This window comes from Gloeocapsopsis sp. IPPAS B-1203 (assembly GCF_002749975.1).
Classification (GTDB): Bacteria; Cyanobacteriota; Cyanobacteriia; order Cyanobacteriales; family Chroococcidiopsidaceae; genus Gloeocapsopsis.
Genome location: NZ_PEIG01000009.1, coordinates 57,672 through 115,342, shown reverse-complemented (window position 1 = coordinate 115,342; position 57,671 = coordinate 57,672). Strand labels below are relative to the sequence as shown.

The following is a 57,671-nucleotide window of genomic DNA, read 5'->3' as shown; positions in this document are numbered from 1 at the left end:
ATCTTGAGCGATCGGGGTTTTATTGATCGGTGTCTTAATGGCTGCGATTAGCGCATCGACCACCTCAGAAGCGCACTTCCGCGTTAAAAGTCTTGCCGCCAGTTGCAGCGGCGAGGTCTCGAAAAGTGAATAAATGTTGTGAACAACTCTGTAATATGAAACTACCAACGTGATTCGCCGCAGTTTTGTAGTCTATCTACAAGTTGAACTTCTCTAGTGAGGATATTGCCATTTGGCTCTATTAGTTCTTGGTTAAACTTAATAAGAATTTTCGTCCCAGAATCGTAACCTGTAATTCTATCAATAAAGTTAGGAGGATCTGTCTCATATCCTCCTTCAGGATCGATCTCACAGCAGTCGGGATGTTTAGCTAAAAACTCATCGAAGCTAGTATATTTGTTTTTTTTCTCCAATATTTTATATTCTCCATCGATGCGGATACTTTTACTGAAAGAAGATCTATTCCAAATATTAAAAAGAGATTCCATTTTCTCTTTAGCATTTAGATATCTCAATTCTCTAAAACAAAAGCCTGAATAATTTAGTGCAAAGAATGGCAGAAGTATTGCACAGAATGGCAGAAGAATACTGGTAAGTGAGATGAAGATTTTTTTCATGTCTTACACCAATCTAGTTGTACACTGACAATTCTAATTCTTACTGAACCGGCGTTAAGACAGCAATTTGGACAAAAAATAACCTCATCTACTTCAACCTCTGTAGTAGCATCTTTGGGGCGAATCAAACTATCATCTGCAAGATTTGTTGGAATGGTTAATTGTCCGTATAAATATTGATTTGTGATGTTGTTTCTATTGAGTTGAACCATAATTTTTCTATGACACTTTGATACTTTTGGTTTTATAGTTGAAGAGTCGATCATCCTGGTTTACCGCAGTTTTGTAAGTAGTTATCAAAACGAACTTCTACTGTTTCGATCTCACCGTTTTTATTCAAAAAACGTGGATGAAAATTAATAACTACAACATCACCCGAATTATAGCCAAGAATGCGATCGAGAAATTTTGCAGGAGGAACTTCGTAACCACCGCCAGGATTGACGGCACAGCAGTCTGGATACAATACTATATATTCATCGAAGCTTTTATACTTGATATGAGCGAGATTATATCCGTCGAAGCTTTTATCTTTGACTTGTTCGGAATTTGGGAAGTTGTTTATTGGTAATGTATTTCGGCTATTTTGAAAATCGAATACTGCTCTAATTTTTTCTTCATTACTTAGGTAACGCATTTGGGCAAAACAGAAGCCAGAATAGTTTAAACCAAAATAAACAAAAAGGATTAACAGCACACCACCGAGTAATAAAAATCTTTTCAAGATTCAATCTCCCTACTTGTGAGCCTCAGTCATTTTCACTATTTTGATTAATACATAGTTGTTTAATAATTTATTTTTGCAATACAAGCAATTCACTTCTACTATATTTTTTATTTCGATACAAGTTTTAAATAACCCGTCATGTATTTCATAATATCTCACTAGTCTGCCGTCTACAATTTTTAAATCAGTTCGGCAAAGCTTTAAAGTTAATTTAATTGACTAAGAGTTTTTACACACTCATCTTCAATCAATGAGAATATTACTGAAGATGGTTTATAAACAGTTCATGAATTTACTAGTAGAACTTACTGAAGTTCTCTCTTTCTCTAAGCTGATTTATAAAGTAAAAATTAAGCAGTTAAAAGTCTGAGCATCAACCGCACCATAGCAGCGTAGATTAAAGATTCACTTACTTCTAACAACAGTTCATAATCCTTACTCAATCATCAATAATATCCCAATCAGCCCAAAGTTTGCTCCACTACTCATCTTTTAGCTTTTATAAGCTTTTCGGCTTATAGGATATTACTTTGTAGATGGTTTTTAAGATTTTTTGGGAAACCACTTAGGTGTAGTCTTCCTGTCGTAGTATGTAAACGTAAACAATTGTAGACCCGCTACTGAAGATTCATTGCTTTAGCAGTAATTTCATCAACGATCCGATCTGGTAAGAATTTCAACATTGCCCTGATTCTGGCGTCTTGCCCAACAAGATAGCGAGTTTTTGGTCTTTTTGCTGTTAGTGCGCGAACAACAGCCTGGGCGACTTGATCAGGCGAAATTCCCTTTTGCGCAAGATTCGCTGCGCCTTTACTTGCTGTATCCATTGCCCGACCGTAGAGTTCATGGGCTGAATATGGTAAATTTTGTTGTAAGATATCGGCTTGAGCTAAAGATTTTTGCCAAATTGGAGTTGCAATCGCGCCAGGCTCAATAATCGCCACCCAGATTCCCCACGGGCGTAACTCAAGACGCAATGCATCAGTCAAAGCTTCTAGCGCGAATTTGGATGCACTGTAAGCGCCGAGAAACGGCGTTGCGCTTCTTCCGGTAATCGAACCCATATTCACAATTCGTCCCCTTGCTGATCGTAATAGCGGGAGAAAAGCTTGAGTAACTGCAAGTTGTGCAGTGGTATTGACTTCTAGTTGTCTGCGAAATTCAGTGATTGGGATAAATTCTAAAGGCGCTGCAACAGCGATACCTGCATTGTTGACTAATCCAATTAATGCGGAATTTTCTACAGCGATCGCCACATTCTCAACAGAGGCTGCAATTGAGTCAAGATCACTTACATCTAAAAAAATCGGCGTTAACTTTGGCGAGGCTGTTTGTTGCAAAGCTTGTGCATCAGCTTCTTTGCGTACGCCAGCAAAGACTTGAAACCCTAGCTGATCTAGACGTATAGCACACGCTGCACCAATCCCTGTAGATGCACCTGTAATAACAACTGCACCTTTCGTTACGTTAGTCATCTTAAACTACTGCTGCAAGTTTGGTATTTTGAGCTAATTGTCCGTCTTCCATATGCACGATGCGATCTGCAATATCTAAAATGCGGTTATCGTGAGTCACTAATAAAATTGTCGTTCCTTGTTCTTTTGCTAATTGTTGCATAAGTTCAACAACATCTCGCCCTGATTTACTATCTAAAGCCGCAGTTGGTTCATCAGCTAAAACTAATTGAGGACGACTTACTAAAGCCCGTGCGATCGCAACTCGTTGTTTTTGCCCCCCTGATAAATCTTCAGGATAGTAATTTACTCGGTTTCCTAACCCCACAGCCTCAAGTATTGCTGCGGATTTTTCTCGTACTTCTTGATAAGAAACTTCTTGTAATTCAATTGACATTTGCACATTTTGCTGTGCTGTCAAAAACTTTAATAAATTATGTGCTTGAAAAATATATCCAATATTGCGTCGCACTTGTACTAACTGACTTTTGTTAGCACCACATAATTCCTGATTCAATACTTGCAAACTACCTGATTGAGCAGATCTTAAGCCACCGATCAAACTCAATAACGTTGTTTTTCCTGAACCTGATGGTCCTGTCATAATGACAATTTCACCAGGAGAAATTTCTAAATTAACATCAAACAGTACTTGTTTACGTAGCTGTCCTTGCCCAAAGTAATGATTGAGATTTTGAATACTAATTACAGGTCGCTGCATATTTTTTTAGTAGTTTCTAGAAAATATCTGCTGGATCGGCAGCGCGAAGTTTTCGCATTGCAATTCCTCCAGAAGCAAGACACATAACAATAGTTAAGAAAAAAACTGAAATTGCTCTCGCAAGTGTCATAAATAATGGTAAATTTGTTGCACTTCTCGTTAAGCTATAAAGTCCTACAGAAATCATGTATCCAGGAATAAATCCTAGAATTGCGAGAATGATAGCTTCTTGAAAAACGACGCCAAGTAAATAGATATCTTGATATCCCATTGCTTTAAGCGTTGCATACTCAGCTAAATGATCTGAAACATCGCTATACAGAATTTGATAGACAATGACAACACCGACTATAAATCCGATCGCAGTGCCTAAACTAAAAATAAAGCCAATTGGTGTATTATTAGCCCAATATGTTTTCTCAGTTTCAACAAACTCTTCTTGTGTCAGAACTTTAACATCATTAGGTAATCCAGCCTTTAAAACAGCAGCAACTTGCTGTGGATCGTTACCTGGCTTCAATATCACTAACCCTACACTAACTTCTGCGGCTGTCCGTTTAGGAAAAATCCGAAAGAAATTCAAGTCACTTGTAATTAAATTTCCATCCGCAGCAAACGAAGCACCGACATTGAATAACCCATCAATTTCGATCTTGCGATCGCTAAATTCTGTAAATACCGACTGATTTTGTTTTAGTTGTGCGAGTGTCTGATCGTATTCTCCTCTAGAACCACTATCAAATAAAAAAGTATCAGGAAGTTTAATGCGATCGAGATTCTGTTCAACTCCTGGTAAGCTAAAAGCTGATGCATCTGGATTAAAAGCCAAAACTAACACAGCACTATTGAGGCGTGTTTGCGGAACTTTCCAATTAGCCGTTTCAGCATACAAAGGTACAGCCGATTCAACACCAGCAAAGTTCATTGTCTGATACAACCGACTGCGCGGAAATGTTGACAGATTAACTATATTTTGTGCTTGCGGACTGACTAAAACCAAATCAGCCCGCATACTGCGATGCATGCGCGTGTTGCTATCATAAAGTGCATCTTGAAAACCCATTTGCAAAAACATTAACATATCAGCAAAAGCAATTCCCGCCATTGCAATCAATAATCGCGTTCTTTCACGACTCACCTGCAACCAAGCTAACGGAGTTTTACGTTTCATTATTTAAGCCTCAAAGTAAAAGTAATATTTTTACCAATTACCTATTACCAATGACCTTATATCTTAATAACAGACTTCACCTGCAAATTAGTTAAACCAGAAACTTGCTGACTAGCTTCAGGATTGAGACGAACTTTCACCTCAACAACTCTCGAATCAATGTTTGCTGTTGGATCGGTATCTAAAACATCTTTTTTGCCAATTTCTAGACCAATTTCCTCAACTTTTCCTTGTAATTCTTCAGGAAAAGCAGAACTCGTAATTGTGACTTTTTGACCGAGACGAACTTTTTGAATATCGCTTTCATAAACCTCTGCAACAACATACATTTGATTGGTTTGCCCGATATCAACAATGCCATCATTGCCAACAATTTCACCCGACCAAGTATGAATATTGATAATTTGTCCATCTCTGGGCGATCGCACGTATGCTAAATCTAAATTTGCTTGCGCTTGCTTCACTGCGACAATTGCACTATCAACCTCTGCTTGTGCTGCTGCAACATCGACAGGACGAATTTCAGCAATGCGATCTAATGTTGCTTTTGCTTCATCAACTTGTTCTTGTCTACCTCTGGTAATGCGATTTAAATTTGCTTGTGCCTCACTAAGTTGCTGCTGCACAGTTTGTAGAGTTAACTGTTTGCTGTCACGTTCTGATGTAGAAATCGCCCCTTCTTGATATAATTTTTGATACCGTTGATATTCAAGTTGAGCATTACTAACTTCAGCTTCTATCCGAGCAATTGTTGCTCGTTGTGCTTTAGTTTCTTCTTGCTTTTCTACTTCAATTCGTGAAATTGTGGAGGTTTGGGCGTTAATTTCCCCAGTTTTTGCACCTGCTTTCACTTGTGCTAAACGTGTTTGGGCAACTTTAACTTGTTGCTGTGCTTGTTCTAACGCTGTCAGGAGGCGATCGCGACTATCTAAAATTGCTACGACTTGTCCTTTGCTGACTTTATCTCCTTTTTTCACCAGTAATTCATCAACACGGCTACCTTCCGATGAAACGGGTGCAGATAGTTGAATGACTTCTTGGTATGGTTCCAAACGTCCTAATGCTGTCACTACTTGCGCTTGCGGGACGCTAACTGTAGGAGCAGGCGCAGGACTTTGTCCAATCTGCAAACGTGAAACAGCGTACAGAATCCCACCTGTAGCTACCGCACCGATAACCGCTAAAATAGTAACCCGCCGCAATACTGGTTTGATGGTTGGCTTCTCGCTAACACTCGACTGGAACATGGCTACTAATACACTCCATGCTGAAATGAGGTTGACAATGGCGATCGCACCCTATCTGTAGCCTTCACTGCTACAATCTAGATCTTATTGTTATATATCTTTTAGAGATATGCAAGAAATTATATATGGCACGCGAGAATAAAAGCAAGTATGCAATTCTGGGAATCTTGACATGGGGTTCCATGTCTGGCTACGACATTAAAAAAGAAATTGAAAAAAGCGTTAACTACTTCTGGCATGAAAGCTACGGTCAAATTTACCCAATTCTCAAGCGTTTAGTTGCAGAAGGCTTAGCAACAAAATCTGTCGAAGAACAGGTAGGAAAGCCAGATCGCTACGTCTACACGTTGACTGATAAAGGTAAAGAAGAACTGCGTCAGTGGTTAACTGAACCAGCCGATCATCCGATAGAACGTATCGAGATCTTACTTAAGTTATTCTTTGGGCGAGAAATCTCTGCAGCAGATAACATTACTCATGTCAAGCATTTTCAAGAATTTCAACAAAAATTGCTCCAAGAATATCGTGCGATCGAGCAAAAGTTGCAGCACCAGCATTGTCATGATCCAGATTACCCTTACTGCATGGCAACGCTGCGATACGGACTCCACACAAGTCAAGCACTCCTAAATTGGTGTGATGAAACACTGGCGATGCTGTACAAAATCGCAGAATCAACCCAAAATTAGAATCTGTCAATGTTGGCGATGTCTTGCTGCTACTTGCTCCGTTACTTGTTCGCCCTCAACCCAAGAAATGTTTCCTACTTGAGGAGTGAAAAATAAGATATGCACTTCCTCGTAAATCTTAGCTCCGTGCGCTACGCCTTGGGGAATGTGCAAAATGTCTCCAGCTTCAACCGCAAGCGTTGCAGTTGCATTAGGGTAGCAAAGAGTAAAATCCATGCGCCCTTGTAAAATAATGAGAATTTCATCTCCATCGTTATGCTGTTCCCAAAACCCATCAGATGTCGTCATGCGCACTACTCCCACCATATGTTGATCGAACTCAGATAATAGTACAGGAGCAACATCTGGGTGTAAGTTTGCTAATGCCTGTGTAAATGATGCTTTCATAAATATTCTTCCTTGAAAGAAGGTATCTCGATCGCCAACTTGGTTAAGATGTGAGTGATAACTCATATCGTATGAGCGATCGCTCGATTTTACAACTCGCATTCTATTGAGTGATTTAAATGCCACAGAAAATTCCAACAACGCCGCGCAAATTACCGCAACAAGACCGTTCTAAAACAACAGTTGAGGCAATTTTAATTGCAACTGCTCGTATTTTGACGGAAGAGGGTTACGATCGTGCGAGTACAAATCGCATTGCCGAGTTAGCCGGAGTCAGTATTGGATCTCTGTATCAGTACTTTCCAAACAAAGAAGCCTTGGTTGCTGCGCTTGTAGAACAGCACATAAACGAGATGGTTGTGCTTGTCGAATCAAAACTACGCGATTTATTTGATGCACCAATTGAAGTTGCTTTGCCCGAATTGGTAAAAGCCGCGATCGCCGCACACGCAGTCAATCCCCAATTACATAAAGTATTAAACGAAGAAGTGCCGTGCATCAGTCGGTTACAGCAAGTTGCCAATGCTGAAGAACAAATTAATGCAATGTTGCGGAATTACCTAGAAAGATGGCGCGGTCACATTCAACCCCAAAACCTCGATCTCACCGTGTTTATCTTGGGGCGTACGGTGGAAGCTTTAACTCATGCAGCTGTTATTGAATATCCCGAACTCCTCAGCGATGGGCAACTTGAGCGAGAAATTTCCACTCTGCTATTGGTTTATCTGCAAAATTCCTAGTCAAAATAAGTTGATGAAGAGAAAATAATTATGTTGTCTCATATGCTATAGTAGAATTGAGGTCTTTGCGTTTATGAAAATTTTTTTTATATTCCCATTATGGAGAAAGTATAGCATGAACCCTTAGCCAATTTCAATAGCAATTCTCCTTAATTAATGGGAAAATATCTAGGCAGATGTCAGTCAAATTGTGCGTAGATTTATAATGCTTGGTCATGGCTAACGCTACTTGGAATCGCCATCACGTTCTTTCTCTAGCAGATTTCACTCAAGCAGAGTACGACACTGTCTTACAAACTGCAGCCAGCTTTCGAGAAGTCTTATCGCGGCGGACGAAGAAAGTACCGACATTGCAAGGACAAGTTGTCGCCAACTTATTTTTTGAGCCATCGACACGCACTCGCAGTAGCTTTGAACTTGCAGCAAAACGATTATCAGCAGATACACTTAATTTTGCAGCTTCTACGTCATCGTTAACCAAAGGCGAGACAATTTTAGATACCGCAAAAACTTATCTAGCAATGGGAACCGATATGATGGTCATTCGCCATCGCGAAGCTGGAGTTCCCCAGGCGATCGCGGATGAAATGGATCGGCTAGGAGTCAGAGTTGGAGTATTGAATGCGGGTGATGGTCAACACGAACACCCATCCCAAGCGTTACTTGATTTATTTACGATATGCACGCTCATTGATAGCGATCGTCCTCGATTGGAACTGTTAAAAGACAAAAAAATAGCAATTGTTGGTGATATTTTACATTCACGAGTCGCCAGATCAAATATTTGGAGTTTAACAGCCAGCGGTGCAGAAGTTCACTTAGCCGCACCACCAACGTTATTACCTCAGTTATTTGCAGATTTCACTACCAACGCTCCTGGTAAGCTGTTTTTACATTGGCAAGTCGAACCTGCACTGGAAAATGCTGATTTTGTCATGACACTGCGGTTGCAAAAAGAACGCATGACACAGTATTTGTTACCGAGTTTACGCGAATACCACCAGCGCTTTGGAATTACACGCGATCGCCTGCGAATTTGTCAACCTGATGTTAAGGTACTGCATCCAGGTCCAGTGAATCGCGGTGTGGAAATTAGTTCTGATTTAATGGACGATCCGCAATTTAGCTTAATTCAGGCACAGGTAACAAGTGGTGTTGCTGTGCGGATGGCGCTGTTGTATTTGATGGGCAGTAGTAAAGCTTAAAATAGCGTGTGTAATTGTTTTGCACTAGCGTGCTTATTGGGATGCAAAATTCCATCGATTGTCTGAAGTAATTCTTGTGTCGTAAAGGGTTTAGACAAGAAACTTTTTACTCCAGCCGCCGCAACTGTATTCATTTTATCTTTAGACGCTAATCCACTTACTGCAATCACTTTTACCATCGGATTCATTTTTTTTAGCGTGCGGATTGTTGTTGGACCATCCATCGCTGGCATTAACATATCAGTAATTACGAGACTCACTTCATCGCGATATTCTGCATATAAAGCGACTGCTTCAATCCCATTACTTGCAGTCACAGCGCGATAATTATAAGTTTCTAGCGAGGTTTTGGTTGTTTCTCGGATCGGCGCTTCATCATCAACTACTAAGATTAATTCACCATGTCCTTGAGGTAGTTCCAAATCTTCTACTTCAAGCGTTTCTACTGCTTCTACTGCTGGTAAATAAATCTTAAATTGAGTACCTTTGCCAATTTCGCTTTCCACATTCACAAAACCGCCATGACTTTTGACAATGCCAATCACTGTAGAAAGACCAAGCCCTGTACCTTTACCAATTCCTTTAGTTGTGAAAAATGGCTCAAAAATGCGATCCATGACTTCAGGTGGAATTCCACACCCTGTATCTGCAACACTTAGCACAACATAAGCACCCACTTTAGCATCTAGATGTTTGCGGACATAGCTTTGATCGACTTCTAAATTTTCTGCCGAAATTGTCAAAATGCCGCCTTCTGGCATTGCATCGCGCGCATTAACACACAGATTCATTAATATTTGATGTAGTTGTGTCGCATCACCAGAAATCGTCCAGAGTGTTTGCGGAACGTCAATGCAGATTTCAATTGACTTAGGAAAAGTTTCCTTTGTAATCTGCTTAATTTCTGAGATGATGTGTCGCACTTGTAAAATACTGCGTTTACCCTCCAGTCCTTTGGCAAAAGATAGCACTTGTTTGACTAGTGCTGCACCTCGTTTGGCATTCGCGATTAAGATCGGCACTAACCGTTGACTGCGTTCGTCATGAACTTGTGTTTCTAGAAGTTGAGCAGTCATTAAAATTGGTGCGAGGATATTATTGAGATCGTGTGCAATGCCACTTGCGAGCGTACCGAGACTTTCCATGCGTTGGGCACGCAAAAATTGAGCTTCTAGCTGTTTTTTTTCGGTGATATCAGTGTTAACAACCAAGATTGATTTAGGTTGCCCTTGTTCGTTGCGGACGAGTGTCCAACGGCTTTCAACAATGACATCTGCACCAACTTTAGTGACTTGAGATAACTGTCCGCGCCATTCTCCTTGGGCAAGGACGATTTTTTGTGCTGCTGTTAGTTGTGCCGGAACATCTAAATACAACAGTTCGCTTGCTTTTTTGCCTAACGCAGCTGCGGCTGTCCAGCCGTATAAGCTTTCTGCGCCTTTGTTCCAGAATAAAATTGTGCTATCTAAAGCTTGGACACTAATAGCATCGGTAGCGACATCGAGTAAAGCGGCTTGTTCGCGGATTTTTTGTTCGGTGCGTTTTCGTTCTAGGGCGTAGCGAATTGAACGTGCTAAAGCATAGGCAGTAATTTGACCTTTTTCGAGATAATCTGCTGCACCTGCTTTCATAGCTTCAATATCAATCTCGCGATCGCCTTGCCCAGTCAGCAAGATCATTGGTGCAGTACAGCCCCGTAACATAGCTTCGCGCAAAAGTTCTAAGCCATTGCGATCGCCTAAACGATAATCGAGGAGATAGACATCGTGCTGATTTTGGGCGATCGCTGTTAGCGCAGCATCATAATTTGCTACCCATTCTAGTTCAAAGCTATTGCCTTGTTCCAAAAACCAATCGCGCGTGAGAACATAATCATCTTCATCATCATCAACTAGGAGTACCCTGATTTTGTTAAAGTCCATGCCGATCTCCCACACCTTCTATAGGCAATTCCACAATTTCAAACCAATATTTACCTATAGTTCGCATCACATCGACTAACGAAGCAAACGTGACTGGTTTAGTAATAAATGAGTTTGCACCAAGATCGTAGCTACGATAAATATCTTCTTCAGCTTTTGATGTGGTCAAGACAACCACAGGAATTTGACGTAAATTAGGGTCAGCTTTGATTTCTTTTAATGCTTCACGACCGTCTTTTCTTGGCATATTCAAGTCAAGTAAAATTAACCCTGGACGGGGCGCAATGGTAGTTGCAGTATATTTGCCGCGTTGGTACAAATAATCCATTAGTTCTTCGCCATCGTGAACAAAGTGCAGATCGTTTGCCAAACGACTTTCTGAAAACGCCTCGCGTGCAAGCATACAGTCATCTTCATCATCGTCAGCCATTAAAATTGTGACGGTTGTGCGACGCCTCCTCACTGATATTCAATCTCCTCTATTATGTTTGATTGGTAGCTTGACGATAAATTTTGCTCCTTCCATAGGCTTACTCGTTGCTGTAATGCTACCACCGTGACGTTCGGCGATTTTACGGCAAATAGCTAAACCCATGCCTGTTCCTTCATATTCGCTACGATTATGTAATCGTTGAAAAACATTAAAGATGCGATCGAGGTATTTTTCGTCAAAACCTATACCATTATCTTCTATAATAATTTCACAAAGCTGGGCATCTAGAGATTCTTCACTGTTGTGGCTTTGCCAATCTTCAAGAATCTTGCTGTAAATCTTAACAATTGGCACTTGTTGCTGATGAAACTTTAAAGCATTACCAATTAAGTTTTGGAATAATTGCCGCATTTGGATGGCGTCAGCATCAATTGTTGGCAATTCACATAGCATGACGCGCCCATCGGTTTGCTGGATAAGTATTTCTAGATCAGATAAAACTTCTTGTGCTACTTGAGTGAGATTAACAGGTGCAAACGGCTGTGCCTTTGTTGCAATTCGAGAAAGTGTCAGTAAGTCATCAATTAAGACTTGCATCCGCTGTGCAGCGTTTTGCATTCTCTCTAAATAATCACGTCCTTGTTCATTAAGTCCGTCACCATACATTGCTTTCAATCGATTACCAAAAGCTTGAATTTTGCGTAATGGTTCTTGCAAATCATGGGAGGCGATCGAAGCAAACTGTTGTAATTCTGCATTGGCGCGAGTTAGTTCTTGACGTTGCCGAGTTTCATCTTCCAGTAGTTGTGCTTGCGCTAAAGCAATGCCAATTTGATCGCTGAGTTGTTGTAGCAGTTCAATTTCAAAATGACTCCATTGTCGAGGAGCGTTACACTGATGTGCAATCAGTAAACCCCAGAGTTTTTCCTTAACAAAAATTGGCACAACTAAGTTGGCGACAACTTGAAATTGCTGCAAAAAGTCGATATAGCACTGTTGCAGATTTGAGCTGTAAATGTCTGTAGCGTAACTAATATGCCCTTGAATATATTTGTTAAGATACTTCTGATGAAAGCAAGGATCGTGGAGGTTACGCCCAACAATCGTGGTACATCCTGGCACAACTTCTTCTTTCAAAACTTTACCTGAACCATCAGAAAACAGTTGAAATAATACTGCGCGATCGCACTGCAATAATTTTTGGACTTCAGTAACAGTCGTTTGCAAAATTTCCTCGATATGCAGCGAACGACGAATTTTAAAGGTGATATCTGCAAATAGCTGCGATCGCAAGGTTTGCCGCTGTAATTCGGCTTCAGATGACTTGCGATCAGTGATATCCATATTAATGCCGGTCATCCGAATTGCTTTACCTGTCTCGTTGCAATAAACTTGACCTCTGGCTGCAATCCAATGAATACTACCATCTGCCCAAATGACGCGAAATTCAACGTTGTAGTCAGTTTGCTGTGCGATCGCAACACTGATGATTTGTTCTACGACTTGGCGATCTTCAGGATGAACACTTTGTGTAAAACTTTCGTAAGTATCAATCACCTCGTTTTCCGCAATTCCAATATTAGCGGCTGCAGTAGCAGAATAGGTAATTTTGTTATCGAGTAAATCCCAATCCCAAGTTCCCATATGCGCTGCATCTAACGCTATACGCAGTCTCGCTTCACTGACTCTGGCGCGTTCTGTCTGCTGGCGTAATTTTTCAGTTGCCCGATTTGCTTGTAATAAACGATACACGCGTTGGCGCAAGACTGCCCAATGAATAGGTTTTGTGATATAATCTGTAGCGCCTGCTGCAAAAGCACGATCAACTGAATCTTGATCTTCTAGGGCGGTAATCATCAAGATTGGCGTGCGATCGCCACCAGGAAGTGTTTGTAACTGTCTACTACACGTAAACCCATCCATTGTGGGCATTAAGGCATCAAGTAATATGATGTCTGGTTGCAACTGCGTGTAAGCTGCTAACGCTTCTTCTCCATTGCTTGTTTCAACAACTTGATAGCCGACTTGTTCCATTGCTAGCCGGAGTTGTAGCCGTGTAAATTTCTCATCGTCAACAATGAGGACAAGGGGGGGATCTTGTTCGAGATCAGTGATATTCATACCTGGCTCAGCTGACATTCGGCTTGCAGAGCAACTTTTACTCTGGCAAACTCAGCTACAATTTGCTCCACTTTGGATGATATCTCGCTCGTATTGCCGTCAGCACTCATTGTTTCTAATTCTTTACTCAGTTGAGAAAGTATCATGGCACCCAGCGTAGCACTACTGGATTTAAGTGTATGTGCAGCTCTACGTAGTGCGATCGCGTCTTGGCAATCTACTGCACTTGTCATTTCCTGTAAAAGCTGTACCGAATCATTTATATAACAATAGGCTAACTCAGTCACAATTTTTTCTGCATTTTCCCCTACCATTTTTTTCAACGAAGCTAGCTTTTGAAAATCAATCGCTGTTGAATGTTGAGTATCAAAAGTGAGTGAGTCAGAGACAAAGGGTTTTTGAATTCCTCTCAGTGCTTGCGTGAGTTCTTCTACTTGGATAGGCTTACTGATGTAATTATCCATACCAGCTTTAAGACATTCTTCTTTGTCTTCCTGCATGGCATTAGCAGTCATCGCAATAATTTGAGGACGTACATCTTTGGCAAATTCTTGCACAATCTGATGAGTTGCTGTTAAACCATCCATCTTTGGCATTTGCAAGTCCATCAGCACAACATCATAATTTTGACGATGTAAAATATCTAAAACTTCTAATCCATTACTGGCAACATCCGCTTGATAACCTAATCCTTGCAAAATGTGTAAAGCAATTTTTTGATTAACGATGTTGTCTTCTGCTAGCAAAATTCGCAATGGTAAATTTGATGCAAATGTAGCGTCAATATCACCTGAATTATTGTTAGTATCTGATACTAATGAGTTATTCCAAATCTGACTCAAGATGTGGTAGAAATGTGATGTTTTGATTGGTTTAGTCAGATAGCTGACAAAATCTAGTACAGATGTCTGTGTAGGTATCTTTTGGTTGCTCAGCGTTGTTAACAATATCACAGGTAATTGAGAAGATTGGCTTGCTGCGATCGCGTCATTGCTTTGATGACTTTGTAAATCTATAATTGCTACATCAAACAATGCGCCTTGTTGAATTTGTGCAAGTGCTGCTGCGGGTTCTAAACTACAAGGCTCTATACCCCAAGACTGTGCTTGCCAAACTAGAGATTGTCGAATGATCGGATGCTCCTCCACAATTAACATCCGCTTTCCGGCAAAATGTAATATGCTTTCTGAGGGAAGGCTAGTATCAATTGTTGTGGCGATCGTGAAATAGAAAGTAGAACCTCCTTGTGCGTGAGTTTCAACCCAGATGCGACCTTTCATCATCTCACATAGCTGCTTGGCGATCGCTAAACCTAAGCCGGTTCCCCCATATTCGCGGGTAATTGAAGCATCACCTTGACTAAAAGATTGAAATAAATGCTTTACAGTTTCAGGTGAAATACCAATTCCTGTATCTTTGACTGCAAATTGAATTTCATATTCATGATTACGTTCTAAGGCGCGGGCTGTAACCGAAATAACAACTTCTCCTTGGGGTGTAAATTTAACGGAGTTACTCAATAGATTTACGAGAATTTGTCGCAATCGAGTGACATCACCAACGATATTATTGGGAGTATCTGGATGAATAATGTAAGCTAATTCAATATTTTTCTCTGCTGCTTTAAAAGCTAAAATATCTACAGCTTCTTCAATACAAGTTCTTAAGTTGAAAGCACGCTGTTCTAGTTCTAGCTTACCTGACTCGATTTTTGATAAGTCTAGAACGTCGTTGATTAACATCAACAAAACATCACTACTTGTCCGAATTGTTCCTAAAAATTCTTGTTGTTGCTGCGATAGCGGAGTACTCAATAATAAATTCGTCATTCCGACAATTGCGTTCATCGGCGTCCGAATTTCATGACTCATATTCGCAAGAAACTGACTTTTCACACGAGTTGCAGCTTCAGCATCTGTTTTTGCCTTTTCTAACTCCTGATTAGCTTGTGACAACTCTTGAGTACGTCGCACCAGCATTTTTTGACTAAGATATTGCTCAGTAATATCATCTAATATCCACAATCTACCAGGTACATTGTGTATCCGCGTTGCAGTACTCGAAAGACTCAATACTTTAGGTGTTTCACCCTGAAAAATCCAATGCCAATTCCGAATTTCTGCTTGCGGAAACTCCCGTGCGGGGGTTCCCCCCGTTGAGGGAAGTTTCCAAGACAGTGGCTGAGCAAAAAATTGTGCTGCTTGTGCGGTGATTTCGCTTTGATTATCAGCACTAGTACGTAATTTTGCCATTGCTTGCGCCAAAATGGGTGGTTCTACTGCACCAGGTTGTAACCCCAGTTGCACCGCAGCCGCTTGATTAATCCACCCTTGTTCTCCACTTTCATCAACAAAGACAACTCCTTGATGAATAGTTTCCAGCATTGCACTAAAGCGCGATCGCAGTTTATCAAGGCGGATAGTCGTATCAGTAAATTGTAATAACGTACGTAACTCACCCAACAACAACTCAATAAATTGCCGCATTTGTGGAGTAATGGAAGTGTAGCGATGCCAAATCAGTAAAATTGCCCCTTTTGTACCATTCGACGCCGCAAGTGGTAGTATCGCAACTGACTTAGCTCCTTGTGCAAGTAGAATGTGGGAAGCATTAGGTGTTGCGGGATAGTTGCTGTAGTAGAGACAGCGGTTTTGTGCTAATGCATTAGTAAATAGTGTAGGGGTAGTAAGGGCAGCAGGAAGGGCTTTTTCAGGTAGGCTGGCGATTGTTTGGGCAGTGACATCATCAATCTGACGTAAGGCGATCGCAGCATCTGCACGAGTTATTTTTTGTAAAAGTGTTAAAGCTTGATTAGTGAGTATATTTGGCGTTGTGTCTGTATTAGTATTAACCAATGTCACTAAAACTGATTGTGCTGCTAAACGCCACTCGATAACTCGGAGGAACTTATTTAAGGCAACACTGCTGATAACGACACCACACAATTCAAAAGAAAGTAAAAGCTGTGCGGGAGCAAATATACCAACGAGTAAAATAACTGCAATAATCGGTAATGCTTGCTCAACTTGTAGAGGTAAACCTGCACATACGGCGAACAAAATTAGTGCTAACAGCAAAGATGTCCATCCTTGCAGTATACCTAAGCCAACAAAAATAAAGATGGCAGCAAATAATATTGGTCTAAATGTTGGTAGCCAATCAGGATGATTTAGGTTTAAATCTGGGCAAGACATGAGGCGATCGCGCGGGTAACAGTTTCTGGTGCGCTGATGTGAGGTAAATGTCCTGTCGTTGGGATATTTGTCAGTGTGCTATTGGCGATCTTCTGTGCCATATACTGACCAACTTCTAGCGGTACAGCAATATCATTATTTGATTGTAAGATATCAACAGGTATTTTAAGTCGCGGTAACTCTTCGCGGTGATCGGACTGAAAAATTACCCGCGCTACAGCTTGAGCGATATCAGGGCGAATTGCGGATAAGGAGTTTGCATACTCGATCGCGAGTTCTGGTTTATCAGGATTTCCCATTGCCAGCGGCGCAAATCCACTTGCCCAAGCGTAGTAGTTTGTTGCCATCGCTGCATAAAGTTGATCTAAATCAGCTTGCTCAAAACCGCCTATATAATCGACATCATTGAGGTAGCGTGGCGATGCACCGATAAAAATTAATTTACGAAAGTATTGCGGCTCAACCAAGGCAGCTAACAAGCTCACCATACCACTCACTGAGTGACCGATTAAAACGCTGTCTTTCAGTTTCAACTCAGCACATAAATCGAGTAAATCTTCAGCATAACTATACAAACTACTGTAGCGGTGCGGACTATATGCGGCAAAGTCTGATTTCCCCGCACCGACATGATCGAAAAGAATAACGCGATAGTTATCGGTAAAGGCTGCAACTTGATGCCGCCAGGCGGTTTGATCCGTACCAAAACCATGTGCAAATATTAATGTCTGACTACCATTACCCAGAACACTGACATTATTCCGCTGCAGGATGCTTGTTACCATAAGACAGCGATCGCGATCGCCTTTTATTATGCACTTGAATTGAAGTACATGGTTATTAATTTAAGTGTAGCAAGCTACTAATGCAGTAGACATGTTGGATTTTTGTGAAAATTAACTACTCAGCAAAATTGCACAAAAAACGGTAGAGTTTTTTTCTCTACCGTTGGATTAAGTAAACTAGGTTTGGGTATAATCACGCATACCCTCTTTAAATGAACTACCTACTGCTCGACAGCTTGAGGTAACAATTCTCGTCGCTGTTCAGCAAGTACTTTGACATTACCAGTGTCATCAACATCAACGACAGCTGTATCGCCATCTTTAACGCGTCCTGATAAGATCTCTTCAGCTAAACTGTCTTCGAGTAAACGCATAATCGCCCGACGTAATGGTCTTGCACCGTAGCTAGGATTGTATCCTTCTTCTACGAGACGATCTTTAAAGCGCTCTGTAACTTCTAGCACGATCCCCTTCTCAGTTAGGCGATTAACCACTTCCTTGAGCAGAATATCGGAGATTTGCTTCACCTCGTCCTTAGTTAATTGACGGAAGACGATGATTTCATCCAAGCGGTTTAAGAATTCTGGACGGAAGCGTTGCTTGAGTTCTTCGTTAACTAATGAACGAATGCGATTGTATTGTGCTTCGGCTCGATTTTCAGCAACTTCAAAGCCTAAACCACCACCACCTTTTTCTATCACCTGAGAACCGATGTTAGAAGTCAGGATGAGCAGTGTATTCTTAAAGTCCACTGTACGACCTTTGGCATCTGTCAATCGACCATCTTCAAGGATTTGCAGCAGCATATTGAAGACATCAGGGTGAGCCTTTTCAATTTCGTCGAATAGCACCACTGTGTAAGGTCTACGACGTACTGCTTCGGTTAATTGACCGCCTTCGTTGTATCCTACATATCCTGGAGGCGAACCGATAAGCTTACTAACGGTATGCCGTTCCATGTATTCCGACATATCCAAGCGAATCATCGCTTCCTCGGAACCAAAGAAGTAAGCTGCTAGCGCTTTAGTTAACTCAGTTTTACCAACACCAGTAGGTCCAGAGAACACAAAGCTAGCAATTGGACGGTTGGGATTCTTTAAGCCAACTCTAGCACGGCGAATTGCTTTAGAAACTGCCTTGACTGCTTCTTCTTGACCGATGAGTCGCTGATGCAAGGTATCTTCCATATGCAGCAGTTTCTCAGATTCGGATTCGGTCAGTTTGTTGACTGGTACACCTGTCCAAGAAGCAACAATGTGCGCAATGTCTTCTTCATTCACTACTGGAGAATCGTTCTCACCCTCACGGGTGGTGGTTGTTTTGTTCTGTGCGATCGCCCGAATTTCGGCTTTAATTTCCATTTCGCGATCGCGGAGTTCTCCAGCGCGATCAAAGTCTTGTCCGCGAACGGCATCGTCTTTTTCTTTTAAGACTTGACGCAATTCTTTATCAAGCTCTTTGGCTGCGGGAGGAAGTTGTGAGTTAATTAAGCGTACTCTTGAACCAGCTTCGTCGATCAAGTCGATTGCTTTATCTGGTAAGTAGCGATCGCTAATATAACGGTCGGAAAGCTTCGCTGCTGCGACGAGTGCTTCATCCGAGATTTTTAACTTATGGTGTTGCTCATAACGTTCGCGTAGACCGTACAAAATTTCAATTGTTTCATCTACAGTCGGTTCGCCCACCATCACGGGTTGGAATCTTCTTTCTAGTGCTGCATCGCGCTCGATGTGCTTGCGGTATTCATCTAGTGTTGTCGCACCAATACACTGCAACTCTCCTCTTGCCAAAGCGGGTTTGAGGATATTTGCGGCGTCAATCGCACCTTCAGCTGCACCAGCACCGATCAGAGTATGCACCTCGTCAATCACTAAAATCACGTTCCCTGCAGAACGGATTTCATCCATGATTTTTTTCAGGCGCTCTTCAAATTCACCTCGGTACTTAGTGCCTGCAACTAATAAGCCGATATCAAGTGTGACAACGCGCTTTTCTTCAAGGATATCGGGAATATCTTTATTAGCAATTCGCGATGCTAAACCTTCAGCGATCGCAGTTTTACCTACACCAGGTTCCCCAATTAATACTGGATTATTTTTGGTACGACGACCTAAAATTTGAATAACTCGCTCAATTTCTTTAGCGCGACCAACAACAGGATCAAGCTTGCCTTCTGAAGCCATTTGAGTCAGGTTCGAGCCAAACTCATCCAATGTTGGAGTTTTGGTGCGACCGGATTGCGCAGATCCTGCTGAGACTTCAGCGGTTTCTCCTAACATCCGAATCACTTGAGTTCTAACTTTGGATAAATCAACTCCTAAGTTTTCTAGTACTCTTGCTGCCACGCCTTCTCCTTCGCGGATTAAGCCTAGTAGCAAGTGCTCTGTACCGATATAATTGTGTCCTAGCTGGCGTGCTTCTTCTAGGGAAAGTTCCAAAACTCGCTTTGCCCGTGGGGTAAACGGAATTTCCACTGCCACAAAGCCGGAACCTCGACCAATAATTTTTTCGACTTCAATCCGAGCATCTTTGAGGTTGACGCCCATAGATTTCAGCACTTTGGCCGCTACGCCTGTTCCTTCCCCTATCAGACCCAGGAGGATCTGCTCTGTACCTACGAAGTTGTGACCCAGGCGGCGAGCTTCTTCCTGGGCCAGCATGATCACTTTAATAGCTTTTTCTGTGAAGCGTTCAAACATGGCGTTTTTCCATACCTGAGTCGTGCCGGTACGCTGATTTTAGCATAGGCTTTAGGTCCGGCTGTCAACTTATGATACAAACTACAGCACGGTTGTTCCTCTTTTTGAGGATTTTGCACTTTTTGCAACTGTTGCCTTCGTTAGGTTCTCAGAAAATGCTCAGCCAAAGATTTTATTTAAAAGCAAAATATCTTGGCTACAATCCTGAACCTTGTGTCATGGAAAGAAGTTTGTTTCTATTGGTTGCTTTTATATTAATTGCTATTGTTGCTGAATTTTTGTTTCAGTTTTAGCGTTAAGCCCCAAGAATAAATATTTAGCAAAAATTCACTTTTTTGTCAAGGGCGGATCTGCGGAATATACTGATAAATCAATCTGTAATTCCCAGTCTAAGCGGACGAGGTGAGTGTGAATTTGGTATTCCCAGTCAGATAAAAGTTGAGGAAATTCTGGTTGTGCTAAACCGTTATGCCAAAGAATTAAGGCATCTTCACCAGTGTCTTTGTAGTATCCTTTACGCCGTCCGGCAGTTTTGAAGCCAAATTTTTGATACAGTGCGATCGCCGCATGATTAGAAACTCTGACTTCCAGAGTAGCGCGTTCTAAATTTCGTTGCTCTGCTACTGACAATAAACCGTAAAGTAGTGCTTGACCGAAACCTTGGCGCTGGTATTGAGGATGAACTGCCAAAATGGTAATGTGAGCTTCCTCTAGAATTGCCCACAGACAACCCACCCCTAAAAGTGAATTAGGCGCAAATGGGTTGACTAGACCAATTAAATCACTGTTGGGACTATCTAGCTCTCGTTGGTAAGCTTCCAAAGTCCAAAGACCTCCAAAGCAGGCTTGATCCAATTCCAACAATGCACCCAGATGCTCTGGTGTGAGATATTTAAGTTCTAATAAAGTCACAGCAATTTGTACACTGGGAGACGAACCCTATTTACGCCTGTCAAAAGGAAAACATTTAATAATTATGCTATCGACTCATCCTGCAGGGGTGCAATCTGGTCGTCAGTATTTACCAAAGGTAACTGATGCGTCCCCTAATCAAGAACTTTTACCCCTGACTGCACGAATTAACAGCAGCGATCGCCTAGAAATTGGGGGATGTGATGTGACAACGCTAGTAGAGCAATTTGGTTCGCCGCTTTATATTTTGGATGAGGACACTTTACGCAGCGCTTGTCATCAGTATCGCGAAGCGTTTAAAAAGTATTACCCAGGAGAGTCTCAAGTACTTTATGCTTCCAAAGCTTGGAGTTGTTTAGCAGTATGTGCGATCGCATCTCAAGAAGGTTTGGGCATTGATGTCGTTTCAGGTGGCGAACTTTACACCGCCTTACAAGCAGGAGTGAACCCCGATAAACTTTACCTCCACGGTAATAATAAATCTTTAGAAGAATTAAAATTAGCGATCAATTCAGGTTGCACGATTGTCGTTGATAATTGGTATGAATTGCGTACATTAGGTAATTGGTCATCGGTAATGGGTAATAGTGATGCCAATGAGCCAATTCGCATAATGCTGCGACTAACACCTGGAATTGAATGTCATACTCATGAATATATTCGTACAGGACATTTAGACAGCAAGTTTGGCTTTGATCCCAATCAATTAGATGAAGTGTTTGCGTTTGTTAGTCAGCATTCTGCGTTGAATTGTGTAGGCTTACACGCACATATTGGTTCCCAGATTTTTGAGCAGCAACCACATCAAGATTTAGCTGGAGTTATGGTGCAGTGGTTAGATAAAGCTAGCAGCTATGGCTTACAGATTCAAGAATTAAATGTCGGTGGTGGTTTGGGAATTTGCTATACCGAAGCTGACGATCCCCCGAGTATTGAAGCGTGGGTGAAGGGGGTGTGTACAGCGATTCAAGATGCTTGTGTGACACAGCAAATAGCATTACCAAAGTTGCTTTGCGAACCAGGGCGATCGCTGATTGGTTCAGCTTGTGTCACTGCATATACAGTAGGTTCGTCAAAAACCGTTCCAGGAATTCGTACCTACATTGCTGTAGATGGTGGTATGTCAGATAATCCGCGTCCCATCACTTACCAATCAGTTTATCGAGCAGTTGTAGCAAATAAAATGTCTGCACCAGCGACACAAACAGTCACAATAGCTGGAAAACACTGCGAATCAGGCGATATTCTGATTAAAGAGGCAACTTTACCACCGTCTGAACCAGGAGACATTGTTGTTGTGCTGGCAACCGGAGCATACAACTACAGTATGGCATCGAATTACAATCGCTTGGCTCGACCAGCAGCAGTTGTCGTTAAAGCAGGAGAAGCAAATTTGATTCTGCGGCGTGAAACTTATCAAGATTTGATGCGACAAGACTGTCTACCGGCAAGATTATCAAGTGAGACATAAAATCTCAGGGAATTTTTAAGATGAAATCGAGGAAGATAGAATAGCCTCTTTTCTTCCTGTTCTTTCTTACCTAACTCCTAACATCAAATCTGAATCGTTAGTTCTGATGCTCGAATCTATATAAAAAACAAAAACCTTTCTCTTCCGCCCACGCCAGTTTACGGTAAGAAAGATCCCCGCACGCAACTGGCTTTCCTGCACAAGAAGCTGCCTAAATAATAAGTCTCTAACCAGACACGATACAACCCCTAACCCCTGAACCCTGATCATGAGAGATTTGTGGAAGCAATGGCTGATCGACCTTGGCTGGACGCAGTCAATATTGCTTCACATAATTGATCTGGGGCTGGTGCTGGGGTTGACTTACATGGTGCTAGTGATCATTGGCGAGCGCCGTACGCTGTGGATGGTGCGAGGATTTATTGTACTCATGCTGGCATCTGTAGTGAGTGGCAGATTAGAGTTACGGCTGCTCAATTTTGTACTGGAAAAGCTAGTGATTGGTTGTGCAGTAGCGATCGCTGTTGCTTACCAATCAGACTTGCGCCGTTTTTTGGAACAGCTTGGACGGGGTGAATTGGGACATTTATGGCAGCCATCGCGCCGGACTATTTCTAAGCCAGATAGTGTAATTGATGAAATTGTTGAGGCAGTTAAGGAACTTTCACAAAACAGAATTGGCGCACTAATTGTTTTAGAAACTAATGGTCCGATTGATGAAGGAGATTTCAATTCATCCGGTGTACAGCTAAATGCGGAGGTTTCTAAGGAACTCATCCAAACAATCTTTCACCCAAAAACTCCTCTTCATGATGGGGCGGCGTTAATTCGTGGTTCGCGGCTGGTTGCTGCTGCGGTCATTTTACCACTGACAAAACGCACGGCTTCACGCCAACTGGGTACTCGCCATCGTGCAGCAATGGGCATCACTGAGCGTGTTCCAGATAATTCTATTTGTGTCGTTGTTTCTGAAGAAACAGGTTCGATTTCTTTTGCTGAAAAGGGAGTACTCAATAGACCACTTACCAGCAGTAAACTGAAAGAATTATTAGAAGCTAAGTTTTCCCCGCCTGTAGAGCGTGAAACTGTTGCTCCTAGTGTGCTAAGTTGGGTTCGCCAAGTTAGTCACCAAGGCAAGGCATTAGTATCGCGTTTACTGGGTGTATCATCATCAGCTTCTCATCGAAACAAAAAATGACTGCAAAGCCAATCGTGTTACAAGATTTGCCCCCCGATTTAAAACAAGAACGCCTGCCTAAACATGTGGCGGTAATCATGGATGGAAATGGTCGCTGGGCTAAGCGTCGGGGGCTACCCCGAATTATGGGTCATAAACAAGGCGTAGATGTGCTGAAAGATTTACTGCGTTGTTGTCGAGATTGGGGAGTATCAGCCCTAACAGCATATGCTTTTTCTACAGAGAATTGGGGAAGACCGTTAGAAGAAGTTGATTTTTTAATGACATTGTTTGAGCGGGTGTTGCGTAAAGAATTGCGCGAGATGATGGAGGAAGATGTCCGCATTCAGTTTGTTGGGAACTTGAGTGCGCTACCGCGATCGCTGCAAGCAGAAATTACGCGGGCTGTTGACCAAACTCAACACAATCGGGGAATTCAGTTTACTGTGGCAACAAATTACGGCGGACGACAAGAGATTTTAGATGCTTGTCGGGCGATCGCGCATCAGGTGCAGCAAGGCTTACTACAACCTGATGATATTAATGAGGCATTATTTGAACGTCATTTATATACTGCTGGAATTTGCGATCCCGATTTATTAATTCGTACCAGTGGCGAAATGCGAATTAGTAACTTTCTGCTGTGGCAAATGGCTTATGCTGAAATTTACATTACTGAGACGCTATGGCCTGATTTTGACCGTGCTGAGTTTCACAGGGCATTATGCTCTTACCAAAAGCGTGAAAGACGGTTTGGAAAGGTGTAAGAAGAGGTGAGGGGGACACCCCCGCAACTTTGCCATGGCTCCTCCTCACCCCTGTTCTAGCCACTAACCACTCTTCCACTCGCCCCTCGCCCCTCGCCCCTAGTTAAGGTCCAGAAAAGACAGCTTGCTCGACATCTTCACGACTTAGAGAGTATTTGAACGAGCGGAGGATATCTTGTGATGTTGTGCCAACTTTTGTGTAACGCACTGTCAGTTGATCGACATCAAGAAGTAGCTCTGCTTCCCAATCAGGACCCTGTAAATACCAACAGTGAAGTTGCTCGCTATCTTGTTGGCAACCTTGGCTTCTTAACCATTCTTCAATGTTCGGGAGGGCATGGTTATATAGGGGTGTATCAGCTGAAGGAAGAGACATAGAAGTTTTAGATTAAAGGTTGGGAAGTTTAACGATCTGTTGCACTACGATTGGTGGCTGTAGGCTAGTTGTTGGCTGAAATGTGTTTCCACGAGTGAGCGCAACTGTAATTGCTAATATGACACAACAGACAAAAGTTAACAGTAGCAAAAATAAAGCGAAAATTTCTCCAGATGACAGAGGGCGATCTGTCGGATCGAGGTATGCTGAGCGCGATTGCCAAGTGGGATTAGATGCAGGGCGATTGAGATCTACCGGAACTTGAATCACAGCAACTCGTGAATAGCCGATTTTTAAGTCGTATTGCGATCGCCTTTCTGGACTACTGAGCGTAGCATAAGCTTCATTAAGTTGCTGAAACTTAGCCGTGGCATTTGCTTTTGGTAAATCTGTGGTATCAGGATGATAACGTTTACTGAGTTCCCGATAGGCACGGCGAATTTCGATTGGAGATGCTGAAGGGTGAAGTCCCAGCAACGCATAGTAGCTGTTTTGATGGACGGAGGTGCGATCGCGCTTTTGTTGTGTCATTGCTCGGTCTTGACTTAAAGCAGTTTAACTCAGCACTCACAATACTTCTTGTCTATTTTAAAACTAGATTTACCGCTGCGCAGAGTTATGAAGGATGAATTTTGAATTAAAGATGAGACTGAATGCCCTTAGAAGTTTCTTGCCTGATAAGTTTTATAGAATTGAGTCAAGAGCCATCAAACTCTTTTTCTAGGAAATACCTAATGGTACAAACTTCATCTAAACGCATCACCATAGAAGAATTTCTGAAGCTACCAGAAACTGAGCCAGCTAGCGAATACATTGATGGTCAAATTATCCAGAAACCAATGCCGCAAGGGAAGCACAGCACAATCCGAACCGAGTTTTCTACTACTATCAATGTAATTCTCAAACCTCGACAAGTCGCACGAGCATTTTCAGAGCTACGTTGTACATTTTGTGGACGCTCGATTGTGCCAGATATAGCTGTGTTTACTTCGCAGAGAATTCCCCGTGACCAAAATGGTGAGGTTGCTAATACCTTTTTGAGCGCTCCTGACTGGACAATTGAAATTTTGTCACCTGAGCAAAGCCAAACGAAAGTCACTAAAAATATTTTGCACTGCCTTGATTATGGAACTGAGATGGGTTGGTTGATTGATCCTGATGAGCAAACCGTTTTTGTTTTCCTGCCCAAGCAGCAACCAATAGTTTTTGACAAACCAGAGCAATTACTATTAGTTCCTTCCTTCGCTAATGAGCTAAGTTTAAGTGTAAAAGTTGTGTTTGGTTGGTTATTAGAGTGAGGTGGTATTAAACATCTTTTTGTTGCACAAATGGCTTATATTTGCTCGTATTGCAAACACCACAAATTGCAGCGAGTAGTATCCAAACTAAAGTATTAAGGCGTAAATCAAAAATTGTGACGTCTACAGTGTTGAATATGATGCAAGCAAAAAATGCGACGAGATAACTAAAAAAGATGATTTTTTCTTGCTCTAGATAAGTAGATTGCCAATTGCGTAATAGTTGAATACTCCGAAATAAAATCCACCCAACCCAAGTACTTAAAAATACGATTCCTAATATGCCTGTTTCTGCTGCGAACATGAGAAAAAAATTATGTGGATGTCCTAGCCAAACATGCATGTGATTTTCATACAAGGGTGTGAAATTACGCAATCCCCAACCTGTTAAAGGACGTTGTTGAGTTAAAGACAGTGTAAACTGCCATTGAGTAGTGCGTAAAAAAGGAATTGGTCGATTCGGGTAGAGTTGGTCTGTTAATCTTGCCCAGAAAAACTGAGGCACAACTGTGCGTAACAGATGACTTAACGGTGAGGGAGCAAAAGCAGCTAGAACAATAGTACCAGCGATCGCACTAACTCCCATCACTAACCACCGCCAGCCTTGGTAAAGTGCAAAAGCAAAAATGATCAAGCAAGCGATCGCCCAAGCATTGCGCGAATTTGTCAAGATTAAAGCAACAAAGTTACCAACAACTGCCATCAATAAGAGCTGATTATTGAGTGTTGCTTTTGGTGTGAGAGACTCTAGCCATAACCCTAATACCAAAATAAAAGTAATGACTAAATAACCCGCAAGAATATTAGCGTACATGAAAACAGAAGCCATGCGCCCAGGGGGATTACCTTGAGCGACTAGCGTCCAACCCAGAATACCTGACAACGATGCTGGAGTTGTCCAACTTAATAATAATTGCCCAAAGCCAAGGATGATGACTGGAATTGATGCGATCGCTAAAATCTTAGCTAATTGCCGCAGCTGAGCAGGTGTTTGGATAAGAGTACTAAAGGCAGCAAATAAGACAAAAAATGGTAAGAAGTTGAATAAACCTAAAGTCGCTGCAACTCGATCGTCAGCCAAAACAGTTGTGATAACTAGCCAAGTGGCTAAAATGACTAATCCCCAGTTCAACGGCGAGTGGATAATGTCACGATACTTATGCCGCCAGGTATCAACCAATGCAAAAAATATGCCCAAAGCTCCTAAAATAGGAACTAAAGGGAAAACGAGTAACCCAATTTGAGCTAAAGTCCAGGCAGTTTGGAGACGGGCATTAGAGTGCTGCTGCAATAATACTCTTTTCTTGCCCATCTTTTTGCTTTCTCCAATTACGCAAGCTGCCAAGACTCGGTGCGAGTTAAGCGAATTTGCGCCAGGGCAAAGATTGTTGGAATAATACGACCATAGTTTGTGGCGATCGCTCGCCATCCTAAATCAGCAAAAAACCACGTCCATAATGCAGGACCCATCCAGGCAAAAATACCACGAACTGCGCCGTAACGTGCTGCACTCGCTGCCATACCTTTTCTTGCTGTTTGTAACGCTAGATGGCTGTGAAATTGAGTTGCTGCTGCTGTACCACCTTTAACAAGTGCTTGCTTGGCAACTTGGTAGCTAGCAAAATGTAGAGCGAACTGTCGGGCAATTTGCTGTAAAAGTATCGGCTTCAAAACTGAACTAACGGCTAAAGCACTACCACCTTTAATTAACAACGCTACTGGATTTTGCTGAACGATTGAGGGGATTTTTTCTGTCAATTTCAATTTGGCAAGCGATCGCTGTACTCGCTGTGTTAAGCTTTGTTGCTCTTGGCTGGGAAGATGCTTCCATGCTCGTCCTAATAAATTTAGGAATACCTCTGCTTCTAAATCAGTCGTAGTCAGATTATTAGAGTACGGAATTTTTAGATAACGACAGACTCGAATCAATGTTTGCCGATAAGTTACTTGTTCTGTACGCCCCTGCAACACTGTCATGCCATCTGCGGCTAAATAGCGAAATCGCTGCTCAATGGCGTCTAGCCAGGAAGAGCGATCGCGGCTTTGCACTTCTATTGGCTCAGGAGTGTGTAAATAATCAAGCGGATTAAATTTACGGCAAAACAAAATATCTGTGAGTTGTTGCAACTCATCTTCAGTGGCTAATTCTAGCGCCGCTCTCAGCTCGTCCAACGTCGCTTCCTCCAAGTCCCTAGTCTACATTCTACTCTCTACCTTTTCTAGGTTAATACTTACAGTCAGTTGGATCGAGCTAATTATATTGATTGAATAGAAATTTCTTTCGTTTTTGCGGTCGTGTCGAGCGATCGCCCTACGTTTAGCTACTTAATTAATTCTGACTACGTTTATTCTCTCGATCCAAATTTTCGTTTAATTAAAGGTATTCTTCAATACAATACATAAACATCAAGTGAAAAACTTACTTTGATAGAGCTTGAAGCTGTCTATTTGCAAAATTAGGCTAATTTAACAGGGATCAGTTACTTACTACGTCTTCAACTTTCATTTTGTTTGATAGCTTACATTATTCACGTTTTTATCAAAGGAAAGTTTAATATTTTATCAACTAATGAGCGGCGATTGAAATATTTTGTTTTGTATAGATTTATGCTAAATCGATACCATCTAAAATGACTTGGTTTATATATTAAAGTAGTGGTGCATTACGCTTTTACCGAGTAGTATTGGTTTTATCAATCTGATTCTACGTTTTTTTACAAAACAAAAGTTGGTTTGCAAATAAGATAAGCAGTTAATCAGCAGTCTTGGACAAGAACGCTATTACTCTAAGCCTCACTGCTAGCCTCAAAGAGGAGTGTCAGTTACGCAAGAAGTGTTAAGAATCTGTAACCTGCACACAGCGTTAAGTAAACTGGGGTGAAGTTGAAAAATGTTTAAAACAGTCGTTAATTTAACCCAGCAAGCCGTCATAACAGAGATTGAAAACGTTTTAGATACATATCCATGTCATCCTTATCAAAGAGCGTTTGCTATTCCAGATCTCAGACAAGAATTAATTGCCTATGTTCTCAATCGAATTCCCTGCGTTTATAGTGTGGTTGATAATGAACGAAAAGCAATATCATTCAACTATCAGTTGCCAAGTTCCCAGCAGCAATTACAACTCGAAAATTTAATTCACCAAGGCATCTGCTCTATCTTACAAGAAAGATCTGATTGGGTTAATCATCACCTTCCAGAATCAGTGCAATGCAGTATTGAACCATCTCACTGGTTTGGTTAAGTTGATTTACTTTAAAGGGTCGTGTCCCCAATTTTTTAACGAGTATCTCCATCGCGAGTCTTCTATGTCACTAGATGGTTTTTGTGCAGTATGGCGGTGAACGTAACTAATGACTTTCTTCATGTGAGATAAGTCATCATCTGTATAGTCGCTTTTCTTCTGCAAAAGTTCGACTATCCGTTTACCTGACTTGTGACCTATTGATTCATCATCTCCATCTTTTTGTCCTACTGATTGAGACTCGTCTGTATCTAGCCAAGTTTCAAGTTCTTTTGGTGTCATATTGACAACATTGAGAAACTCGTCAATAGTCGTACTATCATCACTCATTGCAAACTACTCCTCAATTTTTTCTAAAGCATCTGGTTTATGTGCTGCTTCTTTTCCTGATTTATCACTTTCAACCAAGTATTCAGGGTTATCTTTTGAAGCCGCGACGTGATGTCCTTTGATATTAGTTGAGGAAGTAAGTTTTTTCTTGACTTCACCTGTGGTTTTACCTTGTGAGGTTTTCCACTCTACTTTGTCACCTTTTTTGAACTCGTCAGCCAAGGGAGTACTCCTAACGTGATATTTGTTCTACCTTAGAAATTATGTTAAGAGTCATGAAGTCCGCCATCAGTCTAATGATAGAGAAATCAATCCCTCGATTACCTTGAAATTAAAAAGTATAAATTTAAACGAGTTCGAGCATCATCTCAATATTTCCTCTTTCACAATTGAGATTGGAACCTGAAAGAGTTATTTTAAATCTATATTTTTTGTAGACTAACCGAGGGCGAATGAATTCGCTGCTGCACAAACACAGTCCACCAATTTAGGGTTATGAGTCGTGAAGTGTTAAGTTATAAAACGTTTTGAATTCAAAACGTGCTAAGGCACCGCTACGCTAACAAAACTTAAAATTCAAAACTCCTGAAACTTTGCTTTGATAGCCCTGAAGGAAGTCGAAGGAAGTTTGTCATTCACGCAAGCAGTTCTACTGATTCACCATAACCTCCACCACCAGGAGTTTTAATTACAAACACATCTTCTGGTTGCATTTCAACAGTTGCAGTACTTCCTAATTCCTCGATAGTTCCATCGCTACGTTCAACTGTGTTTTTTCCTACTACACCATTTTCTCCACCATACAAACCAAATGGAGGAACAGTACGACGCCCTGAAAGAATGGCTGCTGTCATTGGTTCGCGAAACTGAAGGCGACGGATAACGCCGTTACCACCGTGATGATGTCCTTTACCACCACTATCAGAACGAATGCTAAAGCTTTCTAATAATACAGGAAACCGCCACTCTAAAACTTCAGGATCGGTAAGACGAGAATTTGTCATATGAGTGTGTACAGCATCGGTACCATCAAAATCTTTTCCAGCGCCCGAACCACCGCAAATAGTTTCGTAATATTGATAGCGATCGCTGCCGAAGGTAAAGTTATTCATAGTTCCTTGAGAGGCTGCCATAATGCCTAAAGCACCATACAACGCATCAGTAATTGCTTGAGAAGTTTCGACATTTCCAGCGACGACAGCAGCGGGATAGTGTGGATTCAGTAAACAACCTTCAGGAATAATAATTTCCAAAGGTTTAAGACACCCAGCGTTTAATGGAATATCATCATCTACTAAAGTGCGAAAAACATATAATACTGCCGCTTTGCATATAGCAGAAGGAGCATTAAAATTACTTTTAATTTGTGGCGAAGTTCCTGTAAAATCGATACAAGCGCTGCGAGTAGATTTATTAATAGAAACAGTCACTTTAATTGCACTGCCATTATCTAAATAACAAGTAAATTTACCGTCTTGTAAAATATCAATGACACGACGCACAGATTCTTCGGCATTATCTTGAACAAACTTCATATAAGCTTGTACAGTGTCTAATTGATAGTGTCCTACCATTTTGTGCAATTCTTGAACACCACGTTCATTTGCAGCAATTTGTGCTTTTAAATCAGCAATATTTTGGATAGAGTTTCTGACTGGATAGCGCCCATTTTGTAAGAGTTCTAATAGTTCTTTTTCTCTAAATGTACCATCAGCAATGAGCTGAAAATTATCTAGTAAAACTCCTTCTTCTTCTACAGTGGTACTATTGGGTGGCATAGAACCAGGAGTCATCCCGCCAATATCTGCATGGTGTCCGCGTGAGGCGACGTAGAAAAGTGGGGAGTGGCTAATGGCTAGTGAAGGGTGTGCCGGAAATACAGGAGTAATAACAGTGATATCAGGAAGGTGAGTTCCGCCGTTGTAGGGATTGTTTGAGGCAAAAACATCTCCTGGTTTGAGAGTATTTTTGCGATCAGCAATGAGTGCTTGAACACTTTCACTCATTGAACCTAAGTGAACTGGAATGTGTGGTGCATTAGCAACTAACTGTCCGTCACAGTCAAAAATGGCACAAGAAAAATCAAGCCTTTCTTTAATATTGACTGAAGAACTGGTATTTTGTAGCGTTATTCCCATTTGTTCAGCGATCGCCCGAAACAAATTGTTGAAGATTTCTAGCATGACGGGATCGCGGGAAGTGGCTAGTGACTGGTGGCTAGTGGCTAGTGATTTTTTAGGTTGATGGTGTGTTCGCTGTAAAATTAAATGGTTGCGATCGCTTACTGTTGCAGTCCATCCTGGTTCAATCACATTCGTCCCTGTTGCTTCTACAATCAGTGCAGGACCTGAAATAGTGTCATCTGGCTGCAATTGTTCGCGTTGATACACAGGCGTGGCTTGCCAAGCATTCATTGTATACATTTGCACAGTTGCTAGTGCTATTTTTTCATTACTCTTACGTAAAACAACTTCCTCCTCAGGAACATCATTTTTACCCACCACCTCAACCGAAACCGCCTCAACAATTAATCTTTTCTCCGGCGCAATAAACCCATAACGCTGACGATGCAAGCCTTCAAGCTCTCCTCGCATCACCTCCACATCATCAAAATTCACCATCAAAGCTGCATCTGTCCCTTCATACCTCAAATGCACCTTGCCCAAAACCTCAATACCCTTGGTGTTGTGGTTCAACTCCCCCTTCCCCTCAGCCTCCAACACAGCCAACACCCCTGCTAAATCCAACTCTCCACTTAAAACCTCCTCTACAGCTTGTTCCCGAATTACTCGTACATCAGCCAAACCCATGCCATAAGCAGACAACACTCCTGCATAGGGATGAATAAACACCTGCTGCATCCCCAATGCATCCGCAATTAAACAAGCGTGTTGTCCACCAGCACCGCCAAAACAGCACAATGTATATTCAGAAACATCATAACCACGTTGGAGAGAGATTTTTTTAATCGCATTTGCCATTTTTTCAACAGCGATCGCTAAAAAACCACTTGCTACTTGTTCCGGCGTGCGATCATCTCCAATTTCTCTTGTTAATTCTGCAAACTTCTGCCGTACAACTTCTGCATCCAAAGGTAAATCGCCATTCACACCAAAGACTTGCGGAAAGAATTCTGGTTGTAACTTCCCCACCATCACATTGCAGTCGGTTACTGTTAATGAACCACCTTTAGCATAAGCCGCAGGTCCTGGATGAGCGCCTGCTGACTCTGGACCTACACGATATCGCGCTCCGTCAAAGTGCAAAATGGAACCACCACCAGCCGCCACTGTATGAATTGCCATCATCGGAGTCCGCAAACGCACTCCAGCAACTTCAGTTTCAAAGGTACGTTCATACTCGCCATTGTAGTGAGCGACATCAGTAGAAGTTCCACCCATGTCAAAGCTAATAATTTTGTCAAATCCAGCTATCAAGCTTGTTTGTACTGCCCCAACAATTCCGCCAGCGGGTCCTGAGAGAATACTGTCTTTTCCTTGAAAAGTTCGAGCATCAGCAAGACCGCCGTTTGATTGCATAAACATTAAGGAGGGGTGAGGGGTGTCAGTGATATTATCTGGGTTGGTTGCCTGATTGCTGTAACCTGATAGTTGACTTGATACTTGGTTTACATATCTGCGCAGAATGGGAGACAGATAGGCATCAACAACTGTTGTATCGCCTCGACTAATTAATTTCATCAACGGGCTAACTTCGTGCGATACTGATACTTGAGTGTAGCCGATGGTCCTCGCTAGAGTGGCAATTTCCTTCTCATGCGTCGGATAGCGATAACCGTGCATTAAAACAATGGCACATGAACGGATACCAGCTTGATAAGCAGCTTGTAATTGACTGCTCATAGAATTGAGATTTAACTGAATGAGTTCTTCGCCTTGAGCGGTGTAGCGTTCTTCTACTTCAATTACTTGCTCGTAGAGCATTTCTGGTAGCACAATTTGCCGAGCAAAAATATCAGGGCGATTTTGATAGCCAATGCGGAGTGCGTCGCCGAATCCTTTTGTTATGACTAACACTGTGCGATCGCCTTTACGTTCAAGCAAAGCATTCGTCGCGACTGTTGTCCCCATCTTCACCGTAGCGATTTGATCTGCTGGTATTGGTGCATCAGGTGCAATACCTAAAATGTCTCGAATACCCTGTATAGGAGCATCAGTGTAGCGATCGGGATTTTCAGATAATAGTTTATGAATGACGATTTTGCCAGTAGGACTTTTTGCCACAATATCGGTAAATGTACCTCCCCGATCGATCCAAAATTCCCAACGGGCATTCATGGTATATCCCTCTATATAAATTAGACTTATTTCTTAGGTTATTATCCTTGAGGTTATCAAAAAACAAAGAGAGTTATTTAATAATGAGTCTGCCACTATATAGATTTAAAGGGAGTATAATTGATGCATAGCGAAAAAATCCACTGGTTTAAATTAGTTTTTCGGCTTCGTGGTTCAGTCATTCCAGCAATTTTTTATCGAGTATTAATATGTGCCTTATTTGGCTTCTTTATTTCGCTATTATATCATTTAAAATTTCCTGTATCCCAACCTGTTTTTGGTAATCTTGTGCCTAGTGTTGTTATTGGTTTACTGCTTGTTTTTAGAACTAATACAGCTTATGAACGCTTTTGGGAAGGACGTAAAGCTTGGGGGACTTTGGTTAATAATGTACGGAACTTAGCACGGCAAATTTGGGTAGCAGTTATTGAAGTTAACCCAGAAGATAGAGAAAGTAAAATTACGACTTTAAGGCTTTTAGCTGCTTTTGCTATAGCCACTAAACTCCACTTAAGAGCAAAGCCTGTCAACCAAGAATTAGCTAGTTTGATATCTCCAGCTCAATTTAATAAATTAAAAACCATGAATAATCCTCCATTAGAAATAGCTTTTTGGATTGGAGACTATTTACAAATTCAGTACAATCGTAGTTGCATCGATGCTTATCAATTAGTTGCATTGCAAAATTTACTCAATAGCATGGTAGATGTCCTAGGAGCCTGCGAACGTATTTTAAAAACCCCTATTCCGCTTGCTTATGCAATTCATTTAAAACAGCTATTATTAATTTACTGCTCATTATTACCTTTTAATCTTGTTGGTAATTTAGGTTGGTGGACTGGAGCCTTTGTTGCTTTAGTAAGTTTTATTGTTTTTGGTGTTGAAGAAATTGGTATTGAAATAGAAAATCCTTTTGGTTATGACCATAACGATTTGCCTCTCAATGCTATTTGTGACACAATGGTACGCAATATTGAAGATTTAATCAGTCTTAGTCCTAGTGTTCACTCCTATATAGGCAATTCTAAAACTAGTCAAAATAGCAATTAGTTTCGTATAGATTTTTTCTAATGCTTTATTCAAAAAATACTAATGAAATCCGTACTTTGATTGCCCAATATACTCAAGCAAAAATATTATGGGTTGACACAGAAATAGCAGATTTTAATACTCGTAACCCTCGTTTGTCCTTGATTCAGTTTTTAAATAATGAGAAGGATATTACGGGAGAAACAGTAGTTGTTTTAGATGTTCTAAATCAACCTGAAATTATAGATGAATTTGTATGTACAATTATGTTTAACCCATCAATTGAAAAAGTATTTCATCAAGCTAGTTATGATTTAAAATTCCTTGGGAAGAATAAGGCAAAGAATATTACATGTACTTTAGAAATGGCAAAAAAAATCCCATATTATCTTCTGCCATTACCTAACTTGTCTTTAAAAACTTTAACTGAAGCTTTGTGTCATATAGCAGTTGATAAAACTGAGCAGACAAGTGACTGGGGACAGCGACCTTTGAGCGACATTCAACTACAATATGCAAAGATGGACCCAGTTTATCTAGCAATGGTACATCAACAACTATTGCAATTGCGACTTCTTAATAATCCTAATCCTGCAACAGAAGATTTAAGCTATTTGACTACAAGATATCTAGAATTAAAACAACAGCTACAATTATTAACTTCTGAATTTGAGCATATTGAAACACGTTTAAAATCAGCCATGCAAACCCAGGAAGTTTTAGAAACTGATAATTTAAAACTTTCACAGTCGCAACGCAAAACAATAAAAGCAGAGTTTGCTCAATTAGCAGCAGTCATTCAGGAGCATGGATTAGAGTTTAATTTTCCAATTACTTTAACTCAAAAGTTACAAAAAGAATTAAAAGATGTAATTTCTGAACTCTCACTTCAAGTAGAAACAACAAATAGTTGGCGATTAACAGCAAAGCAATCTGAAAATATAAATCAGCCAGATGAGTTAGATTTTTAGAACTAATTCATAAAGATAAATTTATAGACAGTCTAATCTGGTTCACCTAAAATATTAGGCTTGATCTTAATCAGCGATTAACTTGCTTTTCAAAGCAAGCCAAAGAACTCTTGATATTAAAGTTAATTTGAGTATAAACTAATGCTTTACTTCAACTGATATTTCTGATTAAAACGGTTGATAGCGCAAGGAAAAGTAAAGACCGTTATCTTGTAAGGAATTACCTCTATTGGTAACTGCTATAAGTGGAACTCCATAGTCGAGACGTAATGCTAGATTTGGGCTAATTAACCAACGCAAACCTAGTCCTAAACCAGCAAGCGTCGCCGGATCAGGATTAGGAAAGCGATTATTCCAAGCTGTACCAATCTCAATAAAAGGTGCAATTTGCAGTATGTTTGGATTAAATGTCAACGGAATGCGAACTTCCACTGAACCTAAAATGGCATTATCTGCAACAATTTCGTTTTGACGATAGCCGCGTATAGTATCAATTCCACCAAGACCAAATCTTTCTAGCGATAATAAGGAATCTGGTGTCAGCTGTGCATCCACTCGAGATAGTAAAATAATTCTAGGTGAGAGTTGTTGTACCCATTGAAACTGACCTAACCAGCTAAAGAATCTACCATCAGTGTCAGTATTGTTAATTGTGGCATCAAAGGCATCAATGCCAAAACTAAATTGCGATCGCGCTGCTAAAACTCGTGTTGTCCCACGGTCTACCCAATCTTGAGCAAAGCGCACTACACTCACTCTTGATTCTCCATTATCAGGTCCTTCATTAAAGGAAAACGGTTCACCAAGTAAAAAAGTCCGACTGCGACGCAGATCAAATGCTAAAGATAATCCAAACTCGTTGGTAGGAGATTGTGAGACAGGTTGACGAAATGACAGTGACAAGGTGCGGGTATCGCTTTTGATATCAAAGTCGCGAAAAGGATCTTCAATAATCCGGCTATCGCTATTACCGTAACGTAAACCCAGTGTCCCATTGCGGGCATTTACAGGAATTGCATAGTTAATGTCATAGATATCGAGTCCCTCAGTAACACCATACTCTGCACTCAAGCGATCGCCAAATCCTAATAAATTATTGTGGGTTGCAAATACACTTCCTTGCAGTGAACCAATGCTAGGAGACTGACGATTATCTGTATTCAAGCCAGCGGTGAAGGGAGGGTTTTCTTGCAGACTGACTTGCAACACATTGCGCCCAGCGGTACTTCCTGCAGTTAACTCTGCATTGACTTGACGAATTAACGGATCAATTTGTAATAGTTGTAACGCACGTTCTAAGCGTTGTTGATTGACAGGTGTTTTACTTGCATTTTCTAAACGCGATCGCACATACTCTGAACGTAACCTTTGTAATCCAGTGATATCGATACGTTCGAGTTCGCCTTCAACAACTTGGATTGTGACAATACCACTAGTAATATCTTGATTGACAGGCAAAAATGCACCAGAGGTAACGTAGCCATTATTAATATATAGCTGAGTAATATCTGTGCGCAGTTGAATTAAATCTTCAAAAGTAACTTCACGGTTTGTGAAAGCTTCAGTTAATTCAGCAATTTCGTCTTGTAAAACCGTACTTCCTAGTACTTCTACTTTGTTGACAAGAAAGCGATCGCCTGTTATCGGAGGAGTTTCGGGTGATGGAGTTGGAGGAACTTCTAATGTAGGTGCGGGTAACTGTAACTGTGGTGGTGTTTGCGGTGGTTGTGGCGGTTGCGGAAGAGTGCGTTCGATTGTTTCTGGTGTATCGGGTGGAAGCGTGACTCCTGATGGTGGAGATTGTGCTGAGACACTTTTGGTGATGAGAATGGGGATAATACTGAGGGCGATCGCGATTCCTTTCTCAGTTTGGAGTGTACTAAGAATATTGATATTCATTTATTAAATTTTATCAGTAATTTTGCTGAATTTATATTATTTTTAAGTGTATTTTATACAATAAAATGCTCTATAAAAGATGTTCACTCTTATACTTTTTAATAAAAAGCTACGAATGACTAAGAACACTCGCGGCTCAAAATCAATCGCCCGTTACTTAAGCGGTATGCGCCTTGAGGTTCAACAATGCGATCGCCTAGTTGCCATGTACGAGAGCTTGTATCAGGTACCGAACGCACACTTCCAGTAGAATATGTAGAGGCTGCTTGCTCTCCTGGACGACTCGGCAAACCACCAGCACCTGTAATGAGGAAACTACCTGCTTGATTGCGACTACGTGCTACACAACTGTTTGCGACTAAAGTTTCGGTGTTAGTTAAGTTAGCAGGCAATTCTGTCAGGCTATTTTGAATAAAACTAACATCGGGGATATCAACAACTCCAGCTACTGCACCACTGGCATTAATATCAACGCGGTTATTGCCATCTAAAGTACTTGGGTCACTATTAAGTGCAGCTGGTTGAAAGTTTTCACCAAAGAATACAGGAGTATTAAGAGCAATATTACCACCGCGACCGTCTTGGGCAAACGCGAGGATATCGCTGTCATCGAATGCGAGGATCGAGTTAGCAGTTAGGGTGATGTTACCACCGCCACCAGTACCACTAGCAACATTGGTTTGAATGTCACTGTCTCCACGCAGGCGGATGTCTTGGGCTGTAATCGCTATTTCTCCACCACTAGCTTGATCGGCAAAAGTGAGAATGTCACTGTTAGTAGACTCAATCAGATTATCTGCATTGATAGTAATGCTTCCTGCATTTCCCTGCTGTTGAGAACTCGCATTAATTTGGGCGCGATCGCTTAATCTCACTGATCCAGCTTGAATATCAATGTTTCCTCCCCGACCATTTCCAGAAGTCGAAGCAGATATCTGTCCCCCCTCCTGAACCGTTAATTGCCTAGTTACAATACTCAAATCTCCTCCTTGACCTGTGGCGTCTGATCCAACAGCAGTACTCAACTCGCTAGGCAACAACCCATCTGCAAACCTTCCCCTAACTTCTATTGATTCAGTCGCATCAATTCGCAACGAGCCTGCATTGCCCTGACCCAAAGTAGCCGCTGATACAATTGCTCCATCCCGAACGCTTAACAGTCCTGTTTGAATTGTTAAATTTCCCGCATTTCCACCGCCAAAAGTTGCAGTCGAAAGACTACTCGAATCTGTATCTTCTGTTGTATTGTCTACGCCAAGTAAATTGATTGATTCAGAAGCTTTAACAGTAAGATTTCCGCCTTGCCCAGTTCCAAATGTTGCGGCACTAATCCGTCCTCCGTTTCCAATAACTAAGCGGCTAATTTCAATTAGTAAGTCGCCCGCATTGCCAGAGGCTTCAAAGTTAACTTCAGAAGAGATGTTTGTTTCTCCGCCGATCATGCTTAGTTGCCCAGTTGTGACAGTTAAATCTCCTCCGGTTCCACTTGCCCCAGCACCTTCTGGACCAGTAAAAAGACCTGTTGGATTGTCGTCAATTACTGTATCTGAGATGTCAATCGATTGAGTAGCGTTTACTGTAAGACTTCCTCCTGAACCACTGCCAAATGTACCAGCCTGTATCTGTGCGCCATCGCTAACCGTCAGGCGCTGCTTAGTTTCAATAAGTACATCTCCCCCAGTTCCAGTAGCTCCTGAATTGACTTGAGAAGCTATTTTGCTAACAAAAAAATTGTCATCAGACGATAGACCACTCACTTCAACAGATTCTGAAGCACGAATAATGACATCTCCGGCATTTCCTGTACTAAGGGTAGAAGCTCTAATTTGTGCTCCATTGGTGAGTCTTACCTGTCTAGCATCAATTGTTACAGTTCCCGCATCTCCTGAACCTAATGTATCTGATGTAATATCGCCACCGGTGCGGAAGCCGTTAGGAAATGGTTCGCCGACAAATAGTGCAGTACCTGTAATGCTTAAGTCTCCAGTTTTGATAGTGATACCTCCACCATCACCTGAAGTTTGGGGAGAGCCAAATAAGCCTACAAATGTAAAAATGTTTCCGCCATCTATACGAATAGAGTCATTCGCTTGAATGAAAATACTGCCTCCGGCTTCTGTTCCAGTAGTAGTAGCTACAATTTGGGAAAATTCCTGCATTAGTAACCTATTTCCCTGGATTTGAATATCACCTCCGTCACCACTGGCAAGAATAGAAGCAAAGGGAGCAAGCTGAATCTCATTAGCATTTAAGCTAATATCGCCCTCTTTGCCAAAGTCAGAGAACGAAGTGACGGAAGATTTAGAACCAAGAGAAATCTGCTCGTTCGTTATCAGTCTGATATCGCCAGATTGACTCATGTCAGAAGAGGAGTTGATAGAGGCGTTTTGATTGAGGAAAATACTACCTCGCGAATCAAGGACAACTGAACTACCATTTCCACCAATTCCACGCGCATCAATTCCAAGTTTTTGAAACTCTGCCCCTATTCTAGAGAACCCTTCTCCAATAATCTTAATGTTTGCAGATGTTAGAGAAAGGTTAGGTTGATACTGATTGGTCAGATAAACAACACCATCTGGAGGATCTATGATAATATTCCCAATTGAAATATCAGCACTAGAGGGATTTGTCTCGTATTCTCCACCAAAGAATAAGCCAGAACCAATAACGGCAATTCCATCTGGACTACTAACTATCGCAGGATCGACTCCGGCGCGAATATCAAGTGTTGGGCGATCGCTACCATCAATAGGCAATACTGTACCATCTGATAGCGTGATGTCTTCAGCAATTGACGTCGATGCCGTGTCTGCATCCATAATTGCAATTGTACCAGGAACAATTACAGAACCTCCAGCTAAAATATGTAATGAAGTTCCAACATAGTCATTAAAGAATAAGTCTCCGGCAACAAATATGATTGGATCGTAAAGACTGTACCAATCTCCTAAACTTCCATCAAGCTGCTCAATCCGAAAATTTCCGCCACTCCAAAAATGAGCATCGCCTCCTATTGTATTTGCACGTAGCACCAAATCTTTACCAGCAAATAGCCCACTATTGGCATGATTTAAGGCAAAAATGTCTATCGCTTGTCCTTGAACAAGTAATTTTCCACCCGCTGCTGCAATGAAAGGATTTACGACACTATCTCTTACTTGCACTGTGTCGTTCGCTTGCAGTATTAAATTCTCGCCTGCTAAAAGCTGACCTTGAAGATTCAGATTATCTGCTGATAGAGTAAGGTTCTTACCTACGGCTAAATTGCCTGTATTGATAATATTCCCTGGTTGACTAGCTACTTGATTAAAAAATAGCGCTCCTGGAGTTACTGCAAGTAAACTACTCTGCTGTGGTTCCGTTGCATTAAAATATCCACTGTCACCAAGTTGAATTCGATCTGCGGTTGAGGCAACAAATGAGCCTTGAATGTCTAAACTAGCACCTTGTCCAAAAATAATACCATTGGGATTTATCAAGAATAGGTTAGCATTACCTAAAACACCAAGCGTACCCAGAATGTTAGAAGGGTTGTTTCCTGTAACTCGACTGAGAATGTTTTCAATTCCCGCAGGATTACTAAAGTAAGCGCCTCTTCCTGCATCAATATTGAATTCTTGAAAACTGTGAAATAGGTTAGTACTGCGAATTGCACCACCATCAATGCGATCGCTCGCAGTTCCATTAATAACAACATTAGGTGTTACTACTGAATTTTCACTACCAAGCGTGGTATCTGGTGTAATCTGGGCTTGAACGCAAGTTTGTGAAAGTGCGATCGCTCCGACAATTCCTATAAATCCTACTATTTTCAATCCACGCCAACCAATTTCACTTGTAGTCGTCACAGGTTTATTGCCTCAACACACTGATGACTCTGATCTCGTTCTGGGATGATGTGTTTTAGATTATACTTCTACGTAAATTGATAAAAACTAAATATTTGCTTAAGAGCGATCGCTATTTTTGTCCTACTATTTAATACCTATCAGAACGATATATTCTCAACTAAAGTTTTGGCAGTAATTGCTATTGAAATCAAATGAAAGAATCAAGAATATAAAAAAAATAGCTTAGTTATGTGAGCGATCTAGAAACTTGCTTTATTAGTAATGTGTATTCAATTTAAATTGCTTTGCAAAGGAAGCCATTATAATGACAAAAGCTTGGCTGAATAAATTTTGGCTGTTTGGATTAACTAATTCTTTAATAATAAGTAGTGCGATTGCATTATCTGAAGTATCCGTCGCACAGGTTCAGCCCGATTCTACTTTGGGTAGTGAATCCTCTATTGTTAATTCAGTGGATGAAAATATCGATCTTATTAGAGGCGGAGCAATTCGCGGTACTAACCTCTTACATAGTTTTCAAGAATTCAATATTGGTGAAGGTAAAGCAGTTTATTTTGTCAATCCTCAAGGAATCGAGAATATCTTCAGCCGAGTTACGGGTAACAATCCTTCTCAAATTTTAGGAAGATTGGGCGTTTTAAAAAATGCTAATCTGTATTTACTCAATCCCAACGGTATTATTTTCGGGAAAAATGCCAGTCTAGATGTTAAGGGTTCATTTGTAGCAACTACTGCTGAAAGTATATTATTTGAGGATGGTCGAGAATTTAGCGCAATTAATCCACAAAAACTAATTTTAGAAATTAAAGTTCCTCTTGGTTTGCAGATTGGGAATACTCCAGGTGCAATTGTTAATCAGTCGGTATTTGGTTTACAGATGCAACCAGGAAAAAACTTATCTTTAATAGGTGGCGACGTTAATTTAGCAGGTGGAATCATATTTGCACCAGGAGGAAGAGTCGAGTTAGGAGGATTATCAAAGCCAGGAATCATTGATATTAATAGTGATGGAAGTTTGAGTTTTCCTGAAAATGTAGAAAGAGGCAATGTTTTTCTCAATCAAGGTGCTGTTGTCAATGTACTTGCAGGGAGAGGAGGTGCGATCGCAATTAATAGCAAAAATTTAGAGCTGAAAGAAGGAAGCGCTTTGATCGCTGGTATTGCATCAGGTTTGGGTTCTCCCGAAGCTCAAGCAGGAGATATTATTATTAATGCTAGCGATAAGGTTACTTTTGATGGAATAAATCAAAATGGTATTTCTAGCGGTATTTATAATAGTGTATTTAACCAAGGTGTAGGTAACGCAGGGAAAGTAGAGATTGCTACAAATGATTTTTCTTTAACCAACGGAGCAAATATACTTTCTACACTTAATGGCACAGGTAAGACAGGAGATATAGATATTAAGGCTAGCAATAATTTCTCTATTGATGGTAAAGGCTTAGTTACCAATTTACTAATCACAAATAGTGGAATTAAGAACCAAATTGGAGAAAATGGCTCTGGTAGTACAGGTGATGTTATCATAAGTGCGAAAAAAATCTCTCTGACTAATGGCGGTTCTATTAACAGCTTCAACTCAGGAAAAGGAACTTCGGGTAATATTGATATTTTTGCAAATGATACTATCTTTGTTGATGGAAGTTCAGAACCATTTATTAGTTCTATTTCTAGCTTTATTGATCAAAAAGGTGTAGGTAACGCAGGAAACATTCATCTCGACACTGAGAATCTTCTTCTTACTAATGGCAGTAGTATCACTAGCTTTATCTCTGGCGAAGGTAACTCAGGAAATATAACGATAAATGCTAGTAATAATATCTTATTGGATGGAGAAGCAAAATTTAGAAACAACTTACTCAGTTCTATTATTACCTCTGTTCAGGGGGGAATAGGTAATACAGGAGACATCATAATTACTACTAGAAATTTATCTCTCATAAATGGCGCTCTCATAGGAACTGACAGTAGTGGTAGAGGTAACGCAGGTAACATTGGCATTACAGCTACAGATAGTGTATTTATTGATGGTCAAGGTAGCAGAGTAGGCGCAGATTTATTTAGTCAGATTTCTAGTGGCGTGCTTCAAAATGCTGTAGGTAATGGTGGCAAAATTGAAATTGCTACTGGAAATTTGAGACTTAGTAATAAGGGTACAATAACTAGCACAAGTGATGGTCAAGGTAACGCTGGTAATGTCAGGATTGAAGCACAAAAAGACATTATTTTAGATGAAGGCAATATTAGTAGTGTAGTATTTGTGAACGCTGAAGGAAACGGCGGAGATATTAGTATTACTGCCAAAAACGTATCGCTAATCAATAATGCTGCGCTTAATACTGATAGCTTGATAAAAGGAAACGCTGGTAATATTTGGATTAATGCCACTGAACATTTTTTGATAAAGCAAAGTTTCATCAGTAGTAGTGTAACTAGAGGTAATCTTCCTCCTCCTAGTGGCAATATTAGTTTTTTGGGAATAGGAAATGCAGGAGATATTACAATTAAATCTGATCGTATTGTTTTAGAAGATCATGCTAGAGTAGCTACTGTTAATGGAGGAATAGGAGACGCAGGAAATATTTTCTTTGAAGCCAATAATACTTTTTCTGCGGCAAACGGAAGCATAGTAAGTAGCAATATAGGACAGCTTAACGGAACGTCAGCAGCAGGAAAAGTTGGCAATATAGGGATCGCGGCTAAAAATATTTTCTTGACTGAGGGTGCTCAATTACAAGCAGCATTTTTACTTAACACTACAGGTGAATCGGGAATTGTATCAATCAAAGCTGTTGATTTTATTTCTGTTACAGGTTTGAACAGTGGTATTTCAACTACCGTGTCTCCAGGTGCGATCGCTAATGGTAGCGATATTAAACTTGAAGCAAATGCTGTCTTGATAGCTGATGACGCTAGGCTAAATGCAAGTTCTTTTGGAGTAGGGAATGCTGGAAACATTAAAGTCAGTGCAGATTCCTTTACTCTTGATCGCGATTCATCTATACTTGCGTTAAATACACCTTCAACTGAAGTCTCAAATAATTTATCTGGTGGTAATGTTACTCTACAAATTAGCGATCGCCTAATCCTCCGCAACAACAGCGATATTTCTACACGAGCTAGTAGCAATGCTAACGGCGGTAATATCGAAATAACATCTGGTGCAGTAATTGCCTTTGATGATAGCGATATCTTTACTTTTGCTCAAGCAGGGAGAGGTGGAAATATTACTCTCAATACTCCTGCTTACTTTGGTAATAGTTTTAATTCAGCTTCTTCACAAGTCAAACCAGATTCTGCAAATAACTTCTTAAATAACAACGATCGCGCTGATATTAACGCCACTGGTGCAGTATCGGGAGTTGTCACAATCCCAGATGTCAGCTTTCTGCAAAATAGTCTTACAGAATTACCTGAAAACACCATTGATACAAATGCTTTAGTCGCCAATAGTTGCATTGCACGCAGCGATCGCAGCGGAACATTCACTATAACAGGTACAGGTAATTTACCCAATCGTCCTGGAGATGCTGCGGTGTCATCTTATCCCACAGGAGATGTGCGCGGTGTAGAAAGCGATCGCACTTCTACACATCGTCCTTGGAAAATAGGAGATCCAATTATTGAACCGCAAGCCGCATATCGTCTTACCAATGGGCAAATCGTCTTGAGTCGGGAATGTGGAAAGTAGTTGATATATGACACATTAAATAAGAGGTTTACTACTGTCAATTCGCTCAAAGATTTTCAACAAGTTTTTATCTTCAATATCAGACACATCTACTCCAAAAACTTCTTTAATTTTTGCTTCTAACTTTGTGACATCATCAATTAAACCAAAATCATATAGACTTGATTCATCCGAGATGAACGCCCACCCACAATCAAGAACCAATTCAACAAACTTCTCCACTGTTTCGCCATGAATATCTACTTCTTGTTGTGGTGCAAATTCAAGAGGTTGGTTGTTGATATCATCTAAAATTTTTGCAATTTCATCTTTGTCTGTTATTTCTTCCCAAGAATGGTGGTTTAATGACATTTTGTTCTCCTTTTTTAATTGTGACTTATTGTCTTAAATTGTGCCAATGATACTAGTGACTAAGAAAGCTGTAATTAATGATAAATAGCAAATTGCAAAACTATAAAAATTGGTTACTAATTCATCTAAAGCTTTTTATTATTAATTTTTGCTGTGTTTGTCATAGTTACTTTCTACTTGATTTAATATGAATAATAAGAGCAAATATCAAGTAAAATAATCAATATTTCCGCAAGTTTGATCGAATGAAATAGAAAAATAGTTAGCATAATTCAGTAATTAACTTTGCACAAAAATACACGGCATTGCAAAGCTTATAAAAAAACTTATGAACCGTCCCCTGCACTGCTTCCTCTGCACTGAGGTAATCGAACTTCATTTTGCAGACTGTCAAAGTGCTAACGCCTCAACAGCACGCTAGCTGGAGATAAATCCTGAAGCTCATCAGATGGCGAGAGTACTTGAAATTTTTCTAGGTAAGGGCGAGCCTGCTGTTTGCTACCCTGTGCTGACAACTGGGCATATCGAGAGTAATTGTGACCTGCATTCACGTAGCCATATTGTGCTGAAGTGAGGTTAACAAGGTAGGGATCGGCTTCTGGATTGACAGCTGAACGGATCTGATGATACAAATGTTCTCGCTCAGAGCCAACTAGAAAACGCGCTGTGCCAGTTTGTACCTGTCGATGAGTTCGCGGTGCAAGATATTCAATTAGAGGGTAATCGTCAGTGTTAATCGGGTAATTGTCGAATAGTTTACTTGCAGTAATGTTACCAACATACAACCGGAGTAAAAGGGCTGTTAAAGCCTCATCGGAGGTAGGAGTAGCGATCGCCTCTAACTGATTCATCAGATAGCGTCCATGCCGAGCAATCACTTGGGGATCGAGTGGCTGTGCCTGTTTTTGCCCAATTAATGCCACTATAGAGCGACTAGGTGCTAGATCGCCACGCCACATCACCACCTGAGGAAAGACTTCTGCCATCGTACGAGCAATGATGCCAAACTCCTGCTGCGATACTTGATAAAGCGGAATCCACTGCACAAAGATACCATCCGGCTCTAGGCGTTCCTTGGCAATTTGATAATTCTCCAAAGTGTAGAGATTACCCGTACCCCGTTCCCAGGGCGTAAATAAGTCACTAATAATCAAGTTATAGCGATCGCGGCTGCGGCTTAAACAGTTACGTCCATCTTCGGCATGAACTGTCACTCTTTCATCTTCAAAGAGTCCTCTCGTCCAAGGCGTAAAATGAGCTTTTGATAAAGAAACAACTTCAGGTAACAACTCACACACCACAAGCTTGACTGGAAACGCCAAAGCAGCACCTGCTGTAATCCCTGTTCCCATTCCCAAGTAGAACACTGAATCAGGCTTGGGATGAGTCATCATTGGTACGACAGTTTGATTTTGCTCGAAGTGCAAATTACGCGAACTACCCAGCGTGTAATACGTATTAACTCGAATAGCTCGTCCGCCTCTAGATGTATCAACTACTGCAACTGTGGCATGAGAGCCTTCTTGTATCTCTACGATTCGGTCATTGGCACGAGTTCCAATAGGCACTGTTTGCAGCGCTTGCAGATTCATTCCAGTCAAGAGAACTGCCGCAGTCACTAAAACTCCCGCGACAACTAAACGAATTATAGTGGTGCGAAGCAAAGCGATCGCCGCCACAATTACCAAGTAAATGCTAGCCAGTAGCAATAAACTTCGCCATGCTCCGAGTAGCGGCAACAGCAAAAAGCCTGCACTCAGCGATCCTAAAATAGCACCAGTGGTATCAGCAGCAATCAGTCGTCCGACTTGCTCACTAGGCTGTCGCGGATCGGTTTCTAGTATTCTCATTAAGTAAGGTAGCACTGCCCCTAATATCATTCCAGGTAGCAACATCACTAATCCTGCTACGCTGGCGATCGCAGATAAATAACTTTCCCAATTGAGATCCCGTCCCAAGTAAGTGAATCCATCAGTCACCTCATAAAATAGCCACGGAGAAACCGCTGTAGCGCTACTAGCTAGCAGCAATAACCCGCATAGAATCAGTGGTGGAGCAGGACGATGCAACCGCGAAAGAGCATTAGCGATCGCTGCTCCTAACGAGAGAGCAAGCAAGAAAGTAGAGAGAACAAGGGCATAAGTATAAACAGAATTCTGTAATACTTGAGAAAACAGCCTTGTCCAAATCACTTCAATTCCAAGAGTGGCAAATCCAGAAGAAAATGCCGTTGCCCAAACCAGAGGATTAGGTAAGGATAAATGAGGCGATCGGTTGGGGATTTTAGTATCAGAATTAAATTTCTGTTGCAAATCCGATGAAATGCTTGACTTTTCTGTCTTTGTACTAGCTAGTAACACCGCCAATAACCCAACTGTGAAATCTAAACTCACTGCTAGTAGATAGGTATTACGAAACCCTAACAGCAGAGGTAAAACAAACCCAGTTGCTAACGCCCCCGACGCTGAACCGGCTGTATTGACAGCATAGAGTTGAGTACCAACAGTTGCCAATTGATTTGGATGACGTACCAAATGCTGCACCATCAGTGGTAAAGTACCACCCATTAAAAAAGAGGCAGGTAGCAGCAAAGTTGCGGCAATGATAGCTTTGACTAGCGTGTCTAATATTGGAGAATGACCGACTGTAGCGTAGAAGATGGGATACAGCGCATGATAGACATCAACAAGAGCGAAATGCCCTAGTGCAGTTAATGCCACTCCGATTTCAACCCACCCAAACCAGCGCAAACTAGAGGTATGAGGAGCGCGACGACCCCAAAACCAACCTCCAGAGGCAAGCCCTGTAAAAAAAATGGCAATAGTTAAAGCAGCTGCTTGAGCAGTACTGCCAAATAGCAATCCTAACTCGCGCACCCATAGTACTTGATAAACAAGTGCAGCAAAGCCTGAGAAAAATAACAGGATAAGTAGGCTAGTTGAGGCAATCCGATTTTTTGGCATATCCTGATTTATCCGGTGACGCCATATATGCTATGCACTTTAATAACAATTATTTTGGCTAGGTGCGGTACATACAACATTCTATATAGATTCAAGAGAGCAGTTTCAGCTTTGATCTGAAAAGAGTAAAGAAAAATCCAATCAGCGCGATCGCTGCATTACCTTGTACGATCTAATCAAGTAAGCCATATTCTTACGGCAAGGCATGGGCAATATCTGGGAAATTGATTTTTACTCGCGTCCAATTTTGGATGAAAACCAAAAAAAAATTTGGGAAGTTTTAGTATGCGAAAGTCTTACGGATATTCGTGCAGAACCTAATTCACTGTTTCGCTTTGCCAAGTATTGTCCGAGTACGCAAGTTAACTCAGTTTGGTTGCGCACTGCACTAGAAGAAGCCATCAAAGACGCAAACACTACTCCTGTCAAGTTTCGCTTCTTCCGGCGTCAGATGAACAACATGATCGCTAAAGCCTGTGAAGACTTGGGAATTCCTGCACAACTTAGTCGTCGGACACTAGCATTAAATCAATGGCTGCAACAACGTATGGAGGAAGTTTATCCGCAAGAACCTGGATATCAAGCAGCAACAAATCCTTCGGTACGCATGGAAGTCCCTTTACCACAACGTTTACCCGATGCCTTAATTGGGCAACAATGGGCATTTGTCTCTCTAGAAGCTGCGGCGTTTGCTGAAATGCCAGAGTGGGATATTGGATTTAGTGAAGCTTTCCCACTATCAATAACTGGCGTTCAACCTGAAACAAAAATTCCTGGACTTATTGTGTTTTCTCCTCGTGCAGTCCCTCTAGCAGGGTGGATGTCAGGTTTAGAATTAGCCAATATTAGATTTGACAACCAACAGACACCACAACTCCTCTTAGAAACTGGCGTTACTGAAAGTTGGATCTTGGCAAACTTCAAAGATCCCAAGGCAATTGCAGAAGCTAAAAACTTTGAAACAGCTAAGCAACAAGCTAACGGAGTACACTTTTTGGCAGTTCAATCAAACCCAGAAGTAGAAGCTTTTGCAGGATTTTGGCTATTACAAGAACCCAATCTGCCGTAAATTGGTTGCAGAGCTATATAAAGTACTAGCAATAACTAATCGTGCTTGTGCTTCATAGTTCATCATCACTTCCACACTCAGCATCGGTCATGGGTTCTGAAAATTTGCCACACTCAACACTTGCAGAACAACTACTCGATCTCTGTGCAAAAGCAGGAGCTGAGGTAGCTGAAGTGTATCAATCGCGATCGCTTTCTCGACCAATTTTTTTTGAAGCCAATCGCCTCAAACAGCTAGAAAGTACTCAAGCCGAAGGAACCGCCTTGCGATTGTGGCGTAACGGACGCCCAGGACTCGCCGTTGCTTATGGTTCTGTAGAACCCCAAGCCTTAGTAGAACGCGCTTTAGCGCTGAGTCAACTCAATGAACCTGAAACAATTGAAATTGAGAGTCATTCGCAATCCCTTTATCCTGACTTGGGTGAAGCTGTCAGTGTCGAACAACTGATTCATTGGGGAAAACAAGCGATCGCCCTCATTCGGGATGCCTACCCCGAAGTGTTGATGAGTGCTGAGTGGGATAGTGATGTCGAAACAACCCGACTAGTCAACTCTTTGGGATTAGATTGCTACTATACTGATACCACTTTGGGTTGCTATTTATCTGCCGAGTGGGTGCGCGGCGATGATTTTCTGAGTGTCTCTGACGGACAAACCGAACGCGGTAGCTTACACCCCGAAAAAATTGCCCAGCAAATTATCCAACGCCTAGAGTGGGCAGCAGAAAATGTCGCATCTCCCACAGGGAGAGTTCCTGTATTATTTACCTCTAAAGCTGCGGATATGCTTTGGGGAACTTTACAAGCAGCACTAAATGGCAAGCGTGTTCTTGAAAAAGCTTCTCCGTGGAGCGATCGCATAGGTAAACCAGTGATTTCTCCTGTTTTAACTTTATACCAAGATCCTGAAGCAGGACCTTATAGTTGCCCGTTTGACGATGAAGGTACGCCTACGCAACGAGTCGTTTTTATCCAAAATGGTATTTTGCAGCAGTTTTACTGCGATCGCACAACCGGACGTCAACTAAATATTGCTTCTACTGGTAATGGCTTTCGCCCTGGGTTAGGAAGTTACCCCACGCCAGGAATGTTTAACTTACTAATTCAGCCTGGTTCTGGTTCACTGCTTGACTTAATCGCTAAGCTCGATGATGGCATCGTTGTCGATCAAATGCTAGGTGGTGGTGGTAGCATTTCTGGCGACTTCTCCATTAATGTTGACTTAGGCTATCGTGTCAAACACGGTCAAGTATTAGGGCGCGTCAAAGATACAATGGTTGCTGGCAATGTGTATACAGCACTCAAACAATTAGTCGCGCTTGGTGGCGACGCTGATTGGAACGGAAGTTGCTACACTCCGTCTATGATTGTCGAGGGACTATCAACTACAGGTAAAGGTTAAGCGATTAATGATTAGTTTTTTTCTAGCCACTAGTCACTAGTCACATTTTTGATACTATGCGCATTTGCTTTTTTGGAGACTCTTTTGTCAATGGTACTGGCGATCCAGAGTGTCTGGGCTGGGCAGGAAGAATCTGTGCTGCGGCTTGTCAACAAGGACATGACATCACCTACTACAACTTAGGAGTACGCAGGCAAACTAGTACAGAAATCAAAAATCGTTGGTTAGCAGAAGCAAGTTGTCGCCTGAGTTCAGAATTTGATAGCCGCGTTGTGTTTTCGTTTGGTGTAAATGACACGACGCTAGAAAATGGTAAAACTCGTGTTGATTTTTCCACATCTATTGAGAACTTATCTCATATTCTTAATACTGCAAAGCAAATGTTTCCTGTGTTAATGGTAGGACCACCACCAACACCAGATCGCGAACAAAATAATAGAATTGCGCGTTTATCCGTAGAATATGCTCAAGTTTGTCAAAAAATAGACATTGCATATTTAAATACTTTTACTCAGTTGCAATCTTCAACGATTTGGTTTCAAGAAGCCGCAGCAAATGATGGCTATCACCCAGGTGCAGGCGGTTATACTGAACTGGCAAACATCGTCCAAAGCTGGTCTTCTTGGTTATCGTGGTTGTAGTGAGTAGTGTTTATTACCTTCACCCCTAATGTCAGTTCAGCCCTTCCGTAAATGGCTATTACCGCGCCGTCGCTTAGCGATCGCTGAAGCCTGTTTAATCGGATTAGTCGCCGCCTTTTCTGCTATCGTACTGCGAGTTGGAGTCGGCTGGATTGGTGCATGGCGAGTTCAAACTGCTAGCTTAGCTCCAGCATGGCTGATTCTACCAGGAATTGGTTTTTTCTTAGGATACATTGCTGGGTTCCTTTTAGACCGTTTAGCACCTGAAGCATCAGGAAGTGGAATTCCGCAAGTGAAGGCGAGTCTTGCAGATGCACCTGTTAAGTTATCGCTACGCGAAGCCTTAGTCAAACTTATTGCTTCAACAATTGCTTTAGGTTCAGGGTTAACTTTAGGAAGACAAGGACCTACTGTTCATGTCGGTGCGGCTTTAGCTGCACAATTTAGTCGCTGGGTTCCCACATCTCCAGAACATCGACGACAAATGATTGCGGCGGGTGCAGGTGCAGGATTAGCAGCAGCATTTAATGCCCCCATTACAGGGGTATTATTTGTGATTGAGGAGTTACTGCAAGATTTATCGGGATTAACTCTAGGTACGGCAATTATCGCCTCGTTTATTGGTGCGGTTGTCTCGCGGATTTTAGGGGGGCGAACTTTACAACTGAATCTTGTTTTAACAGCATCTCAAACAAGTTTCTCGCTTGCAGAACTGCCATTTTTTTTGTTATTAGGACTTTTAGCAGGAGTCCTCGGTTCATTGTTTAACCGAGGAATTATTGCTAGCACAAAATTTTACAATCAATCGCGCTTAAGTTTACCACTACGAATGGCGATCGCTGGTGGAACTTCTGGTTTAGTCGTTGCGTTCTTACCTGCTACTTTTCGAGATAATACAGGTTTACGCGAGTTTTTGATTACAGGAGGCGCAGATTGGTCTTTGGCTGCGATCGCTTTTGTTGCGCAATTTACGCTAACGCTCGTTGCTTTTGGTTCAGGCGCACCTGGAGGATTGTTTGCACCGAGTCTAATTTTGGGTTCGTCTTTAGGATATCTCGTTGGTGTCGCTGAACAAAGTTTATTTGGATTTGGTTCGCCAGCGACATACGCACTAGCAGGAATGGGAGCATTTTTTAGTGTAGTTTCCAAGGTTCCGATTACGGCGATTGTCATTGTGTTTGAAATGACAACAGATTTCAACTTGGTGTTGCCGTTAATGATCGGTTCAGTGACAGCGTACCTGATTGCAGATAAGTTTTTCCCTGGCTCATTATATGACAAACTTTTGGAATTAAAAGGCATTCGTCTGCCAAAAGAAGGTCCTATTCAAGGACTTTTAATTGAACTCAAAGCTAAAGACGTGATGCAACCACGTGTGGAAACGTTAGCCGCACAATTGAGTTTAGATGAAACTATACAAGCATTCTCGCGTTCTCAACATCGCGGTTTTCCTGTCGTTGATGAAGGTAAATTAGTTGGCATTGTCACGCAAGCAGATTTGGCTAAAGCACGAGAACTAGAACTTCCTGGAGATACGCTGTTAAGCGAAATCATGACACCTCAACCAGTAACAGTTCATCCTTTGCATAGTTTGAGTGAGGTGTTGTATCGGTTAGATCGGTTTAATTTGAGTCGTTTACCCGTAGTTGAAAACAAAAGACTAATTGGCATTATCACGCGGGCTGATATCATTCGGGCAGAAGCTGATAAGCTGAATGGCGAAACACGCGAAATTGGACCACAACCACAGCCTTCTTATGTCGTTTACCAAACGCGATCGCCGAGTATTGGGAGAGGAAGGTTACTTGTTCCACTAGCAAATCCTCAAACTGCTGTTTCTTTACTACATTTAGCAACAGCGATCGCCCGCGAACGTCATTATGAATTAGAGTGTCTGCAAATTATTCTCGTTCCTCGCCGTAGTTCCCCTGCAGAAACTGAAGTGAGTACCGCAAAAAGTCGGCGGTTGTTGCGCGAAGCTGAAATTTTAGCAAGAAAATGGAATATTCCGATTCATACGCAAATTCGCGTTGCACATGATGTGTCGCAAGCAATTCTAGAAACCGTAGAAGAACGCCACATCGATTTATTGTTGATGGGTTGGAAAGGAAAAACAATTACTCCAGGTAGAGTTTTTGGCAATGTTGTTGATACCTTAATTCGGCAAGCAACGTGTGATGTTATTTTGGTAAGATTTGGAGCAGGTTCAAAGGTTAAAGAATCCAGTGCAGCTAAAGATCTAGCCATTCAAGACACGGATACTGGAACTTTATTACAAGATGTGGAGCAAGCTTCTCCAAATTTTAATCGCTGGCTTGTCCCAATGGCAGGTGGTCCTAATGCAAATGTAGCAGTTAAACTACTGCCTGGGTTAATTAGTATAGGTAGTGCGCCTTACGTTCGGTTGTGTCAGATTTTTTCCCTGTCAGAAACTCAGCCTGATATGAAAGTATTGAAAACAGCACTGCAATATTTAATTCGGCGACGTCATTTTGTGGCTACAGTTGTTGCAACTCCGGTGAAAGCTTCTTCTGTTGTTGATGGCGTGCTCGATTTAATTGAAAAAGACAATATTGATGTTGTCATGCTGGGAGCAAGCCGCGAAGGATTACTGCAACAAACCATTAAAGGCAATATTCCGGCTATGATCGCTAGTCGGGCAAAATGCACTGTGATGTTGTTACGCGGTTCGTTGAATCTACAATAGACTTGCTACATGAATTGCAAGTGCCCTGTGACTGAAGTCGGGGCTACACAGACAAAGATGTGCCTCCGCACACTATTAGGTAGTAGTAAGTTCACGGAGGTGGATAAGGTTTGTTTAGCTGCAAATTTATTTGCCAAGCTTATGAGCGCCAACAAAAATCACAATTTCCTCACACCATTTTTATATAAAAGTAGATGGGTGACGAAAGAAACTATAGATAGCTGAGTTTCAATTGCAAATCTCGAACTGCAAACCAGGTAATTTACATCAACATTGATATATGGACTTAACAACAACTTATCTAGGGTTAACACTGCGATCGCCATTGATTCCAGCAGCATCACCCTTATCAGAAGATATTGATAACCTCAAACTGATGGAAGATGCAGGTGCAGCTGCTATTGTCTTGCATTCACTTTTTGAGGAACAACTACGTTCACAACGCCAAGAAGCCTACGATCTTACGCACAGTAGTGTCACTTCTGCCAACACTGCATTTCGCGGTGGTTCTGAAGAATATCTTAATCACATCCGTCGCGCTAAAGAACACGTCAATATTCCCATCATTGCTAGTCTTAATGGTTCATCGGTTGGTGGTTGGACAAATTATGCTCGACAAATTGAGCAAGCGGGTGCAGATGCGCTAGAACTCAACGTCTACTATGTTCCTACCGATATGGAAGTGACGGGCGAGCAGATCGAGCAAACTTATATTAATATTCTGCGAGCAGTTAAAGCATCGGTGTCGATTCCTGTGGCAATTAAGCTTAGCCCTTACTTTACCAACATGGCAAACATGGCAAAGCGATTAGATGATGCAGGTGCAGACGCTTTAGTCTTGTTCAATCGCTTTTATCAACCAGATATTAATCTCAAAACTCTCGCAGTTGAGCCGAATGTTCTATTAAGCACACCCCAAGCCATGCGCTTACCGCTACGCTGGATTGCAATTTTATCCGGACGCATCAACGCTAGCTTAGCTGCAACAAGTGGAATTCACACTGGGCAAGATGTAGTTAAACTACTGATGGTAGGAGCTAATGTGACAATGCTGTGTTCAGTCCTCTTGCAGCATGGCATTCTTCACCTACACGCAATTGAGCGAGAACTAGAGCAATGGCTGACAGAACACGAGTATGAATCGCTACAGCAATTGCAAGGAACTTTAAGTCAGAAAAATTCTCCCGATCAAAGTGCATTTGAAAGAGCGCAGTACGTGCGATCGCTCCAAACATACAAACCTGAATGGGCACGCATTTACGAATCATCTTACTACTTTGGCTAAAGATGAACTACTTGCGTTCAAATGAAGCAATTAAGGGGTTGTGAGACACTAAGTGTTGATTGAGAGTTTCTATAGCAGTAGATTGATGACAAACATGAGCCTCAATAAATAAACCAATTGCTTCTGCGATTAAATTCCTTAATTGTGCTTCTGGTTGAGTTGCCGGAAAATCTAAGAAAGGTCTACCTGTTGTAGAATCAAACGGATGTGCTATCGAAAAATGGTTCGCTCCTTCTAAAAGAAGAAGATAACTATCACCTCTGTTGGCTGCGATCGCCTCCTTAAATGTACGTACAATTGGGGTTGTTGCTTGTTCCCAATCAACTCCGTAGCGATGGCTGCTTTTGGCAATCACTCCATCACAGGTTCCTCCAATTAACATTAAAGGTAAAGCATCAGGTAAGGGCAAAATTGTGTTTGGTGGATATCCTAGCTGTAAAATTGCTGCTGTATGAGCGCCATAAGCAAAAGCTGCGACAACTTGCGGAAAAAACTGTGGATTGGCGCTTTCAAGTGCGACTCTACCTCCAGCAGAATGCCCCCCTAAAATGATATTTTGTAAATCGAGTAAGCCAGCGAGAACTCCTTGGGATTGTAAACGCTCCAACTCAGCTAAGAGCGTCGGTAAAGCAGAAGCAGTTGGAGCAGTACCATAAGTATTGGGAGCTAGATTTTTGAGATCGACACCAGGAGTCAGCGCAACCATTCCAGGGATATTTTGCGATACCCAAGCAAAGGTCACAACGACTAGTCCGCGTTCTGCTAATTTCACAGCAAGCCATTGATAAATTTCAGGACCGCAGTTGATACCATTAAAGAAAATTACCACTTTAAAAGGCGATCGCTCTTCATCCGCAGGAACAACGCCCATATCCTGTTCTTGATCGCTACCTGACATCTGGGCTGGATAGAAAACCTTGAGGTGAATGGTGTCGTAAGGAGAAGGAACATCTGCGACTTTAGCTGCTTGGAAAATTGCTCGAACACTCATGTCTACTACACCTAAAAACTACATTAGACTTTGTGGGATTAATTAGGTTAAAGGGAAAAGTTTATACATAAAGAATGTTTTTTTGGTTTAATTGATATTAAATTTCTTATTTTGGTGTGTGCAGGTATACCTCAAGTGGTTAACCTCTGAAGAAGACTAAACTTTCAGAAATTTGGAGCGCTCTATTGGTCTTAATCATGTCCAGTTAAACGATAGTATTTGTGTGGATATCGCCAGCGGACAAGATTTTTCATGATTAAATTCATCCAAACTTTACTGGGAACATATTCAACTGCAAATCCCATTGTTGTTTTAGGCAAATCTAGCGCTGAATTTTCCCGTACGTGCAAACCATCGACAATCTCGTGGATTTTACCAGAACGACGGCAGATTTGGACAAACTCATAGGTTAATCCAGTGACAATGCTAGTTGGTAAAGCCTCAGTCGCATAATAGCCACTAACCATGTATGCAGTGCCATTAACAGCATATCCATCGATATAGCCACCTAACTTGTCTCCAATGAGACCTGCAAGCACCAGTCGATGTTTGTTAGTGCTAAAGTCTTTTAAACCTGCTAAATAGGTTTCTTTTGTGAGTAGATTCTTGTGTTTCGTTCGTTGCAGCGACGAGCAAAAAACTTCGTATCCTTGTTGTTGCAACAGTGCTGGACTCATGAGCTGTACGATTGTAACCATTTTGTGACATTTTCGTACATGAGTTCTACGTTTTTGAGGTAAGATATGCAAGTCATAGTTAGCAACGTCAGTCAACAAATAAACAGGTACTGAACCGTTAGCAACTACAGTATCATCAGTATGTAGTGCTGCCCTAA

At 41.5% G+C, this 57,671-nt stretch carries 45 protein-coding genes (2 of these 45 cut by a window edge); 16 read left to right on the top strand and 29 right to left on the bottom strand.

Annotated features, from left to right (window positions below):
* The 8 genes from CSQ79_RS16715 to CSQ79_RS16680 form a co-directional block, all read right to left on the bottom strand.
* A protein-coding gene (locus tag CSQ79_RS16715; RefSeq protein WP_143755468.1) for an Ig-like domain-containing protein crosses the window boundary here: on the bottom strand, positions 1–168 show its 5' end (the start). 237 nt of this gene lie to the left of the window's left edge; only the first 168 of its 405 coding nucleotides appear in the window; it begins with the start codon at positions 166–168; its stop codon lies off the left edge, out of view.
* The gene (locus tag CSQ79_RS16710; protein WP_143755467.1) at positions 162–488 is read right to left on the bottom strand and encodes a hypothetical protein; all 327 of its coding nucleotides are present in this window, start codon (positions 486–488) and stop codon (positions 162–164) included. Before CSQ79_RS16710 ends, CSQ79_RS16715 begins: the two co-directional genes overlap by 7 nt.
* A gap of 125 nt (positions 489–613) precedes the next feature.
* Complete coding sequence (locus CSQ79_RS16705) at positions 614–829, bottom strand: hypothetical protein (RefSeq protein ID WP_099702303.1); 216 nt, start codon at positions 827–829, stop codon at positions 614–616.
* Positions 830–879: 50 nt separating this feature from the next.
* The gene (locus CSQ79_RS16700; protein WP_099702302.1) at positions 880–1,341 is read right to left on the bottom strand and encodes a hypothetical protein; all 462 of its coding nucleotides are present in this window, start codon (positions 1,339–1,341) and stop codon (positions 880–882) included.
* 620 nt (positions 1,342–1,961) lie between these two features.
* Complete coding sequence (locus CSQ79_RS16695) at positions 1,962–2,819, bottom strand: SDR family oxidoreductase (protein WP_099702301.1); 858 nt, start codon at positions 2,817–2,819, stop codon at positions 1,962–1,964.
* 1 nt (position 2,820) lies between these two features.
* Positions 2,821–3,519, bottom strand: coding sequence for a DevA family ABC transporter ATP-binding protein (locus CSQ79_RS16690; RefSeq protein ID WP_099702300.1), 699 nt, complete (start codon positions 3,517–3,519; stop codon positions 2,821–2,823).
* 16 nt (positions 3,520–3,535) lie between these two features.
* A complete protein-coding gene (gene devC / locus CSQ79_RS16685; RefSeq protein WP_099702299.1) occupies positions 3,536–4,690 on the bottom strand; it encodes an ABC transporter permease DevC in 1,155 nt (384 codons plus the stop codon).
* Positions 4,691–4,746: 56 nt separating this feature from the next.
* The gene (locus CSQ79_RS16680) at positions 4,747–5,937 is read right to left on the bottom strand and encodes an ABC exporter membrane fusion protein (protein WP_099702298.1); all 1,191 of its coding nucleotides are present in this window, start codon (positions 5,935–5,937) and stop codon (positions 4,747–4,749) included.
* Positions 5,938–6,062: 125 nt separating this feature from the next.
* Here CSQ79_RS16680 and CSQ79_RS16675 point away from each other — a divergent pair, with 125 nt between their 5' ends.
* A complete protein-coding gene (locus CSQ79_RS16675) occupies positions 6,063–6,626 on the top strand; it encodes a PadR family transcriptional regulator (protein WP_099702297.1) in 564 nt (187 codons plus the stop codon).
* Between the two features lie 6 nt (positions 6,627–6,632).
* Here CSQ79_RS16675 and CSQ79_RS16670 read toward each other — a convergent pair whose 3' ends face one another.
* The gene (locus tag CSQ79_RS16670; RefSeq protein ID WP_143755466.1) at positions 6,633–7,115 is read right to left on the bottom strand and encodes a cupin domain-containing protein; all 483 of its coding nucleotides are present in this window, start codon (positions 7,113–7,115) and stop codon (positions 6,633–6,635) included.
* A 17-nt stretch (positions 7,116–7,132) separates the two neighbouring features.
* Between CSQ79_RS16670 and CSQ79_RS16665 the strand changes: the two genes are divergently transcribed.
* Positions 7,133–7,753: a TetR/AcrR family transcriptional regulator gene (locus CSQ79_RS16665; RefSeq protein ID WP_099702295.1), complete on the top strand. Its 621-nt coding sequence runs from the start codon at positions 7,133–7,135 to the stop codon at positions 7,751–7,753.
* Positions 7,754–7,968: 215 nt separating this feature from the next.
* A complete protein-coding gene (locus CSQ79_RS16660; protein ID WP_099702294.1) occupies positions 7,969–8,958 on the top strand; it encodes an aspartate carbamoyltransferase catalytic subunit in 990 nt (329 codons plus the stop codon).
* Here CSQ79_RS16660 and CSQ79_RS16655 read toward each other — a convergent pair.
* The 7 genes from CSQ79_RS16655 to rimI form a co-directional block, all read right to left on the bottom strand.
* Entirely contained in the window at positions 8,955–10,880 is a 1,926-nt protein-coding gene (locus tag CSQ79_RS16655) for a hybrid sensor histidine kinase/response regulator (RefSeq protein ID WP_099702293.1), read from the bottom strand. The genes CSQ79_RS16660 and CSQ79_RS16655 overlap by 4 nt on opposite strands.
* Positions 10,870–11,343 (bottom strand): response regulator, encoded by a 474-nt coding sequence (locus CSQ79_RS16650; RefSeq protein ID WP_289501226.1) that lies wholly within the window; start codon positions 11,341–11,343, stop codon positions 10,870–10,872. Before CSQ79_RS16650 ends, CSQ79_RS16655 begins: the two co-directional genes overlap by 11 nt.
* Before the next feature lie 6 nt (positions 11,344–11,349).
* Entirely contained in the window at positions 11,350–13,452 is a 2,103-nt protein-coding gene (locus tag CSQ79_RS16645; RefSeq protein WP_289501225.1) for a response regulator, read from the bottom strand.
* Positions 13,431–16,628: a hybrid sensor histidine kinase/response regulator gene (locus CSQ79_RS16640; RefSeq protein ID WP_099702290.1), complete on the bottom strand. Its 3,198-nt coding sequence runs from the start codon at positions 16,626–16,628 to the stop codon at positions 13,431–13,433. Before CSQ79_RS16640 ends, CSQ79_RS16645 begins: the two co-directional genes overlap by 22 nt.
* Complete coding sequence (locus CSQ79_RS16635) at positions 16,610–17,413, bottom strand: alpha/beta fold hydrolase (protein ID WP_099702289.1); 804 nt, start codon at positions 17,411–17,413, stop codon at positions 16,610–16,612. The genes CSQ79_RS16640 and CSQ79_RS16635 overlap by 19 nt, the downstream gene beginning before the upstream one ends.
* Positions 17,414–17,634: 221 nt before the next feature.
* Entirely contained in the window at positions 17,635–20,112 is a 2,478-nt protein-coding gene (locus CSQ79_RS16630; RefSeq protein WP_099702288.1) for an ATP-dependent Clp protease ATP-binding subunit, read from the bottom strand.
* A gap of 327 nt (positions 20,113–20,439) precedes the next feature.
* Positions 20,440–21,024: a ribosomal protein S18-alanine N-acetyltransferase gene (rimI, locus tag CSQ79_RS16620; protein WP_099702286.1), complete on the bottom strand. Its 585-nt coding sequence runs from the start codon at positions 21,022–21,024 to the stop codon at positions 20,440–20,442.
* Positions 21,025–21,088: 64 nt separating this feature from the next.
* On the opposite strand from rimI, the gene lysA reads away from it, so the two are divergent.
* The 3 genes from lysA to uppS all read left to right on the top strand — a co-directional run bounded on the left by lysA (position 21,089) and on the right by uppS (position 24,439).
* Complete coding sequence (gene lysA, locus CSQ79_RS16615) at positions 21,089–22,495, top strand: diaminopimelate decarboxylase (RefSeq protein WP_099702285.1); 1,407 nt, start codon at positions 21,089–21,091, stop codon at positions 22,493–22,495.
* A 268-nt stretch (positions 22,496–22,763) separates the two neighbouring features.
* The gene (cdaA, locus tag CSQ79_RS16605) at positions 22,764–23,693 is read left to right on the top strand and encodes a diadenylate cyclase CdaA (protein WP_099702283.1); all 930 of its coding nucleotides are present in this window, start codon (positions 22,764–22,766) and stop codon (positions 23,691–23,693) included.
* On the top strand, positions 23,690–24,439 hold the full coding sequence (gene uppS / locus CSQ79_RS16600; RefSeq protein WP_099702282.1) for an undecaprenyl pyrophosphate synthase: 750 nt from the start codon (positions 23,690–23,692) through the stop codon (positions 24,437–24,439). The genes cdaA and uppS overlap by 4 nt, the downstream gene beginning before the upstream one ends.
* 103 nt (positions 24,440–24,542) lie before the next feature.
* Here the strand turns inward: uppS and CSQ79_RS16595 are convergent, their stop codons facing one another.
* Complete coding sequence (locus CSQ79_RS16595) at positions 24,543–24,815, bottom strand: DUF3143 domain-containing protein (protein ID WP_099702281.1); 273 nt, start codon at positions 24,813–24,815, stop codon at positions 24,543–24,545.
* Between the two features lie 12 nt (positions 24,816–24,827).
* Positions 24,828–25,346 carry a J domain-containing protein gene (locus CSQ79_RS16590; protein WP_099702280.1) on the bottom strand — a complete coding sequence of 173 codons (519 nt, stop codon included), beginning with the start codon at positions 25,344–25,346 and terminating at the stop codon, positions 24,828–24,830.
* A gap of 203 nt (positions 25,347–25,549) precedes the next feature.
* Between CSQ79_RS16590 and CSQ79_RS16585 the strand changes: the two genes are divergently transcribed.
* A complete protein-coding gene (locus CSQ79_RS16585; RefSeq protein ID WP_099702279.1) occupies positions 25,550–26,113 on the top strand; it encodes a Uma2 family endonuclease in 564 nt (187 codons plus the stop codon).
* Positions 26,114–26,120: 7 nt separating this feature from the next.
* Here the strand turns inward: CSQ79_RS16585 and CSQ79_RS16580 are convergent, their stop codons facing one another.
* Both CSQ79_RS16580 and CSQ79_RS16575 read right to left on the bottom strand, forming a co-directional pair.
* On the bottom strand, positions 26,121–27,425 hold the full coding sequence (locus tag CSQ79_RS16580) for an O-antigen ligase family protein (RefSeq protein ID WP_099702278.1): 1,305 nt from the start codon (positions 27,423–27,425) through the stop codon (positions 26,121–26,123).
* A gap of 17 nt (positions 27,426–27,442) precedes the next feature.
* Positions 27,443–28,285, bottom strand: coding sequence for a YaaW family protein (locus tag CSQ79_RS16575; RefSeq protein WP_099702277.1), 843 nt, complete (start codon positions 28,283–28,285; stop codon positions 27,443–27,445).
* A gap of 718 nt (positions 28,286–29,003) precedes the next feature.
* Here CSQ79_RS16575 and CSQ79_RS16570 point away from each other — a divergent pair.
* Complete coding sequence (locus tag CSQ79_RS16570) at positions 29,004–29,357, top strand: late competence development ComFB family protein (protein ID WP_099702276.1); 354 nt, start codon at positions 29,004–29,006, stop codon at positions 29,355–29,357.
* Between the two features lie 6 nt (positions 29,358–29,363).
* Here the strand turns inward: CSQ79_RS16570 and CSQ79_RS16565 are convergent, their stop codons facing one another.
* The 3 genes from CSQ79_RS16565 to CSQ79_RS16555 all read right to left on the bottom strand — a co-directional run bounded on the left by CSQ79_RS16565 (position 29,364) and on the right by CSQ79_RS16555 (position 33,985).
* Entirely contained in the window at positions 29,364–29,687 is a 324-nt protein-coding gene (locus tag CSQ79_RS16565) for a DUF3140 domain-containing protein (protein ID WP_099702275.1), read from the bottom strand.
* A 6-nt stretch (positions 29,688–29,693) separates the two neighbouring features.
* Entirely contained in the window at positions 29,694–29,909 is a 216-nt protein-coding gene (locus CSQ79_RS16560) for a hypervirulence associated TUDOR domain-containing protein (RefSeq protein WP_099702274.1), read from the bottom strand.
* Between the two features lie 413 nt (positions 29,910–30,322).
* Positions 30,323–33,985 carry a hydantoinase B/oxoprolinase family protein gene (locus CSQ79_RS16555; RefSeq protein WP_099702273.1) on the bottom strand — a complete coding sequence of 1,221 codons (3,663 nt, stop codon included), beginning with the start codon at positions 33,983–33,985 and terminating at the stop codon, positions 30,323–30,325.
* 123 nt (positions 33,986–34,108) lie between these two features.
* On the opposite strand from CSQ79_RS16555, the gene CSQ79_RS16550 reads away from it, so the two are divergent.
* Both CSQ79_RS16550 and CSQ79_RS16545 read left to right on the top strand, forming a co-directional pair.
* Positions 34,109–35,035, top strand: coding sequence for a bestrophin family protein (locus tag CSQ79_RS16550; RefSeq protein WP_099702272.1), 927 nt, complete (start codon positions 34,109–34,111; stop codon positions 35,033–35,035).
* Between the two features lie 20 nt (positions 35,036–35,055).
* Entirely contained in the window at positions 35,056–35,985 is a 930-nt protein-coding gene (locus tag CSQ79_RS16545) for a ribonuclease D (RefSeq protein WP_099702271.1), read from the top strand.
* A 168-nt stretch (positions 35,986–36,153) separates the two neighbouring features.
* Here the strand turns inward: CSQ79_RS16545 and CSQ79_RS16540 are convergent, their stop codons facing one another.
* Entirely contained in the window at positions 36,154–37,884 is a 1,731-nt protein-coding gene (locus CSQ79_RS16540; RefSeq protein ID WP_099702270.1) for a ShlB/FhaC/HecB family hemolysin secretion/activation protein, read from the bottom strand.
* 119 nt (positions 37,885–38,003) lie between these two features.
* A complete protein-coding gene (locus CSQ79_RS16535) occupies positions 38,004–41,735 on the bottom strand; it encodes a two-partner secretion domain-containing protein (protein ID WP_099702269.1) in 3,732 nt (1,243 codons plus the stop codon).
* Between the two features lie 307 nt (positions 41,736–42,042).
* On the opposite strand from CSQ79_RS16535, the gene CSQ79_RS16530 reads away from it, so the two are divergent.
* Positions 42,043–45,429: a two-partner secretion domain-containing protein gene (locus tag CSQ79_RS16530; RefSeq protein WP_099702268.1), complete on the top strand. Its 3,387-nt coding sequence runs from the start codon at positions 42,043–42,045 to the stop codon at positions 45,427–45,429.
* A gap of 15 nt (positions 45,430–45,444) precedes the next feature.
* Here CSQ79_RS16530 and CSQ79_RS16525 read toward each other — a convergent pair whose 3' ends face one another.
* Both CSQ79_RS16525 and CSQ79_RS16520 read right to left on the bottom strand, forming a co-directional pair.
* Positions 45,445–45,780: a hypothetical protein gene (locus CSQ79_RS16525; protein ID WP_099702267.1), complete on the bottom strand. Its 336-nt coding sequence runs from the start codon at positions 45,778–45,780 to the stop codon at positions 45,445–45,447.
* A 398-nt stretch (positions 45,781–46,178) separates the two neighbouring features.
* Positions 46,179–48,743 carry a fused MFS/spermidine synthase gene (locus tag CSQ79_RS16520; RefSeq protein WP_099702266.1) on the bottom strand — a complete coding sequence of 855 codons (2,565 nt, stop codon included), beginning with the start codon at positions 48,741–48,743 and terminating at the stop codon, positions 46,179–46,181.
* Positions 48,744–48,948: 205 nt separating this feature from the next.
* Between CSQ79_RS16520 and CSQ79_RS16515 the strand changes: the two genes are divergently transcribed.
* From CSQ79_RS16515 to CSQ79_RS16490, 5 genes are all read left to right on the top strand, one after another.
* Entirely contained in the window at positions 48,949–49,812 is an 864-nt protein-coding gene (locus tag CSQ79_RS16515) for a Tab2/Atab2 family RNA-binding protein (protein WP_099702265.1), read from the top strand.
* Positions 49,813–49,901: 89 nt separating this feature from the next.
* Positions 49,902–51,212: a TldD/PmbA family protein gene (locus CSQ79_RS16510; protein WP_099702264.1), complete on the top strand. Its 1,311-nt coding sequence runs from the start codon at positions 49,902–49,904 to the stop codon at positions 51,210–51,212.
* Positions 51,213–51,268: 56 nt separating this feature from the next.
* Positions 51,269–51,853, top strand: a complete 585-nt coding sequence (locus CSQ79_RS16505) for a GDSL-type esterase/lipase family protein (protein WP_099702263.1) — start codon at positions 51,269–51,271, stop codon at positions 51,851–51,853.
* 28 nt (positions 51,854–51,881) lie between these two features.
* Positions 51,882–54,560 carry a chloride channel protein gene (locus tag CSQ79_RS16500; RefSeq protein WP_099702262.1) on the top strand — a complete coding sequence of 893 codons (2,679 nt, stop codon included), beginning with the start codon at positions 51,882–51,884 and terminating at the stop codon, positions 54,558–54,560.
* 280 nt (positions 54,561–54,840) lie between these two features.
* Positions 54,841–55,845 (top strand): dihydroorotate dehydrogenase-like protein, encoded by a 1,005-nt coding sequence (locus CSQ79_RS16490; protein WP_099702260.1) that lies wholly within the window; start codon positions 54,841–54,843, stop codon positions 55,843–55,845.
* A 7-nt stretch (positions 55,846–55,852) separates the two neighbouring features.
* Here CSQ79_RS16490 and CSQ79_RS16485 read toward each other — a convergent pair whose 3' ends face one another.
* Positions 55,853–56,836: an alpha/beta hydrolase family protein gene (locus tag CSQ79_RS16485; RefSeq protein WP_099702259.1), complete on the bottom strand. Its 984-nt coding sequence runs from the start codon at positions 56,834–56,836 to the stop codon at positions 55,853–55,855.
* Positions 56,837–57,027: 191 nt separating this feature from the next.
* Positions 57,028–57,671, bottom strand: the 3' portion of a protein-coding gene (locus tag CSQ79_RS16480; protein WP_289501224.1) for a hypothetical protein. Its footprint extends 217 nt past the window's final position; 644 of the gene's 861 nt are visible here — the last part of the coding sequence; the start codon falls outside the window, past its right edge — the gene reads right to left on this strand; its stop codon occupies positions 57,028–57,030.

Coding starts and splice junctions, on each gene's coding strand:
- CSQ79_RS16710 (WP_143755467.1), bottom strand. CDS start 488: ATGGAATCTCTTTTTAATATTTGGAATAGATCTTCTTTCAGTAAAAGT.
- CSQ79_RS16705 (WP_099702303.1), bottom strand. CDS start 829: ATGGTTCAACTCAATAGAAACAACATCACAAATCAATATTTATACGGA.
- CSQ79_RS16695 (WP_099702301.1), bottom strand. CDS start 2,819: ATGACTAACGTAACGAAAGGTGCAGTTGTTATTACAGGTGCATCTACA.
- CSQ79_RS16690 (WP_099702300.1), bottom strand. CDS start 3,519: ATGCAGCGACCTGTAATTAGTATTCAAAATCTCAATCATTACTTTGGG.
- devC (WP_099702299.1), bottom strand. CDS start 4,690: ATGAAACGTAAAACTCCGTTAGCTTGGTTGCAGGTGAGTCGTGAAAGA.
- CSQ79_RS16680 (WP_099702298.1), bottom strand. CDS start 5,937: ATGTTCCAGTCGAGTGTTAGCGAGAAGCCAACCATCAAACCAGTATTG.
- CSQ79_RS16675 (WP_099702297.1), top strand. CDS start 6,063: ATGGCACGCGAGAATAAAAGCAAGTATGCAATTCTGGGAATCTTGACA.
- CSQ79_RS16670 (WP_143755466.1), bottom strand. CDS start 7,115: ATGCGAGTTGTAAAATCGAGCGATCGCTCATACGATATGAGTTATCAC.
- CSQ79_RS16665 (WP_099702295.1), top strand. CDS start 7,133: ATGCCACAGAAAATTCCAACAACGCCGCGCAAATTACCGCAACAAGAC.
- CSQ79_RS16660 (WP_099702294.1), top strand. CDS start 7,969: ATGGCTAACGCTACTTGGAATCGCCATCACGTTCTTTCTCTAGCAGAT.
- CSQ79_RS16655 (WP_099702293.1), bottom strand. CDS start 10,880: ATGGACTTTAACAAAATCAGGGTACTCCTAGTTGATGATGATGAAGAT.
- CSQ79_RS16645 (WP_289501225.1), bottom strand. CDS start 13,452: ATGTCAGCTGAGCCAGGTATGAATATCACTGATCTCGAACAAGATCCC.
- CSQ79_RS16640 (WP_099702290.1), bottom strand. CDS start 16,628: ATGTCTTGCCCAGATTTAAACCTAAATCATCCTGATTGGCTACCAACA.
- CSQ79_RS16635 (WP_099702289.1), bottom strand. CDS start 17,413: ATGGTAACAAGCATCCTGCAGCGGAATAATGTCAGTGTTCTGGGTAAT.
- CSQ79_RS16630 (WP_099702288.1), bottom strand. CDS start 20,112: ATGTTTGAACGCTTCACAGAAAAAGCTATTAAAGTGATCATGCTGGCC.
- lysA (WP_099702285.1), top strand. CDS start 21,089: ATGCTATCGACTCATCCTGCAGGGGTGCAATCTGGTCGTCAGTATTTA.
- cdaA (WP_099702283.1), top strand. CDS start 22,764: ATGAGAGATTTGTGGAAGCAATGGCTGATCGACCTTGGCTGGACGCAG.
- uppS (WP_099702282.1), top strand. CDS start 23,690: ATGACTGCAAAGCCAATCGTGTTACAAGATTTGCCCCCCGATTTAAAA.
- CSQ79_RS16595 (WP_099702281.1), bottom strand. CDS start 24,815: ATGTCTCTTCCTTCAGCTGATACACCCCTATATAACCATGCCCTCCCG.
- CSQ79_RS16590 (WP_099702280.1), bottom strand. CDS start 25,346: ATGACACAACAAAAGCGCGATCGCACCTCCGTCCATCAAAACAGCTAC.
- CSQ79_RS16585 (WP_099702279.1), top strand. CDS start 25,550: ATGGTACAAACTTCATCTAAACGCATCACCATAGAAGAATTTCTGAAG.
- CSQ79_RS16580 (WP_099702278.1), bottom strand. CDS start 27,425: ATGGGCAAGAAAAGAGTATTATTGCAGCAGCACTCTAATGCCCGTCTC.
- CSQ79_RS16570 (WP_099702276.1), top strand. CDS start 29,004: ATGTTTAAAACAGTCGTTAATTTAACCCAGCAAGCCGTCATAACAGAG.
- CSQ79_RS16565 (WP_099702275.1), bottom strand. CDS start 29,687: ATGAGTGATGATAGTACGACTATTGACGAGTTTCTCAATGTTGTCAAT.
- CSQ79_RS16555 (WP_099702273.1), bottom strand. CDS start 33,985: ATGAATGCCCGTTGGGAATTTTGGATCGATCGGGGAGGTACATTTACC.
- CSQ79_RS16550 (WP_099702272.1), top strand. CDS start 34,109: ATGCATAGCGAAAAAATCCACTGGTTTAAATTAGTTTTTCGGCTTCGT.
- CSQ79_RS16545 (WP_099702271.1), top strand. CDS start 35,056: ATGCTTTATTCAAAAAATACTAATGAAATCCGTACTTTGATTGCCCAA.
- CSQ79_RS16540 (WP_099702270.1), bottom strand. CDS start 37,884: ATGAATATCAATATTCTTAGTACACTCCAAACTGAGAAAGGAATCGCG.
- CSQ79_RS16530 (WP_099702268.1), top strand. CDS start 42,043: ATGACAAAAGCTTGGCTGAATAAATTTTGGCTGTTTGGATTAACTAAT.
- CSQ79_RS16525 (WP_099702267.1), bottom strand. CDS start 45,780: ATGTCATTAAACCACCATTCTTGGGAAGAAATAACAGACAAAGATGAA.
- CSQ79_RS16520 (WP_099702266.1), bottom strand. CDS start 48,743: ATGCCAAAAAATCGGATTGCCTCAACTAGCCTACTTATCCTGTTATTT.
- CSQ79_RS16515 (WP_099702265.1), top strand. CDS start 48,949: ATGGGCAATATCTGGGAAATTGATTTTTACTCGCGTCCAATTTTGGAT.
- CSQ79_RS16510 (WP_099702264.1), top strand. CDS start 49,902: ATGGGTTCTGAAAATTTGCCACACTCAACACTTGCAGAACAACTACTC.
- CSQ79_RS16505 (WP_099702263.1), top strand. CDS start 51,269: ATGCGCATTTGCTTTTTTGGAGACTCTTTTGTCAATGGTACTGGCGAT.
- CSQ79_RS16500 (WP_099702262.1), top strand. CDS start 51,882: ATGTCAGTTCAGCCCTTCCGTAAATGGCTATTACCGCGCCGTCGCTTA.
- CSQ79_RS16490 (WP_099702260.1), top strand. CDS start 54,841: ATGGACTTAACAACAACTTATCTAGGGTTAACACTGCGATCGCCATTG.
- CSQ79_RS16485 (WP_099702259.1), bottom strand. CDS start 56,836: ATGAGTGTTCGAGCAATTTTCCAAGCAGCTAAAGTCGCAGATGTTCCT.